This window comes from Aeromonas sp. Prich7-2, assembly GCF_017939255.1.
In the GTDB taxonomy this organism is placed as follows: domain Bacteria; phylum Pseudomonadota; class Gammaproteobacteria; order Enterobacterales; family Aeromonadaceae; genus Aeromonas; species Aeromonas caviae.
In genome coordinates, this window is sequence record NZ_JAGKRI010000053.1 from 1 (window position 1) to 48,816 (window position 48,816).

A 48,816-nucleotide genomic window follows, 5' to 3' on the forward strand; every position below is an offset into this window, starting at 1 on the left:
GCGTGGCAGGAAATAACAGAGAAGTTGGAGTGGGCAATGGTGTATTTATCCAAAAACGGCAAAAAGAGTAGGCAGAGAAAATCCAAGAAAAACAACACGTTAGACGGTATTATTAATTCGCTTGCCGCTTAAGGTTCTGTACATGTTGCTGAATTAACTGCTGCAACTAAAAGTTGCTTTGGTCACTTCATCAGACATTGATATCAAAAATTGTTTTTGATGCTCGATGCTGTGAGTGCCCACACAGATTGCTTGATTCAAATTGTTAAAGAGCGACGCAGCTTTTGGCTGCTGCGGGAGTGGCATTCTACTCAACCGCCTTCTCGAGTCAAGCCTTATTTTTACAGGCTTTTCGAGGCTACCGACCGGGTTGTTTGCGTTGCCGCTTGCCCTGTCGATGGAGGCGCATTATAGGGAGCGAATTCGTTCTGGCAACCCCTCCTCTGCAATAAAATTGCAAAAATCGGCACTTTTTTAGTTATTCATATCCAAGCACAGCTTTTATACAAACTTATCCACAGAAACCGGTGTCGTCTTGCTAGAATGGCCGAAAACAAGGAGGCCAAGATGGACTTGCGACTAAGACCTTACAAGGGAAAGTGCCCGCAACTGGGCAAACGGGTATATGTGGATCCCTGCGCCACCCTGGTGGGGGATATCCAGCTGGGTGACGATGCCAGCATCTGGCCCATGGTGGCCGCCAGAGGGGACGTCAACCATATCCTCATCGGTGCCCGCAGCAATATCCAGGACGGCACAGTGCTGCACCTGACCCGCAAGAGTGCCAGCAACCCCGGCGGCTATCCGCTGCTGATAGGTGAGGATGTCACGGTCGGTCATAAAGCCATGTTGCACGGTTGCACCATAGGCGACCGGGTGCTGGTCGGTATGGGTGCCATCCTGCTGGATGGGGTGATCGTTGAAGACGATGTGATGATCGGGGCAGGCAGCCTGGTGCCACCAGGCAAGCGGCTTGAGGCCGGCTTTCTTTATATGGGCAATCCCGTCAAGCAGGCCCGCCCTCTCAAGCCGGCCGAGATCGCCTTCCTGAAGACCTCGGCCGACAACTATGTGCTGCTCAAGGATGAATACCTGCAAGAAGCCTGATACCCCGCCACCACAAACAGGAAGCCCGGCATGATGCCGGGCTTCTCTGCTTATATAGCTAGCCAATCACTGTGGTCAGGATCAGTGGGCCTGATCCCAGTTGTCACCAGTACCCGCTTCCACGACCAGCGGCACATCCAGTTCGGCCGCACCCGACATCTTCTCCTTGATGAGGGCGATGTACTCTTCCAGCTTCTCTTCGCGGATCTCGAACACCAGTTCATCGTGTACCTGCATCAACATGCGGATCGACTCGTCTTCAATTCCGCGGATCCAGCCATCCACGTTGATCATGGCGCGCTTGATGATGTCGGCAGCGGTGCCCTGCATAGGTGCGTTGATGGCGGCCCGTTCGGCCGCCTTGCGCAGACCGGCGTTGCGGGACTTGATATCCGGCAGATAGAGGCGACGGCCAAACAGGGTTTCGACATAGCCCTGGGCGTCCGCCTGCTGGCGGGTACGCTCCATGTACTCCAGCACACCCGGGTAGCGCTCGAAGTAGAGATCCATGTACTTCTGCGCTTCGGCGCGACCGATCCCCAGCTGCTTGGCCAGACCGAAGGCACTCATGCCATAGATGAGACCAAAGTTGATCGCCTTGGCACTGCGGCGCATGTCGCTGGTCACCGCATCAAGCGCGACCCCGAACACCTCGGCGGCGGTCGCCTTGTGGATGTCCTTGCCCTCGGCGAAGGCGGTCAGCAACCCCTTGTCACCGGAGAGGTGGGCCATGATGCGCAGCTCGATCTGGGAGTAGTCCGCCGCCACCAGCTTGTAACCGGCGCACGGAATGAAGGCCTGCCGAATGCGGCGCCCCTGTTCGTTGCGTACCGGAATGTTCTGCAGGTTGGGATCGGTGGACGAGAGCCGACCGGTCGCCGCCACCGCCTGATGATAGGAGGTGTGTACCCGCCCGGTCTGCGGCTTGATCATCAGCGGCAGCTTGTCGGTGTAGGTGGACTTGAGCTTGGCCAAGCCACGGTGCTCCATCAGCAGTTGCGGCAGCTCATAGGTCTCCGCCAGCTCGGCCAGCACCTCTTCCGCAGTGGATGGCGCTCCCTTGGGGGTCTTTTTGATGATCGGCAGCCCCAGCTTGGTGAAGAGGATTTCACCCAGCTGCTTGGGCGAGGAGAGATTGAACTCCTGCCCGGCCAGCTCATGGGCCTGCTTCTCCAGCTCTGCCAGACGCACTTCGATCTCCTGGCTCTGCTGATGCAGCAGCTTGGGCTCGATGGTGGTACCGAGTCGCTCCATCCGCGCCAGAACCGGCAGCAGCGGCAATTCGATCTCGCTGAATACCTTGGCAAGGCCCGGCTCGGCAGAGAGCTTGCCCCACAGCGCCTGATGCAGACGCAGGGTGATGTCGGCATCTTCCGCCGCGTAAGGAGCAGCCTGCTCCAGTTCGATCTGGTTGAAGGTGAGCTGCTTGACCCCCTTGCCGGCAATGTCCTCGAACGAGATGGTCTCGACGTTCAGATACCTGCGGGCCAGGGAATCCATGTCGTGGCGGCTGGCGGTAGAGTTGAGCACATAGGATTCGAGCATGGTGTCGTAGGCGATACCCTGCAGCTCGATGCCGTGGTTGAGCAGCACATTGCGGTCGTACTTGAGGTTCTGCCCCACCTTGAGACGGGCCGGATCTTCCAGCAGCGGTTTGAGCTTGCCGAGTACCACGGCCTCGGTCAGCTGCACCGGCGCCCCCAGATAGTCGTGGCCGAAGGGCACATAGGCCGCCTTGCCCGGCTCGATGGCAAAGGAGACGCCAACGACCCGCGCTTCCATATAGTCGAGACTGGTGGTCTCGGTGTCGAAGGAAAACAGCGGCGCCGCCTGCAACCGTGCCAACCACTCATCGAATTCGGCCTCATCCAGAATGCAGCGATAGTCGGTTTCGATGGCGGCTACCGGGGTGGCGCCTTCCTCATCACCTGCGGCTTCGCTCTCCTCGCCACCAGACTCCAGTTCTTTGATCAGGTTGCGCAGCTCGTACTCGCGGTAGACCGCCAGCAAAGCCTCCTTGTCGATGGGACCAAGCTGCAGCTCTTCCAGACTCTGCTCCAGCGCCACGTCGGTCTTGATGGTGGCCAGCACGTAGGAGAGGCGCACCTGCTCTTCCTGCTCGCGGAACTTGTCGGCAAACGCCTTGGAGCCGCGGAAGCCGAGCGCCGCCACCTTGTCGAGGTTGGCGGCAATCTCGTCGATGCTGCCTATCCCCTGCAACAGGGCCAGTGCGGTCTTCTCGCCGACACCGGTCATGCCGGGAATGTTGTCCACCTTGTCCCCCATCAGGGCCAGGTAATCGATGATGAGCTCGGGCGGTACGCCGAACTTCTCGATCACCCCTTCCCGATCGGTCTTCACATCCTTCATGGTGTCGATCAGGGTGACATGGTCGGAGACCAGCTGCGCCATGTCCTTGTCGCCGGTGCTGATGAGCACAGGCAACTGTTTCTCGGTCGCCTGACGGGCCAGGGTGCCGATCACGTCGTCGGCCTCCACCCCTTCGACCATCAGGAAGGGGAAACCCATTGCCTTGATCATCTGGTGGATAGGGGCGACCTGGCTGCGCAGATCGTCCGGCATGCTGGCGCGTGTTGCCTTGTATTCGGGATAGATGTCGTCACGGAAGGTCTTGCCCTTGGCGTCGAACACCACGGCCACGTGGCAGTCGGGGTACTGCTTGCGAAGGCTGCGCATCATGTTGGCCATGACACGGACGGCGCCGCTAGGCAAGCCGGTCGAGGTGCGCAGATCGGCCTGCTGCGAGGCAAAGAAGGCGCGGTAAAGATATGAAGATCCGTCGACCAGAATAAGAGGATTGCTAGAGGCCATGAAAATCGTCCTGCCAAGAATAAACAGCCGCTAGGATGCCACAGGGCCCGCACCACACCAAGGGGACTCCCACCATCACCCCGGCGCACCGGTGGGGCATATTGCTGTGGATAACTCTGTGCTCAAAAATGGCACCATTGCATAACGGCCGTGACAAAGCTGTGGATTAAAACAAAAAATATCTTTTAAAACAATATTTTGAGATCATGAAAACTCAACATGACGCACGCATCATGATCTCGATCAATGTGGAAAAAAATTCAAGAGGGGTGCTGAGGCAGGATCCAAAACGAAACAATCCTAGCACAGGGAGATGACTTGACCAGCGGAGGTCGAACGATAACCATACAAAAGTACAACAATCTACCCTGGCTCACATTTTCAACAACGAGGAGTCTGTCATGAAAAAAGTGGCCGTGATCTTGAGTGGTTGTGGCGTGTTTGACGGCGCCGAAATCCACGAGGCCGTCATCAGCCTGCTGGCGCTGGCCCGTCAGGGGGCATCCGTTCAATGCTTCGCCCCCAATGTCCCTCAGCTTCATGTCATCAATCACCTGACCGGCGAGGTCAGCGAGGGAGAGAGCCGCAACGTGCTGGTCGAGGCGGCCCGCATCTGCCGCGGCCAGATCAGGGATGTGGCTGAACTGGATGCAGCCGACTTCGACGCCCTGCTGGTGCCGGGCGGCTTCGGCGCCGCCAAGAACCTGTGTGACTTCGCAGAGTGCCGCATCCAGCCGGATGTGCTGAAGGCCTGCCAGAGCTTTGCCAGAGCCGACAAACCGGCCGCCTACATCTGCATCGCACCGGCCATGATCCCGCTCATCTATGGCGCCGGCACCCTGGCCACCATTGGCAACGACGAGGGCGCCGCCAACGCCATCGAAGCCATGGGTGGCAGTCATCTCGACTGCCCGGTGAGCGAATTCGTGGTGGATCAGGAGCGCAAGGTCATCTCCACTCCTGCCTACATGCTGGCCAACAATATTGTGGAGGCGGCGGACGGCATCGAGAAGACCGTCAAACAGCTGCTGGCACTCTGATTGCCCGGCAGACCAAAACAAGCGGGCCGCTCAAGGAGCGGCCCGCTTTCATTCCGGTCAGTCTAGACGGGATCAGATGGCATCGCCCATCTGGTCCATCTTGCCCAGCAGGGCACGCAGGCGCTCTTGCCAGGCAACGTGCTCGTTGCGCAGTTGGTGGTTTTCGTCTTGCAGCTTGCTGTTCTGCTCTTTCAGCTCGTCCAGCTCCATCTTCAGCAAGGAGATGTTGTCGACGGCGGATTGTACTTTGGATTCGAGTTGCTCAAGGACTTCTAGTGACATATGCATACCTGTATGTTCAATTGCGATGCCCCACAGAGGGCGATTCAAGCGCGTGGAGCCAGCATACCCTGATGCGCTCGGCACAAACAAGCCAGCACGTTGCAAAATGCGCCCTGCGGCCCGGTATTGCTTAAATATGCGTCGGTTTTTCTCGCAGACAGCAGGAACCTCGATCCCGGGCGTCCGCCGTGGCATAACCCGCCCTCCTGCCGATGCCACCATCAGCCATGCAAGGTGATGAAGCCCCCCATCATCAGACAGGCCACGGCGTACATCAACAGGCCGTAGAGCAGGTTCCAGCGCAGCAGCAGCCCGGCGCTCAGGTTGTAGCGGGACGCCAGCGCCAGATTGGAGCCGGAAAGCGGGCTCGTCCCGGTCGCCAGCCCCCACCCCATGAGGAAGCACATGCCAAGCAGGCTGGGATCCGGTGCCAGCGGCCAGAGCAGCGGCGCCACCCCCGAGATGCTGATGAGAGGATGCACGCCCACTATGGCCACCAGGAAGATCAGCAGCAGGGTCAGGCAGGCTTCCAGCCAGCCGAAGTGGTTGAACAGCGGCAGGCCGTGGCCACTGCCAAAGTCCAGTACTGACAGCGCGCTGTTGATGCCAGCCGCCAGCAGGCCGGCCCCCAGAAACAGCACCAGCTGGCCACCGATGGCCGGGAAGCGCTCCACCACCTGGCGCTTGAGAGCAGCCCCTCGCCCCGCTTGCGGCATGAACAGCAAGGCCAGCAAGGGCGCCACCAGGGCGATCACCGCCAGAATGCTGAGTCCGGGCCAGAAACGGTGGATCACCAGCACCAGCAGTGCCAGGGTCACCGGTAGCCCCAGGGTCTGGAGCCGCAGCGGATAACCTTCAAAGGTCTCCACACCGAGTCGCTCTACCTGCCAGGCCGTCAGCCCCATGGCCAGCAAGGCCGCCAGTATGCCAAAAGGCAGTATGCTGCCCAGTTGCAGACCCGGTGCATAGGTGAGGGCCACCGCCATGGCGACGAAGAAGGGGGACCAAAACGCAGCCGCACAGAAGATCCGGCTCAGCACCATGACCTGACGCCGCTCCAGCGTCCCGTTGCGCTCCAGCCGATCGCCGATGATGAAGAGCACCGAAAGATTGATGACGGCCCCCAGCAGATTGAGGCTGGCCATGGTGCTCCACAGCCCCTTGCGACCGGACCAGGAGGCGGTGCCTGTCAAGAGGCCGGAGGTAGCCAGATTGAGGGTGCTCACTGCGGCAAACATGGTCAGCATGTTGATGTTCGGCAAGAGCCAGTCACCTGGGCTGAGGCTGGCCCCCCGCCACCAGGAAAAGAGCAGCAGCAGGAGCGCCGCGCCGTAGAGGGCCAGCGCCTGGCGCCGTGCAGCCCCCACCAGCCAGGGCCAGGTGAGCAGGGAGGCGGCCCAGGCCGCGATGGCGGCGGGCCAGGGGGAGAAGTCCAGATAAAGGTGCAGCAGGTTGAGCAGCCACATCCCCAGGATCAGAAAGCCTGACCAGCGCTTGACCATACAACGGCCTCGGTCAGGGGATCAGAGGCACTGATCCATGTCCAGGGAAGGTTTGTCGCACTCGGGGCGGCCCACAATCCTGGCGGGCACGCCAGCGACCGTGGTGTGAGGCGGCACCGGGTTGATCACCACGCTGCCGGCACCGATCTTGGCACCGACGCCCACCTCGATGTTGCCAAGCACCTTGGCCCCCGCCCCTATCATCACCCCTTCCCGGATTTTGGGGTGACGATCGCCACTCTCCTTGCCGGTCCCCCCCAGAGTCACACTCTGCAGGATGGAGACGTCGTTCTCGATGACGGCGGTTTCCCCGACCACGATACCGGTGGCATGGTCAAACATGATGCCCTTGCCGATGCGGGCGGCCGGGTGTACATCCACGCCGAACACCACGGAGATCTGGTTTTGCAGATAGAGCGCCAGGGCACGGCGTCCCTGACGCCACAGCCAGTTGGCCACCCGATACCCCTGAAGAGCATGGAATCCCTTGAGGTAGAGCAGCGGGGTGGAGAAGAGGTCGACCGCCGGGTCGCGATCCTGCACCGCGCAGATGTCGGCGGCCACTGCGGCCAGCAGCTCGGGTTCGCTGCGCAGGGCCAGCTCGATCACTTCCCGCAAGGCGATGGCAGGCATGGTGGTGCTGTCGAGCTTGTTGGCGAGCTGGAAGCTCAGCGCCGAGCGCAAATCCCGGTGATTGAGAATGGTGGAATGAAAGAAGCTGGCCAGCATGGGCTCCTGGGCCGCCATGCTCTGCGCTTCCTGCTGAATTTTTTGCCAGGTTCTGGCAACCAGATCATCCATGTTGCAGCCTACTGTTGTTCAGGGTGAGTGCTTTGTCGTTCTTTTGTCAGCACCGAGATGGGGTCCATGTGAATGATCACATCCATCCGCTCGAAGGCCTGGCGGACGGCCAGTTCAGCCTCGTCGGCTATCTGATGGGCCCTGACCAGAGGCAGTTGATCATCGAGTTCCAGATGCAACTGCACGAAACGGGTCGGCCCGGATTGGCGGGTACGCAGGTCATGTACGCCATGCACCCCCTCTACGGCGCAGCAGAGGGCCATTATTCTCGCTTGTTCCTCCTCTGGCAACTGACGATCGAGCAGGGCCTGCACCGATTCGTAGCCGATATGGACAGCCCCCCACACCAGGAACAGACCGATCAGAATGGCAAACAGGCCGTCGGCCCAGTACCATCCCTGCCCCGCCAGCACCAGTGCCACCAGCACGCCGCCATTGAGCAGCAGGTCGGAACGGTAGTGCAGCATGTCGGCCTTGATGGCCACACTGTTGGTCTTGCGGATGACAAAGCCCTGGAAGCTCACCAGCAGCAGGGTCAGCACGATGGAGCCGACACTGACCCAGATCCCCGCCTCCAGGCGCACCACGGGCACCTGATTCAGCATCGACGAGATGCCGTGCATCACCAGCAGCAGGGCGGACCCCGAGATGAAGGCCGACTGCACCAGACCCGCCAGGGACTCCGCCTTGCCGTGGCCGAAACGATGCTCTTCGTCGGCAGGGGCCAGCGCATAACGGATGGCCAGCAGATTGATGAGAGAGGCGCTGATGTCCATGAAGGAATCGGTCAGGGATGCCAGCAGGCTGGATGAATCCGTCATCAGCCAGGCGATCAGTTTGCCCAGGATGAGCAGGGTGGCGGTGGTCACAGCGGCCATGCTGGCCAGGGTGACCCAGCGGGAATAGTGTTGGTGGCTCAAAACCGGCTTTCCTCCGACGCGTAAAAACTTATTATACCCTGACCCGGACGTCAGTTTGGCGTGCAAAATCAACAGAGTGACTCCCAGATGAACAAAATACTCCTGGTCGACGACGATCTCGAACTGACCCAGCTGCTCACCGAAATCCTGACCCTGGAGGGGTTTGAGGTCACCGTCGCCGAGGATGGGGAAGAGGGATTGCTGCGACTGGCAGAACAGGCATTCGACCTGGTGCTGCTGGACGTCATGATGCCCAGACTCAACGGTTTCGCGATGCTGACCCGGCTGCGCAAGACCCACGACACCCCGGTGTTGATGCTGACCGCCCGTGGCGACAGCCAGGATCGGGTCAACGGGCTGGAGGCCGGTGCCGACGACTATCTCGCCAAGCCGTTCGACGACAGGGAGCTGCTGGCCCGGGTGCGCGCCATCCTGCGTCGAACCCAGAGCCAGGCTCCCCAGCGGGGCGGCAGCTCGGAAGAGGTGCGCTTCATGGATCTGGTGCTGCAGCCCGGCCTGCAACAGGCTCGCTGCGACGATCAGTTGCTGGAGCTCACTGCCACCGAGTTCGGCCTGCTGGAGTGCCTGCTGCGCAATCCGGGCCAGATCGTCAGCAAGGGCCTGCTCTCCGAGCAGGTGCTGGGCAAGAAGCTCGAACCCTTCGATCGGGCCATCGACATGCACCTGAGCAACCTGCGCAAGAAGCTGCCGGAGCGGGCTGACGGCCAGCCCCGCTTCAAGACGGTGCGGGGACGAGGCTACCTGTGGCTGGAGCAGGCATGAAATCGGCCCGCACCTTCAACGGCCTTTCCACCCAGATCTTCCTCTGGTTCTGGTTCATCCTGCTGCTGGTCGTGGCCGCGGTGGTAATCCTCCCCACCCTGGACCCCCGCAACATCATCCCGCTGCCGGCCCACGAGATCACCCGTCTCAACAACAACCTGGCGGCGCTGCAACGGGGCGCGGATCCCGAGCAGGATTTCGATCTGGCCAAGGCCATCGATGCCGCGGGCCTCTTGCCGGTGGACAACATCTATCTACGCGATGCCAAGGGGCAGATGCAGTCCAGCACCCGGCTGAGCAAGTTCGTGATCCGTTTCATGCTCGACTCGGACAACCCGGCCAAGCCCATGCTGGGCAGCGAGCACCAGCGCGCCATTGCCGGCCCCTTCCAGATGGTCCATCACGGCCAGACCTATCACGTCTATTTCGGTCTGAACGTCGAAAACTCCTACCTGTTCCTCTTCATCCAGATCCTGGATCACCCCATCCAGATCCTGGGCATCGCCATGCTGGTCAGCACCCCGCTCTGTCTGTTGCTCGCCTGGCGCCTGACCCGCCCCATACTGCAGTTGCAGCAGTCGGTCTCCCAACTCGCCCAGGGCAACCTGGAAATACAGATCCCCAACCTGGGTCGGCGCGACGAGATAGGCCAGCTGGCCGAACATGTCAGTCGCATGGTCGACACCCTCAAGGACATGATCCAGAAGCAGAAGCAGCTGCTCTCCGACATCTCCCACGAGCTGCGCAGCCCCCTGACCCGCATCCAGCTCGCACAGGCGCTGATCCGCCGCAAGCAGGGGGACAGCGCCGAGCTGGCGCGCATCGAAGGGGAGATAGCCCGGCTCGACAAGCTGATTGGGGATCTGCTGGATCTGTCGCGGGTGCAGCAACATGTGGAAGCGCCGGTGACGCTGCCCCTGGCGGAGCTGCTGGAGCCCATCCTGGACGATGCCATGTTCGAGGCAAACCAGAACGGCAAACAGCTCAGGCTCCCTTCCCTGCCCGCCGAATCCCTCACCATGTGGCCGGAGCTGCTGGCGCGCGCCCTGGAAAACCCGCTGCGCAACGCCCTCAAGTATGCCCGCGAGTTCATCAAGGTGGACTGGTACCGGGAGGGACGGGAGTGGGTGATGACCATACGGGATGACGGCCCGGGCGTGCCGGTGGAGCAGCAGCCCCGGTTGTTCCTGCCCTTCTTTCGGGTGGACGATGCCCGCAACGCCAAGACCGGGGGCACTGGTCTCGGCCTTGCCATCGCCGCCGAGGCGATCCAGCGTCATGGGGGGACCATCCGGGCCAGCAGCAATCAGCCGACCGGACTGGTCATCACCATCCGCCTGCCCATGCCCTGACCTCCCCCTTTTCATCGACACGGGGGCTGGGTATGCTGGCGCCCGTTTCGCACCAGCCCAGGATCCTTCCATGCTCGATATCGTGCTCTACCAACCGGAAATCCCCCCCAACACCGGCAACATCATTCGCCTCTGCGCCAATACCGGCTACCGGTTGCACCTGATAGAGCCCCTGGGGTTCGAGTGGGATGACAAACGGGTCAAGCGGGCCGGGCTCGACTATCACGAGTTTGCCGACGTCAAGCGCTGGCCTGACTATGAGGCGTTTCTGGCGGCCGTCGCCCCCCAACGGGTCTTTGCCTGCACCACCAAGGGACGCACCGCCCACTCGGCGGCCCGGTTTGCCCCCGGTGACGCCCTGCTGTTCGGGCCCGAGAGCCGAGGCCTGCCCATGGAGATCATCGAGAGCCTGCCATTCGAGCAGCGGCTGCGCATTCCCATGCTGCCCCAGAGCCGCAGCATGAATCTGGCCAACGCCGTCGCGGTGTTCGTCTACGAGAGCTGGCGACAATTCGACTATTCAGGCTCGCTCTGACCGCTGACGATATTGGCAAGGCGGCCAGGATTCAGACTGACTGCGCCGTCCCCTGCCCCGCCAGCAGCCGTCCATCACGCTCCAGTCGCCAGCAGAGCCAGCCCAGCGTCAGGCCACGACCTGCCATCAGGGCACTCATGGCGGCCCACAGGGCCGCCACACCCCATCCCTGGCAGAGCCACCAGATGGGAAAGAAGCCGGCAAACACCGCCACCAGCATGCTGTTGCGCATCTCCCGGGCCCGGGTGGCGCCGATAAAGACCCCGTCCAGCAGGAAGCACCAGACCGCCAGCAGCGGCATGGCCACCAGCCAGGGGAGCTGACGTTGCGCCTCGGCGATCACCGCCGGTATGTCGGTAATGTGGCGGATGAGCCAGTAGCCCCCCAGGGAAAACGAGAGGGTGAATGCCAGGGCGATCAGCAGCGCCCAGCCCAGATTGAGGACGATGGCCTCTCGCAGCAGCGGCCTATCACGCCGCCCGATGGCGCGCCCTACCATGGCTTCCACCGCATAGGCAAATCCATCCAGCCCGTAGGAAATCAGCATCAGGAAATTGAGCAGCACCGCATTGGCGGCCACCGCCACATCCCCCAGCCTGGCCCCCTGCAGAGTCATGAACACGAAGCAGAGTTGCAGGCAGAGGGAGCGGATGAAAATATCCCGGTTCAGGGCGAGCAGCCGCAGCAGGGCCGGCCACTGGCGCCAGCGCTGCCAGGCGTTGTGCCACACCCCGGGATCAAGTCGGCGCAGATGCCGGCTCACCAGCCAGAACCCCACCCCGAGCGTGCTGTAATCCGCCAACAGGGAGGCAATTGCCACCCCTTTCACCTGCCAGCCCAATCCCAGCACGAACCAGGCATCCAGCACCATGTTGACGAGATTGCCCAGGATCAGCAGCAGCATGGGACTGCGTGCATCCTGCATGCCCAGCAACCACCCCATGATGACCAGATTGCACAAGGCCGCCGGGGCGCTCCAGACCCGCACCGACACATATTGACCGGCATAGGTCTGTACCTCGGAAGAGCCGCCGCCGAGGGCGATGATGGCAGGCAGGAACGGCAACAACAGGAGCAACAGCACCATGCCCAGTCCGATCGCCAAGCCCAGGGCCCGCGCCAGGGTGTCGAGCTGCCCTTCGGCATGGGCTGCACCCTGAGCCTGGGCGGTCAGCCCTGTGGTGGACATGCGCAGGAAGCCAAGCAACCAGAACAGCAGATTGATGAAGGTCGCACCGACCGAGACGCCGCCGAGAAACCAGGCCTGGCCAAGATGACCGATCACCCAGGTGTCCACCAACCCCAGCAAGGGCGTGGTGACGTTGGAGAACACCATGGGCAGGGCCAGGACGAAGACGGCCCTGTGGCGGCGAGGATCCTTCAGCCAGGCGGGAATCAGCATGGTGCGCGCCGGGCTCACTCGCCAGCCAGCTGCACGATGCGCGCGAAGTCGGCCACCATGGCCTGCATGTCCACGTGGGGCACCTCACCCGGTGCCACTTTGGGTCGGAAGGTGGCCACCAGCTTCCCCTCGGGGTTGATCAGCACGATGGAGGCGGAGTGGTCGATCAGGTAGTCCTTGCGATCCCCTTCCACGATGGAATAGACCAGCCCCAGATTGCGGACCAGAGGAAAGAGGGCACTGTGAGGTGCGGTCGCCGCCTTGAACTCGGGCTCGAAGAAGGCGGTATAGCTCTTCAGGCGGGCGCTGTCATCCCGCTGGGGATCCGCCGAGATGAATACCACCTGGCTAGTGGGGGCTATCTTCTTCAACGCCGGATAGACGCTGCGCAGATCCGCCAGCGTGGTCGGACAGACATCCGGGCAGTAGGTGTAGCCGATGAACAGAAAGCTCCAGTGTCCCGTCAGGTTGGCAGGGGTAAAGGGCTGTGCATCCGCATCCGTGAGGGTAAACGGGTTGATGTCTCGCCCCGCCGGATAGTAATCGGCCTGTTCCGGCACCGCGGGCTGACTCCAGTAATAAGCCGCCGCAATGGCGCCGATGAACAGCAACAGCAGCAGGTAAAAGCGTGGTTTAACCATATAAAACAAAGCCTTGCTTATGTTAGAAGCCCTAGGGGCAAAACCGGTAGGGGTCATTGTAACCCGCCCGCCCCCGCCGCTGGCTAGTCTTGCATCCCGGCGGGAAAGCGTCTGTGCCATGGATCAGCCGCATCGGCGCCAAAACAAGAGCCCCGCTCTGGCGGGGCTCTTGTCTGTACAGGAAGAGGGATCAGGGCCGCAGCCTGTGCTGCGGCTGGGCGCGTCTAAGGGGGACGCGCAGCGGGATGACGGGGGCAGTCCAGGGCTCATCCGGCAATCCGATGTCGTGATGACGGCGAAACAGACGAACCAGGCGGACAATCTTGTCTTTGGGGCACCCAAGCCAGATGGTCCAACCATCTCCCTTGTGATAGACCCAGAGCGCATAGAACCATGTCATCCGACTGCCCTTGATGAATCGGGTGATGGAAGATGCGGGCGCTGCGGCCGGCACCGGATCCCACGGCGAGCTTGAAGCCATACCTGTCCTCCTTGCTCAACAGGTCACGCTGACGGGTCTCTTTGTCCCCAACGACGAACCAACCACGGCAGCGTACTGACTGTACGAGTCCCCAGTCTGAGGCGACTCTCCCTTCTGCGCACCGACCCGGTGATCATGCATCCCTGCCATGGCGTACTGCCCGGTGCGACTCCCCCTTCCCTGATCACCGACCATGACAGGGGCCTTATCAAAGGATATATCCGAAATGCATGTCGTGCGGCGAGACTGTGCACAGGAAGGAGAAGCGAAAAGGTGGGGAGGAAATGCCATCGGCAGATGAAAATTGAAGAGGCCTCCCGCAGGAGGCCTCTTCATCGCATCGGATGCTTACATCCAGTCGGCGTTGCGAATCACGCCGACCGCCAGGCCCTCTATGGTGAGGTGCTGACTGGCGAGATCCACCTCGATGGGGGAGAGCTCTTCGTTTTCCGGCAGCAGCCACACCTGGCTGCCCTTGCGCTGGAAGCGCTTGACGGTGACGTCCTCGTCCAGACGTGCCACCACGACCTGGCCGTTGCGTACCTCCTGGGTCTTGTGTACCGCCAGCAGGTCCCCGTCCATGATGCCGATGTTCTTCATGCTCATGCCCTGCACCCGCAGCAGAAAGTCTGCCCGCGGGTGGAACAGGGCGGGATCCACCTGGTAATGGCTCTCGATGTGTTCCTGGGCCAGGATGGGTTCCCCGGCCGCCACCTTGCCGATCAGTGGCAGGCCGTTTTCTTCAGGCTGCACGTCCTCTTCTTCGAGCAGCAGACGAATGCCGCGGGACGTACCCGGCATGATCTCGATGACCCCTTTTTTGGCCAGGGCCTTCAGATGTTCTTCGGCCGCGTTGGCCGACTTGAAGCCAAGCTTCTGGGCAATCTCGGCGCGAGTCGGCGGCATGCCGGTCTCGTTCATGTTCGCCTTGATGAGCTCGAGTACTTCAGCCTGGCGAGGGGTAAGGGGTTTCATAGCATGGGCACCTGTCTTTTTATACAGCACACTGGCAGTATATACAGTGCTGGGGCCAAGGCAAGGCGCAACTGGCATTTGTCGCGACCCGACGCACATTTGTCCCTCCCCCCGCCCTGAAGTGCCGACTCATCGTACCTCTCGGCGACAAGCAGTCGGTGATTTGCTATGCTCACGCCGCATTTTTTTGGAGAGCAGACGCACATGTCCCTTGGACAGAAGATTTCCAGAGCCATCCTGCAATGGCCGGTCAGCGGCTTGGTCAATCACAAGAGCCTGCCGGAAAACCCCATCACCGAGCTCAAGCTGGATCCGGCCAGACCCATCGTCTATGCCCTGAAGACCAGCTCGATCACCGACCTGATGACCCTGCAACAGTGCTGCGAGGATCTCGGCCTGCCCGGCCCCTTCACGCCGCTGGAACTGAACGGTCAGCTGCTGCCACGCTACGTCTGTCTGGATCGTCCGCCTCCCCTGTTCGGCACGCGCAACAAGCCGCTCCCCTTCCTGCAGGAGTTCCACCAGCTGCTGGACCTGCACAAGCAGGATCCGGCGCTGGACATCCAGGTAGTACCCGTCACCCTGTTCTGGGGCCGCGCCCCGGGCCGGGAAGGCGAGGAGGCCTCCGGCTGGAACATCATCAGCAGCCTGGCGCCAAACCGCCTGAAGAAGGCGCTGATCGTGATCCTGAAAGGGCGCGAGAACCTGGTGCGCTTCTCCCCGCCCCTCTCTCTGCGCTACATGGCGGACAAGCACGGCACCGACGAGGCCATCGCCCACAAGCTGGCGCGGGTGGCCCGCACCCACTTCAGCCGCCAGCAGCTGGCCGCCACCGGGCCCAAGCTGCCGAACCGCAACCTGCTGTTCAAGCAACTGCTGGATTCGAGCGTGATCCAGCAGGCCATCGAGGAGGAGGCCAGACGGGAAGGGATCAGCCTGGAGAAGGCACAAAAGCGCGCCCACGGCTACATGGACGAGATCGCCTCCAATTTCTCCTATCGGTTGATCCGCCTTGGCGAAAGCTTCCTCGGCTGGCTGTGGAACAAGCTCTATCGCGGCCTCTCGGTCAACGGAGCAGAGCAGGTGCGTCAGCTGGCCCAGGAAGGGCACGAGATCGTCTACGTCCCCTGCCATCGCAGCCACATGGATTACCTGCTGCTCTCCTACGTCATCTACCACCAGGGCATGGTGCCGCCCCACATCGCGGCGGGCATCAACCTCAACTTCTGGCCGGCAGGCCCCATCTTCCGCCACGGCGGCGCCTTCTTCATCCGCCGCACCTTCAAGGGCAATCCGCTCTACAGCACGGTATTCCGGGAGTACCTCAACCTGCTGTTCGCCAAGGGCTATTCGGTGGAGTTCTTCACCGAGGGCGGGCGTTCGCGTACGGGTCGCCTGCTGCCCCCCAAGACCGGCATGCTGGCCATGACCCTGCAGGCCATGATGCGCGGGCTGGACAGGCCGGTGACCCTGGTCCCCGTCTACCTCGGCTACGAGCACGTGATGGAGGTGAACACCTACCACAACGAACTCAAGGGGAGCCGCAAGGAGAAGGAGAGCTTCCTGCAGGTGCTCGGCATCCTGCGCAAGCTGCGCAACTATGGCCGTGGCTTCGTCAATTTCGGCGAGCCGCTGACCCTCAACAGCTACCTCGGCGAACATGTACCCACCTGGAAGGAGAGCATCGGCCGGGAGGAACGTCCCGAGTGGATGGCCTCCACCGTCAACCAGTTGGCCGAGCTGCTGATGACCCGCATCAACGATGCCGCCGCCGTCAACGGCCTGACCCTGAGTGCCCTGGCCCTGCTGGCCGCCGAGCGCCACGCCCTGACCCGGGACGAACTCCAGGCCCAGCTCAACACCTATCTGGACCTGCTCAAGCAGGTGCCCTACAGCCCGCACAGCACCATGCCGGACGAGGACGCCAGGACCCTGCTGGAGCAGGCGATGGAGCTCAACAAGTTCGAGGTGAGCGAGGACAAGCTGGGCCAGATCATCAGCCTGGACCGCTATCAGGCGATCCTGCTCACCTACTACCGCAACAACATACTGCACCTGTTCGCCATGCCCTCCCTGGTGGCGGCCCTGATCGAGCGGTGCGAGGGGATCTCCCGCAGCGAGATCGTCGCCCGCTGTGTCGACATCTACCCCCTGCTCAAGACCGAACTCTTCCTGCGCTATGAAGAGGACGAGCTGCCGGAGCTGATCGATGCCCTGCTGGCCGAGCTGTTACGCCAGCAACTGGTCGAGGCACGCGACGGCGGCTACTGGGTCAACCCCGGCAACCAGATGCGCCTGCTGCTCTTGGCCGAAAGCATTCAGGAGACCCTGCAACGCTACGCCATCGTGCTGACCCGCATGCTGGCCCAACCCCACATCGAGGCGGAGCAACTGGAAGCGGACGGCCTGATGATGGCGGAGCGCCTCGGCACCCTGCACGGCATCAACGCCCCCGAGTTCTTCGACCAGAAGCTGTTCAGCACCCTGATCCACACCCTGCGCAGCGAAGGCTATCTGGATCCGGGCTGCAAACCGGATCTCGGCCGCTTCCAGGCATTGGCCGACAACATAGTGCCGCTGCTCAGCAACAAAATCCGCCGCACCATCCAGGCGGGCAACCGGCTCTGAGGCGTCGACACCCAACAAAAAGGCCGCATCATGCGGCCTTTTTTCATCAAGGAAGGGGGCGGGTTAGAGGTAGTGAACCATCACCCCGAGCAGCACCAGCGTCCCCACGTAGTTGTTGTTGAGGAAGGCCTGGAAGCAGGCCTCCCGCTGCCGCTCCCGGATCAGTCGCTGCTGGTAGACGAACAGCGCCGCCGCCCCCAGCAGTCCCCAGTAATAACCGGATCCCAGCCCCATCAGCTGCCCGACCCCCAGCAGGATCAGCAGGGTCGCCAGTTGCAGCGCGCCGATGATCCGCTTGTCGTGGCGGCCGAACAGGATGGCGCTCGATTTCAGCCCCAGCTTAAGGTCATCGTCCCGGTCCACCATGGCGTACTCGGTGTCATAGGCGATGGTCCACAGCAAATTGGCAAGAAACAACAGCCAGGCTTCCGGCGGCAGGGCATTGGCCTGAGCCGCGTAGGCCATGGGAATGGACCAGGAGAAGGCCATGCCGAGCACCAGTTGAGGGATGGGGATGAAGCGCTTCATGAAGGGGTAGCAGACTGCCAGCAGCAGGCCGGCAAAGGACAGGCTGATGGTGAGCGGGTTCAACGTCAGCACCAGGGCGAACGAGAGAAGCGCCAGCACGGCGAACAGCACCAGCACTTCCCGCTCGGCGACCCGCCCCATGGGCAGCGGTCGTCCAGCGGTGCGTTTCACATGACCGTCGAAGTTGCGATCCGCATAGTCATTGATGACACAGCCGGCGGAGCGCATCAGAAAAACGCCCACCACGAACACGGTCAGGATCCAGGGGTCAGGCAGGCCACCAGCCGCCAGACAGAGCGCCCACAGAGTCGGCCACAGCAGCAGCAGGGTACCGATGGGCTTGTCGATGCGGGCCAACTGCGCATAGGCCAGTCCCCGCTCCTTGGTTAACAGCTTCACTCCAGCTCCTTATCCGATGGCAACGAATGAGACGATAGCGAGGGCAGGAAAAGTTCATGGACCAGCAGTGGCCATTGCCCCAGAAACAGGCGGGAACGACGCCCCCAGACGGTGGCGGCCGGACACCAGGGATTGCTCGCTATCTCGAAACAGGCCAGTTGCAGGTGATCCCGCCGCGCCGGTGCCTCACCGAAAATGCGCTCTCCCAGCGGCTGCTCTCCCAGATCCTGCAAACCGCCCCCCTGCAAGGCCGCTTCGGCAAACAGGGTCCAACCCAGGATGGCAGGCCCGCCATCACCGTGCAGGATCACCTCGCGGCACATGCCCACGGGGGCCGACACCGCCACCAGCGCCTGCTCGTCCACCGTCAGCGACACGGCGCGATTGCCGAGCAGTTGCACCGAGAGATGATGATTGTAACGACGCAGGCGCCGGGTCATGGAATCGGCCTCCAGCAACCAGGGACGCAGCGCCTCGGGCGGTTCGCACTCTGCAGGCGCCCGCCACGGGACGAGCTGGACGAGGGGAACAGTCAACTCGGACTTCACAGCTTCACCATCCGGAGATTTCCGTTGTCAGGTTAAAAACCGGTTTATTATCCGTAAATCAATGGCGAATTGTAAGAACATCCGTGCTTGACGGCCCCGATGGCAGCATCAAAAATGGGGCATCCGTCGCTGCCGAGCCATCCAGATGAAGATCATCAGAATTCTGCTGCTGTCCCTGGGATGTACCCTCTTGAATACACAGGCCTTCGCCAATGAGGAAGAGGCCACCGATCCCGCCTCCTCCGCCGTCCAGCCAGGATTCGCCTATCACGCTCTGGATCCGGACATCATCACCAACTACCTTGGCGACGGCAAAACCCTCGGCTATGTACGGGTGACGGTAGAGCTGATGGCCACGGACGCTACCGACCTCAAGTTGCTGGAGCAGCACGACCCCCTGATCCGCGACGCCATCATCCGGCTGATTGGCAGCAAGACGGGCGCACAGATCAAGTCCCTGGTGAACCGGGAAGAGCTGCGCAAGGAGTGTGAGGCCAAGGTCAACGAGCTGCTGGTCAAGGAGACGGGCAAGAAGGCGGTCCGCGAGCTCATCTTCACCAAATACCTGTACCAGTAACCACACCGGGAGGGGTCCTGCCCCTCTCACCCGTTGCATTCACTGTCGAGGACGTCATGGGTCACAAGACGCTGTGTGAGTGGCGCCGTCACGAGATCCCCGCCGATCTCAAGACGCTGCGCAAGATTGTGCGCAAACCCAAATTCGTGTGTGGCAAGTGTGCCCGCAGCGCCAATGACAAGGATTACCTGTGCCAGCCGCTGCGGCTGAAGCATAAAGAAGGGTAGGTCCCTCTTCTCACGAAGAGGTTCACGCAATATTTCAGAAGAGAGAGGAAGGCTGATTTATTGATCAGTCCAGCCATGGCGACCCTGTTCAAACAGGCGACGGGCCTGCACGTCGTTGGGACAGACGCCGCGATACTCCTCTCCCGACCGTCCTGCCAGATAGAGATGCTCGGGTCGGCAATACCAGGCCAGCCCCTTCTGGCGACCCAGCTCCCAAAGGGCAACGTCCACTTTTTCCCCGCACTGGGTCTGGTGAAATGCCACCCGATCGCCAGCAAAACCGAGCTTGCCGTCCGCCTCTCCCACGTCGCTCCACACCTTCTCGCAAGGGTCGTCGGAGTTGGAAACACAGCCCCCGAGCAGGGCGGCACAAAACATGATGACGAGTGAGCGCATATTCATCCTTGGCGTCGTTGGAATCGTTGTTGAGCCGCTGCCTGCCTCGTACAGCGTCATTTGAGCAGTTCATTCTAACCAGCCCGCCCCGTTCTCACCAAGGGCTGCCCCCCTCGCCACACAAAAAATCGGGCGGGCACCAGGCCCGCCCTCAGGCGTTACAGGGAATCACTGATCGTCGAGAGGGTCATAGTCCTGCCAACTCTCGTCATCCAGCTCCTCCAGCTCGTCTTCCCAGGATTCCGGCTCCCAGTCATCATCGAGATCGAAATCAGGCGTCTGCGTACCCATGCTCATTCTCCTTGGATAGTGCACCGGCCTACAAAGTCTATCCAGAATAATGGGGCTCGCCAGTGGTTCCGCTCAGAGCTTAACCAGGGTGCAGCCAGCCACCTGGAGTCATGGCTCCGGTGGCATCCACGCTCTGATCCAACCCGGTGATTGACCGGGCGAACACGTCGGCTGGCAGTTCCCGCGCAGGGCGACGGTGCACCGACCGGGTCTTCGGTCACAACGCCTTGAACATGCTTGCCTCGCCCTGTCGTGGCATCGCTCGTCAGGTGCTCTGACGCTTTTGCAATTGAAAATCCAGGGCGAGGCTCATGCCGGCCACCTCCTCGCCCGCCAGCTGACGCAGGATCAGCTCCGCCGCCTCCCTGCCCATCTGGTGATAGGGGATCCTGACCGAAGTCAGCGCAGGATGACAGGCGCGCGCCACATCCAGATCGTCGAAACCGGCGATGGCGAGCTTGCCCGGCACGCTCAGATGGCGGCGCTGGCATTCGAACAGCACCCCGGCCGCCAGCTCGTCGTTGACGCAGATCAGCGCATCCAGTTCGGGCCAGCGCAGCAGAAACTCCCCCAGCATGGCCGCCCCCGTGCTAAAACTCGGCAGCTCAGAGGTATTGATGATGGCGTCCGGGGAGAGGTAGTTGTCCAGCAGCGCCTTCTGCCAGCCCTGCATGCGCTGCTGCAGCATCCACTGCTCCTGGCGGGCACAGAGAAAGCCGATGTTGCGATGACCGCGCTCGATGAGGTGGCGGGTCAGCTGATAACCGGCATCGAAGTTGGAGACCCCGACGTTCATGTCGATGGGATGGCGCGCCATGGCTCCCACCTCCACCACCGGCAAGCGAGCCGCCTGCAGGCGCTGCCGGATGACCTCCCCGGGATCCCCCCCAAACAACACCACGGCGGCCGGATTGTGCTGCAGGAAATTGCTGAGCAGGCTGGCCTCCTGCTGCTTCAGGTGCTGGGCATCCCCCAGCATGATCTGATAGCCCTCGGCGAGCAGGGTCTGCTGCAGCCCGGCAATCATGTCACCGCAGGCGCGCTCCGCCAGGCTGGGGACGATGACCACTATGGTCTGGGAAGTGGCGGAAGCCAGCGCCCCCGCCGCCCGATTGGGGATATAGCCGAGTTCATCCACCGCCGCCTCGATGCGCTCGCGCATCTTGTCGGACACCAGCTCGGGGGTGCGCAGGGCGCGCGACACCGTCATGGCTCCCACGCCAGCCAACTGGGCCACGTCGTTGAGGGTCACCCGACCCGTGCTGCGGCGTTTTTTCGCTTCTGACATCCTTTCCCTTCCTCGGCATGCGGGCATTCACTTTAAGGCAAAAGCGGGGCACTGACTATTTGCTCAAACCGGATTTTACCTTCTTTGAGGCCGATAAGGGGCAGGATGAATCCCTCCTGTGAGAGAAATGATAGCGCTATCACAGATCAATGTTAGCGCTATCTGGTAGCGCTAACTTTCGGGATCAAGCTCACAGTTATCAAGAGGCAAGATCGCTAGATTGGCGCCATCCTATCCAGCCCGGACACTGCCATGCTGACCCAATTGCTGACCGAGGAGGTCATTTCCATCGAAGCGGGCGCCCGCGACTGGCGCCACGCCATCGAGCTGGCCACCGCCCCCCTGCTGGCCAACGGCACCATAGAGCCCTCCTATGTGGCGGCGCTCTATCGCTCCCACGAGGAGCTCGGCCCCTACTACGTGCTGGGCCCGGGCCTGGCCATGCCCCACGCCCGCCCGGAAGACGGCGTCAACCGGTTGGGACTGGCGCTGACCGTACTGAAAGAGGGGGTCAACTTCGGCTCCGAGGGCAACGACCCGGTGCGGCTGCTGGTCACCCTGGCCGCCAGCGACAGCAACTCCCACGTGGAGACCATCGCCCAGCTGGCCGAGCTGTTCATGAATGAAGAAGACGTGGCGGCCATCATGGCGGCCACCAGCAAAGACGACATCCTGCGCATCCTGGCGCGCTACTGATCTGCGCCACGGCGCACCTGACAGAGGAAGAGAGCATGAAAATTCTGGTTGTATGCGGACACGGCCTGGGCACCAGCCTGATGATGGAGATGAGCATCAAGAGCATTCTCAAGGAGCTGGCCGTGACGGCCGAGGTGGATCACCGGGATCTCGCCTCCGCCGGCAGCGAGAGCGCCGAGATCTTTGTCGCCACCCGCGACATCGCCGAACAGCTGGTCAGCATGGGTGTCAACGGTCGGCTGGTATCGCTGGACAACATGGTCGACAAGGCCGCCATGAAAGAAAAACTCGCCATCGCCCTGCACGAGCTGGGCGCACTCTAACCCCTTTGTGACTGTCTGGGCGGCTGGTGAGCCGCCGCTTCCATCTGCTTGGAGCTGACCATGGAATTTTTCAATTTTCTGATGTTTGACGTGCTGTCGGAGCCGGCCGTGCTGGTTGGCCTCATCGCCCTCATCGGCCTGATCGCCCAGAAGAAACCGGTGACCGAGTGCATCAAGGGCACGGTCAAGACCATCATGGGCTTCGTCATCCTGGGGGCTGGCGCCACCCTGGTGGTGAACTCCCTTGGCGACTTCGCCACCATCTTCCAGCACGCCTTCGGCATCAAGGGGGTCGTCCCCAACAACGAGGCGATCGTCTCCATCGCCCAGCAGTCATTCGGCAAGGAGATGGCGATGATCATGTTCTTCGCCATGCTGGTGAACATCCTGATCGCCCGGCTCACCCCGTGGAAATTCATCTTCCTGACCGGTCACCACACCCTGTTCATGTCGATGATGGTGGCAGCCATCCTCTCCGCCGGCGGTATGAGCGGCATCCCGCTCATCGCGGTGGGCAGCCTGGTGGTCGGCGTCACCATGGTGCTGTTCCCGGCCCTCGCCCACCCCTACATGAAGCAGATCACCGGCTCCGATGACGTGGCACTCGGCCACTTCTCCACCTGCTCCTACGTGCTGGCCGGCTGGATCGGCGCCAAATTCGGCAACAAGGCCCACAGCAGCGAAGAGGTGCAGGTGCCCAAGAGCCTGCTGTTCCTGCGCGATACCCCGGTGGCCATCTCCTTCACCATGGGCATCATCTTCCTCATCACCTCCGCCTTCGCCGGCCCCGAGTTCGTCGCCAGCGTCGCCAAGGGCAAGCACTGGTTCATGTTCTCCCTGATGCAGTCCATCACCTTCGCCGCCGGTGTCTACGTCATCCTGCAGGGGGTGCGGATGGTCATCGCCGAAATCGTGCCGGCCTTCAAGGGGATCTCCGACAAGCTGGTGCCCAACGCCAAGCCGGCGCTCGACTGCCCCATCGTCTTCCCCTATGCCCCCAATGCGGTGCTGATCGGCTTCCTGTCGAGCTTCGCCGCCGGTCTGGTGGGCATGGTGCTGCTCTACCTGCTGGGGCTCACCGTCATCATTCCAGGCGTCGTGCCGCACTTCTTCGTCGGTGCAGCGGCCGGGGTGTTCGGCAATGCCACCGGCGGCCGTCGCGGCGCTCTACTCGGTGCCTTCGCCAACGGCCTGCTGATCACCTTCCTGCCGGTGTTCCTGCTGCCGGTACTGGGGGATCTCGGCTTTGCCAACACCACCTTCAGCGATGCCGACTTCGGTGTGGTGGGGATCCTGCTCGGCCTCATCGTACGCTGATCACTCTTCCCCATCGGGGGCATGGCCAGCGGTGCCATGCCCCCGCTCATCTTCCCGCACTGCCAGCCGGGCCCCACCAGCCCGAACAACGTCGAAAATATGTGCAAACACAGTGCGTTGGATCGGATTTTCACCCCATAGCGGCAGCATCTGACAGGGGAGTACGATATGCTGATGCGCTGACGTTCAACCCGACCTCGCTCGAGGCCCTTTCCATGAAATACCTGGTAGTACAAACCAAACAGATAGGAGATGTGCTGATCTCCACCTCACTGTGCAACAACCTCAAGCAGCACGACCCTGCCGGGGAAGTTCACTATCTGGTCATGGATTACTGCGCGGGCATGGCAGAGGGAAACCCCAACATCGATCGGTTGATCGTCATCGAGAAGGCGCGCCGCAACGAGTGGCGCTACATGAAGGATTTGCTGCTGGGCATTCGCCGCGAGCGCTACGATGTGGTGATCAACAGCCAGGGCCAGATGATAGGCCTGCTCACCTGCCTCTTCTCCGGCGCCCGCCTGCGGATCGGCTTCGACTCTTTCCCATGGCGCCTGGGCCACAACCGCATCGTGCGCTTTCGCCATGACACCGAGCATCAGGGCAACAGCACCCTGGTGGACGACCGATTTTCACTGCTCAAGCCCCTCGGCCTCGCCAGGGAGGATCGCAACTACTATCTCTGGCTCAGCGACGGGGAGAGACAACGGGGGCGCGAGACCCTGCTGGCCGCTGGCGTCGACCCGACCCGGCCACTCATCGCCATGGGAGTGAACTCCCTCGGTCACTACAAGCGCTGGCCCATCGACTGCTTCGCCAAAGTCGCCCAGTGGCTCATCGAGGAGCACAATGCCCAGATACTGGTCTATTGCGGACCGGGGGAAGAGGAGTACAACCGGGGGCTGAAGCCGCTGCTGCCAGAAGCGCTGCAGGCCAGCGTGTTTGACCATGTTCAGACCCGCTCGGTACGGGAGCTGGTGGGGCTCTTCGCCCATTGCCAGCTTTTCGTCGGCAATGACACCGGACCGCGCCACATGGCGCAGGCGCTGGATATCCCCCTGCTCACCATCGTCTCTCCCCTCGGACACTCCGCCATTGCCAATCCCGTCTCTCATCCCCGTTATCGCTTCGTCGACACGGGTCGTCAGGATCCGCAGCAGGAAATGCGCGAGGTACAGATGCAGCTGGATCAGCTTTGGAGTCAAGTCACACCCGTCACCGGCAAGCAGGCAGATGGAGACATGGCTCCCCTGCCCACTGTCTAGCACGGTGATGCCATATCGCCGTCATTTGCGCAGGCGGAAGAACTCCTTCTGCCATTCATAGAGATACCCTGACCAGCCTTTGGCCTTGGCACGCAGGAACACAAGACCGGATGAGCGTTTCCAGCTGTGCTGGAACCAGTGGGTCATGTAGCGCTCTGCCGCCGGCTCGAAATGAATCGCCTCCCCCTGGTAGTTGTAGAAATAGTGCTCGGGGGCGATCAGGGCGGTATCCCCTGATGATGCCAGCTTCTCCGAGACCAGGTGTGTCATTATCTCCGGCCCCATGTACATGGGAGAGGACATGATCTCCTGTTCATAGAAGCGCACCAGTTCGGACAGCATGGCCGAATCTTGTCTGGCGTAGATGACCGCGGTGCCGATCAGCCGATCGGATTCGTAGCCAACGCCAAAGGCCACGGACTCGAAGAGCGGGAAGGGATCCTGGTTGATGGTAACATCGGTATCCAGATACAGACCCCCTTCCTGAGCGAGGATCTTGAGCCGCAGGTAATCGGTCACGAAGGCCAGCAGGCCTCGCCGGTAGCACTCCCGGGCAAAGGTGCACTCCTGTATCCAGCGTTTGACCTGCGGATCCGTGTCCAGCCAGAGCTTGTAGTCGTAACCCTGCTTGCGCCAGTCATCGATACACACGTGCGCCAGAGGAGGCAAGCGGCTGCCGAGCCAGATGGCGTGAATGGTTCTGTTGGTCGCACTCATGCCTTGCCCCCCGCCTGTTTCATGTTCCACAGGGCCATCCTGACGAAGCGGTAGAAGCGATAGAGTTCACGGGTCAACTTGAATCCCAGCGGAACTTTCTTCAGCACGACCTGATTCTGGATGTCGCTGCCCATGTCCCGCGGACTGTAGATGGCATAGGGAATCAGGCCGGTACAGATGAGCCCGGTGCGATAGGACTCACCGATGAAGTTGTCGACCGAACAGAGCCACCGCTGGCTGTGGGCCAGCAACCGGCGGGCCCCTTGGGGAGAGATGCTGTATCCCGTGGTCCAGCACGAGTTGTTGTGCCAGAACATGAGCTGCATGTTGTCCACTGTAGTCAGGGCCGTGGCGGTACCGATCTGGGGTTCCACCTTCACGTACTCGTACTGTTCGTGGATCTTCGGCAGGGTACCCACCACCTCTTCAAAATACTGGGTGGGCAGGAAATCGTCTTCCAGGATGAGGATGGGCTCGTCGAGCTCGACACACTTCTCCCACAGCAGATAGTGGCTGGCATAGCACCCCTTTTCCCCGGGCGTCAGCGGTCTGCTGCGAAACCGGATCCTGTGCTGATCATCCGGCAGGGCCTGCAGCCGCTCGGGCAGCCCCTCAAAGCCGTTCACTGCGCTGAAAAATTCGAAGGGGATGCCTCTGGCAGAGAGCACAGACTCGACACGACTGCGCCGCTCGACAGCCCTGTCCAGACTAATGACGTAAATTTTCATGACCTTCCTTTCCAAGCCTGTTCAGTTCCCAATGCAATGCGGTCGAGTAGATGGCGCCCATGAAGACGCTGAATACCCACTGCCCGGAACGCATGTAGAAGAATGATTCGAAGTTGTTGATGATGAGCCAATAGAGGATGAAGGAGATGGCCAGCATCTTGATGAAACGGGACGAAACCGGACAGCACAGCACCTGGCGGAGCACCGAGAAGAGCGTGCCATACAACACCAGGAAACCGGCTACCCCCCAGCACACCAGTGTTTCCATGTTGGAGTTGTGCAGGTGACGAAACTCCCGGGTAATGTAGTCAGGCAGCGTCTTGGAGAGGGTGATCACCAACGACTGGCTACCATAGCCTGTCCCGAAGAAGGGGTGAGCCAGGAACCACTGGATGGCCTCCAGCCAGGTCTTCAATCGCACCCCGATGCTGAAGTCCCGTACCTCGTTCCAGTTACCCGTCAGGATGGCATGCACATCCCCCTGATGCACGAAGCCGGCCAGCAACCGCTCCCGGATGAACGAAACCTGATAAAGCGCCAGCATGGTCATCAGCAAGATGGCGTAGGTCAACACCACCTTGCGCCTTGGCCAGTGCTCTCCTCCCCCCAGCAAGGGGAGGATGGCCAGCGAAGCCGAGATCGCCAGCCAGGACTGACGGGACTGCAGAATGACGGAGAAGACCCCGAACAACAGGATGCCGAGCAGGATCCCGGCATTGCCCAGCGACAGCTTCCTGAATTTCGAGGTAAGCAACAAGAGCACAAAAAACAGGAAGCAGGCACCCGCGATCAGGGAGCCGTGCTGTGCATTGCGGTAATTGAAATCTACCCTGGCCCCATCAAGACCTGTCTCGACGATGGAGAAGAAGGAGGAGTGATAGGCAAAGGTGAAAATGACACCGAGGCAGAAGGTCAGCAGGGTGATGACGATGCGGCGCGGGTCCCCCTTCAGCCAGTAGGCGAGACCAAGGAAGAAGAAGAGGTATGCCATCGACTTCACAGAAGGGTATTTGAGGGCATAGTCGGGCACGAACTGTCTGGATGCGACCCAGCTCAGGCTCTGTACCACCAAGGCCAGACAGAGCAGTTGAAAGATCCTGTTCCTTGTAAAGAAGGCCCTCTCCACATAGAAGGCCATCAGGGTGGCCAACACTATGATGGACTGGCAGACGTCGGCGATCAGCTGAATTGAATCCTTGAACAGGGTGTAACCCAGAATATTCAGGAAGATGAAGTTGCCGAACGCCTGGCCGTGAAAGATGCGGAGAAAATAGTCACTCGTCGATGAGTCATGATCTGTCATACGGAGCAAGGTGTATTCCCTGTCAGGTTTTTCGGAAGACATAGTTGCCACGGATCTTGCGCCACAGACCGAACATGTCTGTGCGGGGGAAGATGGCGATCCGGCGGATCTGGAACGGATCCCGGTGCATGGCTCTGGGGCCGCTGTTGGTGGCCACAGCATAGCGATAACCGGCGGCAACGGCCTGGGATTTTGCACTGTCGTTCAGATCCCCGTAAGGATAGGCAAACGAGATCAGGGGATGGCCGAGCAGCTGCTCCAGCCAGGCCTTGTTGGCCTGGATCTGGTGGGCCTGCTCCTCTGGGGGGAGCGTACTCAGGCGGGGGTGAGTCAGGGTATGGCCCCCGATCTCCACATGACCGGAGGCCACCAGCGCCTTGATCTCCTCCGGGGTCATCAGGGTCACCGGGGTATCGGGGTGGGTCGGGTGCTCCACATCCCAGCGATTGTGATCCTCACCGGTCACCACATAGACCACCGCCTTGTAGCCATACTTTTCCAGCAGCGGCAGCATGCGGGTGAGGTTGTCCCGATAGCCGTCGTCCACGGTGATCATCAGGTACTTCTTGCCGTACTGCAGCCGGTGGATGAACCCGTTCTCCGCCAGGTCGGCAAATGTCAGCGTCTCGTAGCCCAGCCACTTCATCAGCTTGAGGTGCTTCTCGAACATGGCGACCGGGAGCCAGGTGCCATGCTGATGTTGCCAGCCTGAATAGGCATGATATCGCCAAATGCTCTTTCCATTCCTAGATAGAACTTATCGTAAATCGCGATGGAGCCAGCAATACAAGCCCCCACTGCAACCCCAAAAATCAGGCTAACGAGACGAACAGGATACCGAGAGAGCAAAGGTAAGGTAATTGCCGCCATTAGGACACGACTGGGACGATCGAATTCACGTAACTTGCCATCATCCAGCCATATAGAGAGGCCTTGCACAAAAACGTAAGCGAAAAAAATCAATGCCAATATTTTTACTTCCCTTGGCATATTCACCCAATAAAATGGCCGCCAACAAACTGTGATACTTGCTAGTAGTAATATAGCAGGCCCGTAGGAATACCCACTGGGAATGGTTAATGCTAATGCGCCAAATAAAAATGCAGACACCTGAACCAGGTTGTGAAGAATATTTATACGCAACGGCAAAATAATAGGGCTCGCCAATATCATGAAAGTGTATTCCTAGAAAAGTCATCTTTGCCGATAGTGCATACACAAGGCTTTCAGATGCTGAGACATATCAAATTCTTGCTCGGCCCGCTCGCGAGCCAATTTCCCCAGGCGATCACTTAATTCAGGATCTCGCAGCAGTACCTTGATCTGCGCAGCGATAACTTGCGGTTGCAATGGCTCGGCCAATAAACCCACACCACCAAGCACCTCTGGCACGGCACCGGTAGTGGCCCCGACGATCGGTTTACCGGCGGCCATCGCCTCGATCACGGTGAGGCCAAATGCCTCGTTATGAGAAGGAATGACCACCACATCCATCGCCTGCAACATACGGGCGGTATCTCGCCGGAAGCCGGAAAAATGCACGACACCACCGAGTTGCCGCTGGGTAATGTCGCACTCCAGCTCAGTGACGAAGGGCTCATCAGCCCCCTCGGTGGCAAGCGTCCCCCCCACCAGCAGCAGTTGAAGGTCGGGGAATTCGGTACGCAGCAGGGCAAAGGCCTCAAGCAGCTCACGCTGCCCCTTGCCGGGACTGAAACGGCCGACCATCCCGATCAGCGGGCCAGTGGGAATACCCAGCTCACCGCGAATAAGGGCTGGCTCTTCCTCGCAAGAGGTCAACTCGGTGCCCAGCCACAGCCGCTGAATACGCTCTGCGGGGAGCGGCAAGGCGGCGCGATTGCGCCTCAGTGTCTCGTCGCTGATGGAGAGCACCCTATCGACCTTGCCGTAGATCCAGCGATGCAGTGGATCCTTCTTCGGCCGTTTCGAGCCCATATGCTCGGTGAAAATGAGGCGAAACGAGGAAATAGTGCCAAGTAATGCGGCCAACAGCAGATCGCTGGACTTGTGGCAGTGCACGATCTGGATGCCGCTTTGCTTCATCCAGCGCAGCAGCGCAGGCAGGCGCAAGATGGCCTGATTGCGTGATGCCGCCTCAAACACCTCAAAACCAGCGGCCTTCATATCTGAGGCAACTCGACTACCTGCCAGTGCCAACCCGAACACACGCCAACCTCGCTCTACCAGCCCCTTGCCGACCCGGATAGGGTACATCTCCAACCCCCCCCAACCCTGAGAAAGGCAGATCTGCAATACACTACCCGGCGCAACCACATTTGCCGGAGCGTTCATCGGTTCAACCAGGCCATGTAATCGGCCACGCCTTCGGCCACAGTCTTGAACTCGCCGTCATAGCCGACGCCGCGCAACTTGGTGAGATCCGCCTGGGTGAAGCTCTGGTAGCGACCCTTGAGGTGATCCGGGAAGGGAATGTATTCGATGGCGCCTTTCTGGTGATGCCTGATCACGGCTTCCGCCACGTTCTGGAACGGCTCGGCACGGCCGGTGCCGCAGTTGAAGATGCCGGAGTGCTGCGGATTCTGCCAGAACCAGAGGTTCACCTTGCAGACGTCGTCCACGTAGATGAAGTCGCGCATCTGGCCGCCATCCGGGAAGCCGTCACAGCCCTCGAACAGCTTGGGATTGTCACCCTGCTTCACCTGGGTATTGAGGTGGAAGGCCACGGACGCCATGGAGCCCTTGTGCTGCTCGCGGGGACCATAGACGTTGAAGTACTTGAGACCCACCACCTGGGAGTTGATCTCCGGCATCCAGCGACGCACGTACTGATCGAACAGCTGCTTGGAGTAGCCGTAGACGTTGAGGGGCTGCTCGAACCGGGGATCTTCGATGAAGTTGTCGTTGCGCCCGCCATAGGTCGCGGCGGAAGAGGCGTAGATGAAGGGGATTTCCCGCTCGATGCAGTAGTGGAACAGATCCTTGGAGTACTCGTAGTTGACCTCCATGATGAACTTGCCGTTCCACTCGGTGGTCGCGGAGCAGGCGCCTTCGTGGAAGATCACCTCGATGCCGTCATCCCACTCCTCGAATTCGTCACCGGAGACGATCCGCGCCTGGAACTCGTCCTTGTCCATGTAGTCGGCGATGGTGAGGTCGACCAGGTTGACGAACTTGGTGCCGTCGGTCAGGTCATCGATGACCACGATATCGGTCCGTCCTTGAGCGTTCAGCTGCTTGACCAGATTGCTGCCGATAAAGCCAGCACCGCCAGTTACTACGATCATGGAGTTTGCCTCGCGTACGTTGTGGCCCCGTGTGACTGCCTGTTAAAGCTGTGTATAGTGGGCCAATTTGAAATTGCCGAAAAGTTTATCACGGGCCGCAAGGGGATTCGACCTCGATGACTTTTCCCCTTCGGGCCCGGCAGAGGGACCAGCGATGAAGACCAGAGACAGGATCATCCACAGCGCCACCGAGCTGTTCAACGATCAGGGCGAGCGCAACATCACCACCAACCACATTGCCGCACACCTTGGCATCAGCCCGGGCAACCTTTACTACCACTTCAGAAACAAAGAAGACATCATCCACTCCATCTTCGATCAGTACGCCCGCCACCTGAGCGACAGCTTCACTCCGATCCGCAGCAGCGAGATCCGGCTGGAGGATCTGATGGGCTACCTGGATGCCATCTTTTATTTGATGTGGCAGTTCCGCTTCTTCTACGCGAACCTGCCGGACATCCTGAGTCGCGACGAGCTTCTGCAGCAGAAATACCTCAAGGCACAGGAGCAGCTCCGTGCCACCGTGGAGACGCTGCTCAGAAGCCTGCGCGAAGGCGGTATCATCGCCGTCAGCGATGAAGACCTGCCGGATCTCGGTCAGACCATCAAGATGGTCGTCACCTGCTGGATCCCGTTCCAGATCGCCCAGGCCCCGGCCACCCGCATCACCAAGCCCCTGCTCTACCAGGGGGTCTTGCGGGTGCTGTTTTTGCTGCGCCCCTACGTGCAGCCACAAGTGGCCCCCCAGATACATCAACTGGAGCAACATTATCTCCAACTGGCCCAACCAGCCGGGTGAGATCTGTTTCACAATTGTTGATTATCAGCATAAAAATTTGAATTTATACGCAGGGATTACAGTAAAATGTTGCCCATTCTAGGGTCTGTCGGCGTTTCGTCGCGACCGTGACAACGCCGAACCGTACGGGTTGCACGGCCCGGGATCCTGATAACACAGTCGATACAGCAATGAGGACCGAGGATGTCTAACGGATTCTATCGTCACCTGACCGAACAGCTCGAACAGGTCAAGGCGGAAGGGCTATACAAGCAGGAGCGCATCATCACCTCGGCCCAGCAGGCCCAGATTGCGGTGGGCGGCGAGCAGGTACTGAACTTCTGTGCCAACAACTACCTGGGGCTGGCCAACCACCCCGACCTGATTGCCGCCGCCCATCAGGGGCTCGAGAGCCACGGCTTCGGCATGGCCTCCGTGCGCTTCATCTGCGGTACCCAGGACCAGCACAAGGCGCTGGAGCAGAAGCTGTCCGCCTTCCTCGGCACCGAAGACAGCATCCTCTACTCCTCCTGCTTCGACGCCAACGGCGGTCTGTTCGAGACCCTTTTCGGTGCCGAAGACGCCATCATCTCCGACGCCCTCAACCATGCCTCCATCATCGATGGGGTGCGGTTGTGCAAGGCCAGGCGCTATCGCTACGCCAACAACGACATGGCCGAACTGGAAGCCCAGCTCAAGCAGGCCGATGCCGACGGCGCCCGCTTCAAGCTGATCGCCACCGACGGCGTCTTCTCCATGGATGGCGTCATCGCCGACCTCAAATCCATCTGCGATCTGGCCGACAAGTACGACGCGCTGGTGATGGTGGATGACTCCCACGCCGTCGGCTTCATCGGCGAGAACGGCCGCGGTACCCACGAATACTGCGAGGTGATTGAACGGGTCGACATCATCACCGGTACCCTGGGCAAGGCGCTGGGTGGCGCGTCCGGTGGCTACACATCCGGCAAGAAAGAGGTGATCGACTGGTTGCGTCAGCGCTCCCGTCCCTACCTCTTCTCCAACTCCCTGGCACCCTCCATCGTCTCGGCCACCATCAAGGTGATCGACATGCTGGCCGAGGGTCACGACCTGCGTGCCCGCCTCAAGGAGAACAGTGCCTACTTCCGCGAGCGCATGAGCGCCGCCGGCTTTACCCTGGCCGGTGCCGATCACGCCATCATTCCGGTCATGCTGGGGGATGCCAAACTGGCCGCCGAGATGGCGAGCCGCATGCTGGACGCCGGTATCTACGTGGTGGGCTTCTCCTTCCCCGTGGTACCCAAGGGTCAGGCGCGCATCCGGACCCAGATGTCCGCCGCCCATACCCGGGAGCAACTGGACAAGGCGATCGATGCCTTCATTCGCATCGGTCGCGAGCTCGGTGTGATTTGATCACTTGGCTGGCTGATTAAAACGGGGGCCAAGGTTGGGCCCCATTTTATTACCCTCTGTACCCGGCATGGCGCCGTGAGGAATCTGTCATGAAAGCACTCTCCAAACTCAAATCCGAAGTCGGCATCTGGATGACCGATGTCCCGGCTCCCGAACTCGGCCACAACGATCTGCTCATCAAGATCCGCAAGACCGCCATCTGCGGCACCGACATGCACATCTACAACTGGGACGAGTGGGCCCAGAAGACCATTCCCGTCCCCATGGTGGTGGGGCACGAGTATGTGGGAGAGGTGGTCGCCGTCGGCCAGGAAGTGCGCGGCTTCGCCATCGGCGATCGCGTCTCCGGCGAAGGCCACATCACCTGCGGCCACTGCCGCAACTGCCGTGCCGGTCGCACCCACCTGTGCCGCAACACCATTGGTGTGGGTGTGAACCGCCCGGGTTCCTTCGCCGAGTACCTGGTGATCCCGGCCTTCAACGCCTTCAAGCTGCCGGACAACATCCCCGATGAGCTGGCCGCCATCTTCGATCCGTTCGGCAACGCCGTGCACACCGCCCTCTCCTTCGACCTGGTGGGTGAAGACGTGCTCATCACCGGTGCAGGCCCCATCGGCATCATGGCCGCTGCCGTCTGCCGTCACGTTGGCGCCCGTCACGTGGTGATCACCGACGTCAACGAATACCGGCTGGAACTGGCCCGCAAGATGGGCGCCACCCGTGCCGTCAACGTGGCCAAGGAGAAGCTCTCCGATGTCATGGAAGATCTCGGCATGACCGAAGGGTTCGATGTGGGGCTGGAGATGTCCGGGGTGCCCAGCGCCTTCCAGGACATGATCGACAAGATGAACCACGGCGGCAAAATCGCCATGCTCGGCATTCCTCCCTCCACCATGGCCATCGACTGGGGCAAGGTGATTTTCAAGGGACTCTTCATCAAGGGGATCTACGGCCGCGAAATGTTCGAAACCTGGTACAAGATGGCAAGCCTCATCCAGTCTGGCCTGGATCTCAGCCCCATCATCACCCACCATTTCCATATCGATGACTTCCAGCAGGGCTTCGAAGCCATGGGCTCGGGCAAGTCCGGCAAGGTGATCCTGAACTGGGATTGACGACACGCGAGGGGCGCCTGGGCAATCAGCGTGCCCTGCTCTTGTTCAACCTCACGAAACCCGGCGCATGCCGGGTTTTTTTATGTGGGATCACACCTTCCCGCTCTGCCACTTTGTTTGCAGATTGCTTAACACTTCACACACAAGCGTTTAAATGACTGTAACTATTCGGTTATAATCCCGTCGTTTTCTGGGGATAATAAGAGCCTGCTGGGAGTACATGAGCGTGTTGAAAAAACTGAGCTATTTGCTGGCTGCCGGGATGGCGGCCGCCACTCTGTCCGGCGCCGTCCTTGCCGCCGATGACATGTCGACAGAGGCCATCGCCGAGCGTATTGCCCCGGTTGGCCAGGTTTATACCGCCAAGGATCTGGAAGGCATTGCGACAGCTGCGGCGGCGCCTGCGACAGCCTCCTCCGGCCCCCGTGACGGCGAAACCGTGTTCAAGGGTGCCTGCTTCGCCTGCCACGATACCGGTGCCGCCGGCGCCCCCAAGCGAGGTGACAAGGCCGCCTGGGAGCCACGCATCGCCCAGGGCTTCGACACCTTGCGCAAACACGCCATCGAAGGCTTCACCGGCAAGGCTGGCATGATGCCACCGCGGGGGACCTGCGCCACCTGCAGTGACGAAGAGATCGAGAACGCCATTCACTACATGATCGACAAGCTCTAAGTAATTGAAAGGGCTCCTCTTGCAGCCCTTTCAATCCCATCACTTCCGACTACGCTTGAAGGTAAGTTTTTTCGGGAGTGTTGCATGTCAGTTCAGCCCACCACACCGCCAGACTCGCACTCCTTGCTGGCGGTCGTCTCCTCCATCATGGATTTTCCCGCCCCCGGCATTGCCTCCCCCGAGGATTACGCCCGACTGGTCGGTCTGCTGGACACACTCTGCCCTCTGCAACATTTCGCCATGCTGGGGCTGGCCGACGGGGGGCTGAACTGGCGCTACACCTATCAGCTTCCCGACGTGTTCAAGCAACAATTGGGACGGGAAGAACCTCGCCTCACCGAACAGCTCACCCGGCTCGATGAAGGTCAGGGCTGGTGCGTGCAGCCTGTGGAGCATATCGACGTGCAGTGGTTGCTGGCACGCAGCACCCCGGAGCAGGCACCCACCCTGAGGTTGCTGTTGGAGTGCCTGGCCAAACGCCTGCACGAAACCCAGACCGGTACCCAGCTGGCGGGGCAGGCTTCCCCTCTCATGCAGCGGGATCCCCAGTGGCAGGAGAAAATCGAGAAGATCGGCCGAGTGATGCGCCTGGCTCACAACCTGCCTCAGCATGCCCTGTTTGCCCAGTTGGAAGCTGTGTTGCGCCAGATGCTCTCGGTCAGCGACATGTTGCTGATCCGGCTGGAAAACCAGCGACTGGAGCGACTCTATCCACCACACCTGACATACGACGATGACATCATTCGGGCCATGTGCCACAGCACCAACAGCGTAGAGCGCCATGAAGAGGGGCTTTACTGGTACAGCCTGCCCCTGCGCCAGCAGCAGCAATACTTTGCCCACCTCATCCTCAACATGACCCGGCCTCTGGAAACCGATGACAGGCTGTTCCTCGATTTCCTGCGCCATCAGCTGACCCTGTTGCTGGAGCTCAAAAGGGTGCGACAGCAACTCGATGAGCTCAACTCGGAGGAGTCCATCAACCAGCGACTCCAACAGCTGCGCCAAACCAACTTGAGGTTGCAGAAACGGCTCAAGCATCATCAGGAGCTGGAGCGGCGGCTCCAGTTCAATGCCTTGCACGACCCGCTGACCCAGTTGCCAAACCGGGCGCTGCTGATGAATCACCTGCATCATGCCATGACCCGCTACCGCCGTTACCAGACAGCCGGCTTCACCCTGATCTTCGTCGATGTGGATCACTTCAAGCAGGTCAATGACGCCCTGGGCCACAGTGCTGGCGATCAGTTGCTGCAGGAGCTGGGCAGCAGGCTGCAAGGCTGCATCCGGCAAAATGACATGGTGGCGAGGCTCGGAGGGGACGAATTCGTCATCTATCTGGACAACAGCCAGCGGGAAGAGGACATCAGCCCCGTGCTCAATCGCCTGATTGGCCGTATCGGCCATCCGTTCCGGCTCCAGGGCAACGAACTGACCATCACCGTCAGTCTGGGGGTCGCCAGCGTGACGGAGCAGACGGCCGATGTCAGTGAACTGCTGCACCAGGCAGACCTCGCCATGTACCAGGCCAAGCGCAACGGCCGCAGCCGCATCGTCATGTATTCGGAGGCCTGTACCGAACAGGCGGGGTCACCGGAAGAGCGGCTCTTCAGAGCCTTGCGGGAAGGGCGGATTGTGCCTTACTTCCAGCCGGTGATCAGGCTGTGTGACAGCCGCCTCGTCGGACTGGAGGTGATGGCGCGCTGGATAACGGAGGAAGGGGAGCTCAAGGATGCCTTCGACTTCATTCCTCTGGCGGAACAGTGCGGCCTCATTCAGGATCTGGACCGCCAGATCCTCAAGCGCACCTGCCAGCAACTGAAGCTTTGGCAACCCGCCTCCGGGGTCGGTCGTTTCAGGATAGCCATCAACCTCTCCGGCAAGCACCTGGCCAGCCACGAGCAGATCATGCAACTGCTCACCATCATGGAGGAGGAGGGTGTCATCCCCGCATGTTTCATCTTTGAGTTCAACGAGCGCGAGCTCTCCCGGCAGAGCGCAGACTCCCTCACAGCCTTACATGAACTGAGGGCGAAAGGGATCCAGGTCAGCCTGGATGACTTCGGCACCGGCTTCTCTTCCCTCAACGCCCTGTTTCACTTCCCGGTGGATTACATCAAGGTGGACGACAGCTTCACCCATCGCATGTTGAACTCACCCAAGGATCTGGCGCTGATCCGCGCCATGCGGGACATCTGCCAGGACCTCGACTTCACCCTGGTGGTCGAGGGGATCGAAAATCAGCAGCAGTTGCAAAAGCTCATCGAGCTTGGCTGCGCCCTCGGGCAGGGGCGCCACATCTCGCCCCCGCTGCCGGGAGCCGATATTCCTCCTCTACTGGGTCAGGCTTCCCGAGAGACCAAACCTTCCGACCTCAATCCTTCTTGAACAGGGCCCGCAGGTTGGCGACACCAACCTGCCCCTTCTGCTGGCGCTCCTCGGCCGTCACCTTCTTCTGGTTTTCCCACTCCAGGTCATCCTGGGGCAGCTCCAGCAGGAAGCGGCTCGGCTCCGGCCGCACCGACTCGCCAAACTGGCGGCGCTCCTTGCAGAGAGTAAAGGTCAGCTCGGTCTGGGCCCGGGTGATCCCCACGTAGGCGAGGCGCCGCTCCTCCTCCACGTTGTCCTCGTCGATGCTGGTCTGGTGGGGCAGCAGCCCCTCCTCCATACCCACCATGTAGACATAGGGAAACTCCAGTCCCTTGGAGGCGTGCAATGTCATCAGCTGCACCTGATCCGCCTCATCCTCCCCTTCGTTGCGCTCCATCATGTCCCGCAGGGTGAGGCGAGTCACCACCTGAGCCAGCGTCATCGACTCCTCCAGCTCGTCCCCCTCCAGCATCTCGCTGATCCAGCGGTAAAGGGTGGAGACGTTCTGCATCCGCATCTCTGCCGCCTTCGGGCTGGGAGAGGTCTCGTAGAGCCACTCCTCGTAGTGGATCTCCTTGATCATGTCCCGCACCGCCTCCACCGGATTGCCGCGCAGCGCCTGATCGCCGAGCCGCACCAGCCAGTTGGTGAAGGCCTGCAGGGCGGATAGACCGCGCCCGGAGAGGTGCTGCTCCAGCCCCAGCTCGAAGCTGGCTGCAAACAGACTTTTGCCGCGCTGGTTGGCGTATTGGCCCAGCTTCTCCAGCGTGGTGGGACCGATCTCGCGGCGCGGCAAGTTGACCACCCGCAGGAAGGCGGTGTCCTCATCCGGGTTCACCAGCAGCTTGAGATAGGCCATGATGTCCTTGATCTCGGTGCGGGAGAAAAACGAGGTGCCACCCGAGATACGGTAGGGAATGCGGTTGGTCATCAGCGCCTTCTCGAAGATGCGCGACTGATGGTTGCCCCGATAGAGGATCGCGTAATCCTTGAACCGGGTGCGGTTCATGAACTTGTGGCCCATCAGCTCGGCGGCGATACGCTCCGCCTCGTGCTCCTCATTCTTGGCAAACAGCACCTTGAGCTTCACCCCCTCGTCCAGCTCGGAGAAGAGCGCCTTGTCGTAGACATGGGGATTATTGGCGATCAGGATGTTGGCGCACTTGAGAATACGCCGCTTGGAGCGGTAGTTCTGCTCCAGCTTGATGAGCCGCAGATTGGGGAAATCTTCGTTCAGCAGCACCAGGTTCTGCGGCTTGGCACCGCGCCAAGAGTAGATGGACTGGTCGTCGTCCCCCACCACGGTGAAGCGGGCCCGCTCGCCGACGATCTGCTTCACCAGCTCGTACTGGCTGGTGTTAGTGTCCTGGTATTCGTCGACCAGCAGATAGCGGATCTTGTTCTGCCAGCGCTCGCGCACCTCCTGATTGCTCTTGAGCAGCAGGGTCGGCATCACGATGAGGTCGTCAAAATCCAGCGCGTTGTAGGCCACCATCTGGCGGTGGTAACGCTCGTAGAGCTGGGCCATCAGCACCTCTTCCGGGCCGCGGGCGATGCGCATGGCGCGAGCCGGCAGGATGAGGTCGTTCTTCCAGTTGGAGATCTGGCTGATGAGGGCCGAGAGCTTGTCCTTGTCGTTATCGAGCTCCGCCTCGGTCAGCTCTTTCAGCAGCGCCAGCTGGTCGGTATCGTCGAACAGGGAAAAATTGGCCTTGAGATTCAGGCTCTTGTGCTCGCGGCGGATGATCTCAAGCCCCAGAGTGTGGAAGGTGGAGACCATCAGCCCCCGCGCCTCCTTGCGACCGAGGGTCTGGCCGACCCGTTCTTTCATCTCCCGCGCGGCCTTGTTGGTGAAGGTGACGGCGGCGATGTTGCGCGCGTTGTAGCCGCACTGCTGTACCAGATAGGCAATCTTGTTGGTGATGACGCGGGTCTTGCCCGATCCGGCACCCGCCAGCACCAGGCAAGGGCCGGAGACAAACTTGACCGCTTCGTTCTGATTGGGGTTGAGCTTCATGGGCCGGATCTCTTGGCTTATGATGAGGGGCGGCATTGTAACAGAGATCCCGCAGGCAGCCGAAACCGCAGGCAATATCCCGCCACTGCGCCTTGTGTTTGACCGCTATTTTCCGGATCATGGCCGACTTTTCCAGATGATATGAGGGGAGCATGAACCAGCAACAGCACGCCCGGCTGCGCAGCCAGTTTCCGGCCTTGGCACAAGAGGTCAACGGCCACCCTCTGGTCTATCTGGACAATGCCGCCACCACCCAGAAACCCCAGGTGGTGCTGGATGCCATCGCGCACTATTATCGGGCCGACAATGCCAACGTGCACCGCGCCGCCCATGCCCTGAGCGGCCGGGCCACCCGTGCCTTCGAGGCCGCCCGCGAGACGGTTGCCCGCTTTATCAATGCCCCTCGCAGCTACGAAGTGATCTGGACCCGCGGCACCACGGAGGCTATCAATCTGGTGGCCCAGAGCTGGGGAATGAGCGAGCTGAGGGCGGGGGATGAAGTCGTGCTCAGCACCTTGGAGCACCACGCCAACATCGTCCCCTGGCAGCTGGTCGCCCAACGCACCGGTGCGGTGATCCGGGTCATCCCCCTCGATGAGCGGGGCGATCTCGATCTGGCCGCCTATCACGCCCTGCTGGGACCACGTACCCGACTGGTGAGTGTGGCCCACGTCTCCAATGCCCTTGGCACCGTCAATCCAGTCAAAGAGATGGTGGCGGCGGCCAAGGCGGTCGGCGCCCTGACCCTCATCGACGGCGCCCAGGCAGTGGCCCACTTCGAGGTGGATGTGCAGGCCATCGGCTGCGACTTCTACGCCTTCTCCGGTCACAAGCTCTATGGCCCGACCGGCATCGGCGTGCTGTGGGGCCGCACTGAGCTATTGGAGCGGATGCCCCCCTGGCAGGCCGGCGGCGAGATGATCGACAGGGTCAGCTTCAGCGGCACCACCTTCAACACCCTGCCCTTCAAATTCGAGGCAGGCACCCCGCACATCGCCGGTGCCATAGGCCTGGCTGCCGCCATCGACTTTGTCACCACGCAAGACAGGGCCGCCCTGGTGCGCCACGAGCAGGCACTCACCGACCATCTGGTGGCCGGACTGCAACAGGTGCCCGGCCTGCGCCTGGTCGGCGAGCCCGGCCAGCGTGCCGGCGCCGTCTCCTTCCTGCTGGACGAGATCCACCCGCAGGATGCGGCCACCCTGCTCGACATGCAGGGCATAGCGCTGCGGGTCGGCCACCACTGCGCCATGCCGTTGATGGAATCGCTCGGCATCGGCGGCACCTTGCGCGCCTCGCTGGCCTGTTACAACAACCGCGACGATGTCGACGCCCTGCTGGCAGCCCTGCACAAACTCAGTGACTTTTTCTAAGGCAGACCCCCAATGAACAGCCTCGCAACCTATACCCGGATCGGCCTTGAGCCCGACGCCAACAGCATCCGCCAGCAGTTTGCCGCTGCAAACGGCTGGGAGAACCAGTACCGCCTCATCATCCAGCTCGGCAAGCTGCTGCCCGCCATGCCAACAGAGTGGCAACAGGAAGAGAACCGACTGAAAGGGTGCGAGAGCCAGGCCTGGTTGAAGGGTGAAAAGAGTGAGGATGGCAACTGGCACTTTGCCTGCGACTCCGACGCCCGCATCGTGCGCGGCCTTATCGTCATCGTGCTGGCCGCACTCAACCACCAACCCGCAGCGACGATCCACTCCTTCGACATGGAGGACTATTTCACCGAACTGGGGCTGGAGAAACACTTGAGCCCGTCGCGGGGTAACGGGCTCAGGGCGATCGTGCTGGCGATCCGGGAACAAGCAGTCTAACCCGCCTTGTTCAGTGGTCGATTAGGCTTCGCCAATCGACCCTGCTTCTTCATTCCCGATCTCTTTCTCGGCGCGGGCGCCCCGCTCGGCAATCTTCTTCAATACCCGGGAAGCTGCGACCAATCCAAACGTTGCCGTCACCGGCGTCACAGCCCCGAAACCGGAGGCGCAATCCATCTTCATGTTGCCGTCACTGGCCGCCTTGGCCTGACAGGTGCCACCCTGGCCATCGGGGTAGCTCAGCTGCTCGGTTGAGAACACGCACTCCACCCCGAACTTGCGCGCCGGATTCTTGCTGAAGTTATGCAACCGGCGTAAGTCAGAGCGTACCTTGGCCGCCAGCGGATCCTGGATGGTCTTGGCCAGATCCGCCACGGTGATCCGGGTCGGGTCCATCTGCCCGCCGGCGCCACCGGCCACGATCACGGGTATCTTGTTGCGCTTGCAGAAGGCAATCAGCGCCACCTTGGCCTTAACCGAATCGATGGCATCCACCACATAGTCAAACTCCCGCTTGATATGCTCGGCCAAGTTGTCGGCGGTGATGAAGTCATCCACCTCGATCACCTCACAATCCGGGTTGATGGCACGGATCCGCTCCGCCATCACTTCGGTCTTGAGGCGGCCGACCGTGCCCTGCATGGCGTGGATCTGGCGATTGGTGTTGGTGATGCAGATGTCATCCATGTCGATCAGGGTGATCTGGTTGATGCCGGCACGGGCCAGCGCCTCCGCCGCCCAGGAGCCGACGCCGCCTATCCCCACCACGCAGACCTTGGCCTGACTGAAGGAGCCGAGCGCGCTCTGACCATATAGACGGGCAATGCCCCCGAACCGCTGTAGATATTCTGCTTTCATACCACCACCTTGCTTAAGGGCGGCCATTATAGCGGCAACCTCTCTCAGGGGCGATGTTCGGATGATGGCGGTGTTGATGTGAGGGAAAATGAGTGCTGTGTCGGAAACGAAAAAAAGCCCAGTCTTTCGACTGGGCTTCTTAAGTAGTGGCGGAGCGGACGGGACTCGAACCCGCGACCCCCGGCGTGACAGGCCGTGCCAGCTAAACTATCTGAATTAACCCCATAGTCACACATTGTCAATTAATTGATTTTAATATTATTTTTTGTATGACGCTCGGTCTAACGATGAAGGGGCATCTAGCACAATGACTTGGTCACGGTCACAAAAATTAGCATATTTCACGATCAATAGTTGATCGCTTTCAAACCGCTGGTAGGATAATTTTTCATCTGACCTGCCGTATTGAGGTACTCTGTGCCCTCCATTTCGTTCGCTAAGCCCGGTCTAAACATCAGCCTCCATCCGTCGGCCCGAGCCGCCTATGAGTGGCTAGAAAACTACCCCCGCCTGATCGACTGGAGTGCCCTCCCCTTCACTTTCACTAATGCTCTGCTGACTCAGCACATACAAGGTGTGATGCAGTACAAAAAGGGAACAGAAAAAGAAGGTAGAACGGGTAGGAGAATTCCTATCTCGTTTCAGTTCTATGCCCCACTCTGGCCCGCCCGCTATTGGCCAAATGGCCAACCGCCAACTGGCACTGTGCTAATCCATGATGATGAATCCATCAACATCTCCAGTGAGGAGATTGAGAAAGCCGCTTGGCTTTCTGTGCTGCAATTGCTGGTGTTTTCTGTGAATGCGAATGAAATAGCCACACTGCGAGACAGCCTACAAAAATGGCTACCAGAGCCCTTGTCGTATTCGCTGTTTGGCAAAATGAGAATGTCTGACAACGAACTATGTCTTTGGACAGGATTGAGCCGTGGCACGTTGGTACAGCAACGGAAGCGTCTAAGGCCCACAACCGAGCCTGAAGAGGCTGTCTCCCCTCTGGCCATTTTGGCCAGACCTTGGAACCCTGATGATGAGACCGCCCCCGCACGTTAAACCACAAGAGCGCAAAAACAGACGCAAGCGCCTCATCAAGGTAATTGCTCGGACTGACCTGCCAAATAAGCTGCCAAAATTTATATTGGTGGCGCTCTTTATGCGGTTGAGAGATCTGCTCGCCCAACTCCCGGCTAACGGTTGGGGCTCTCTAGGGATTTTAGCCTACCATGGTCGAGTCTTGAATAAATGGGCAGCACTGGTGCATACCAAGCAAAACAATCAGGCCAATAAAGGCAAAGTGAATGTTTACTCATATCTGAAAGATAAAAATTTGATGACTGATTGCGCCGTTGCTGCCGCCATCTGCGTACCTACCAACAAGTTTGCGACTACGGATGAGTATGAAAAATATTGCCGTTATCAAGTGGTCATCATCCTGAGTTGTTTAAAACTGCATATCATAGGCATTCATGACTCCGCCATTCAGAATGCGTTGCGTGAGATCCGCTTGATATCCACAGACAGTGAACATCTGCCCCTGCTGGCGTTGCTGCCAGACCTGCCTAAAGACGTCTTGCACAACCTCGGAGCACTGACTTCTGCACTCGATAAATTGCGGAATCAGAACAACCCATCATCTGCGTTGCTACAACGGGGGCTCAGTTTCCTCTATATAGCCATTAATAATGCATGTAAGTGGAGCGAGGGGATCACGCGCACACGAAAACGTAAACATGATCGTGATCGTGATCGTGATCGTGATCGTGATCGAAGCGTAACATTCACCCCCTCTCAGCCAGAAAAACTCAAGCTAACGCGGCAGGCGCCCACCGACGACACAGACCTCACCGTATCAGAATTGACAATCTCGCGTATCCACACCAATGCCGAGTTGGATGAAGTGGATGAAAATCTGGACATCCGCTCAGGAAAAGTCATCAACATCAAGGAGCCATCAAGTCCCCACAAAGCCATGGAACTTCGCGTCCGGCAGAGCAAGCGCCTGGCCGAACAACTCAGTATCCGACAACTATCACTATCCTGCAGTTTTGAGCAGGCCAGCGAATGGGATATCCAGCATCTGGTTGTCGAAGCAGTTGGCCTTCTATCTGATGGCTCCAACCAAGAATCTGCTGCGATTTTATTATTGTCACTGCTGAGTGGGCGATCTCCTGAACAGCTAACCAGCAATAACGCGACCAAACTAATGCAGGAGTTCAAACAACATCCTTGTCTGTGCTTGACCCATTCAGTACCTGCCAGCAAACAGTCCCCTGATTGTAATACGCTCCTGCCAAGTGTCCATGAGCGCCTCATCTCTCCTTTACCTGCTGCGCTCAAAGGGCAAAAAATAACATGCTCATCTCTAGACACCGATAAGCTCAACGCCATTATCAGTGGCATTAACGATCGCCATCAGACCCGCCTCACGCTGGGGCGCATATCTCGTTTTCTGGAGCATTGGTATCTGAATCAGGGATTGGATAGGGCAGAAATCGCCCTGATCCGAGGGGAACTACCTAAGAGTCGACCAGCACTCAGTTATAGCAGCCTAGATGCAGACCTGATTATTGAGCATCACCGCGACTATATCGATGCGGTGTTTAGAATGGCAGAAATTGATCCAGGACTTCCGACTTTACACCTGACCAACAATCGGCTCGGCAGCCGGCTAGTCTTGCCAAAACATGTCCTGCACAACCTGTTTGATTTTCTATCCCCGCCACCAGCAATAAAGATCTCAAACAGTCTCGATGGCATCATTACCTATCACAATCGCTATGTAGCCTATGTTTGCGCACTGCTTACCTTTGTAACGGGCCATCGCGATGTCACCGCGCCCATGGGACAACTCAGTGACTATAACCCCTATACCCAAACCTGGTGGATTAGTGACAAGGAAGTCCGGCACGGTTTGGCAGCCAGAACCGTGGTCCTGCCCATAACAGCCGCCCGCCAAGTGGAACTGTATTTGCAGCACTTGCGCGCTTTGGAACAACGAACCCGGTTTGTTGCTCCCAAAATTAGTGAGCGTTGCGAAACGGCTTTAGCCGGCTCAGCCAACTTATTGTTTGCGATTTCGACCCCATTTGAGATGGAAGCAGCCCCGGCTGATTTATGTCCCAGCTTGCTCAGAAGCCTATATGGCAAAAAATTACCCTTCCCGAGAAACTGGCCCCGGCACCACCTGCGCAGTGAGTTGAAACAGTTGGGCGTCGCCCCTGAGCAGATAGATGGCTGGATGGGACATGAGGAAATTGGGGAAGAGGCATTGGGTCGGCATAGTGGGCTTTCACGCCGGTTTCTTGATCAGATCGCCAACCAGATTGAACAAATCATGAACTATCACCAAATCAAGGCGCTACCTGGATGGCAAACCCACTGATCCTACCTAGCAGCCGTATAGCCTTGTCACAGCAAATGGGGCGTGAGCTGCGTGAGGCTAACCGTCAAAAAGACGATGAGCGGACCCTGAAAGCCGCAATGGATATCTTTCGGCAACATCTACCAGAAATGCTGGATGAACCACCAAAAACCAGCCAGTTTGAGAAAAAATGGCCAACGATAGATAGCCAGCTGCGCAGTACGCTGAAAAGCGAAAGCGCCTATCGCTTCGCCTACTCGTTCATCTGCGCCCAGATTGAAAAGGGCAACCAAGACGAATTCTGGAACCTCACACCACCGCCTTCCTATATTACATTACGACGCAACCGGCCACTGCGGACACTGACTTGGCAACAACACTCCACTCTGATTGCTGGTAGCGAACACGCCTGGTTCAATCGCCTCACGAATCCCGTCAACGATCCCGATCGCTTGTTCGCCCAATTACTGCTCAGTTGTATTTTCTATGGCGGATTAAACCGTCCGCCATTATGGCCAGCCTTGGGCATGGCACTGACGACTAGCAGGCCACTTCAGGGCGAAAGTAACTACTGCTGGCTGACGCTCCTTCCTCCCCCGAGCCCTAGCTTCGCCAGTAATCTTTATCAAGAATCGGAAGCGCAGCCCGGCCGGGTTCCCATTTCAGAGGTCCATTTTGTTCCCGATCCCATCAGCCTTGCTCTGCTGCGCCAATTTCTGCGCCATCGTCCAGCCAACTGGCAGCCGCCGGCCAGCGAGGCTCGATGTCTTGAGTTGATGAGTACCGAGCTAGGTATGGATTGCAGCCGTCGGGCCTTATGCCACGGCGGCATCACCGTCGCCGAAAGCCAGCCCGGTATCACATTGCCCCAAGTATTGGTGGAATATGCCATCGGTCGGCAGCCCAGCGCGTCCTTGCCTACCCCATACTGGCGTCGCCTACTGTCTTCAGGCCTATCACCCTGTAGCGAGACGCAATATGCTCGTTTTCAGCCCATCGCCTTTTTACAGCAGAGCAATCCCAATTCCGCCACGACCCAAGCTCGCAAAGGCAATCCCTTTCTGCTCAACCGACTGAGGGAGGTGTTCAAGACAGACCCGGCAAGGCGCAAGGGGAAAAAGGCAATCATTACCGAACTGTCGGCACTGAATGATCAGGAGCTGACACTAAACGAACAGGTACTGGTGAGATGGCTCCTATCCCACCTAAATGATCGGGACAATGCCATCTCAACTGCCAAAGTCTATTTAGACACTGTGGGGGCTGACTGGTTGGCAACCGCACAACCAGAACAGCTTGATACCTACACGGGAGAGGATTTTTTCGAACTGTACCAATCAATCCTCAATCGCCCCCGCAGCCTGAAATCTCGGGACTATCAGGCTGGTCGCCTCGAAGACATGCATCAGTTTGCCGTCCAGCAATTCTATTTTGCGCCACTCCCCGATCCCTTGAGCGAAGGGTCACTCCTGGTGCCCCACGTCAGTGCAGCCATAGTCGACGAGCCACTGTTTGCCGGTCTGTTGCATCAAGTGGAACAGTTTTCCGACATAGATGATCTGCATTGCGAAATGCTCAAAAGCATCCTCATCATGGCCTACCGCACCGGATTACGTCCTGGTGAGCTGGCAAAGTTGCGCCTTCGGGATGTTGAACCTTCACCCATTGGCTGGCTGTTTGTCCGAGAGAATAAGCACGGTCACAACAAGACGGATGCCGCGCTGCGCAAGGTGCCGCTCTATCCCTTGCTTACCGAAGATGAAGAACCACTGGTCAGACGTTATATCGGAGAGCGCCGCCTTCAGGCAAAGAGCATGTCGGAATTGCTGTTCCATACCAAGGGATATCCCCATGAGGCGATGGATATGAAACAACTATCCCTGATGGTCAAGACGGTGCTGGCCGACCTCAGCGGTGGCCTTTACTACCGGCTATACCACTTGCGACACAGCGCTCTGTCCCGCCTGCAACTGCTGCTCCATCATGATGTTGTCGACCTGCCACCACCGTCACAAGCATTACTGCCATATTCCTCCACCCAACGGGAAAACCTTCTGCATCTCATCGCAGGACGGGGGCGATTGAGAGATCGCTACTCTGCTCTGGCCACATTTGCCGGTCACAGTAGCCCTGCCATCACTCTTAGCACCTATTGTCATTTCACCGACCTGCTGCTGGGCTGCCATCTAGCCAGTAGCCGCAAGGTTTTTACAACAAATGCAGCCATAGCACTGCTGGGACTACGACCGCACCGGATAATGACTCTCGGCAAGCAGGGCAACATTACCCCAGACCGTATGCTCACATACACAAGGAAACGACTTGACCGTTATATGGCGCCTCTGCCAGTGGTCCAAAACAGCGCCCAACCCACCCCCCAACGACCCTCGAGCGCCAGTCACTACGTTAAGTCCCTTGCCGTATTGGAGCGCATCCAAGCAGGCTATGACTATTGTGAAACCGCCTATTTCTATCATCTGTCCCAGCAACAGATAAAGAGCTGGCATGATTCAGCCATCGCCCTGCGGGAACTAACAACCAGCAAAGGCACATCCCGGTTGTTTCCCAAGAGCCGCCGCCACCAGTTGCTACCTGCAGAACCGGTAGGAATCGAAGAGCAGAAGGATGTCGCCCGGGCACTGAGCGGCTGTCAGGCCATGAACAAGATGGCGGACCAAAAAAAAGAGCTTCGCTGGGCCATCCAATACTGTCTGCTGAACTGCAACAGTTCCCGGGCAGGCATCCGCTTTACCCAAAATGCTGACTTTCAGCGCTTCATGGCGGTAGTCAGCCAACTGTTCCCTTGGAAGCGCTGGCATTTGCTATTGCAATTCCCAAAAAGCAAGCGACTTGTCGGATGGAATTGCAATCCAGAGCTGTTAATAAATCGGGAGCAACTGAAAAAGGAGGCACAGTTTCCGGAAGGGATAGGCCTACTGTTTCTTCGCCATGCCCAGGAGGACAAACGCACCGAGCGTGGGATCAGCCGCTATTCCTCCCACAGCCTCAGGATTCTATTCCACCGACTGGCCATCATTCTGTTCTCAGCCCAGCAGATCCGGCAGTGGCAATTAGATTCTAACTTAGCCGTCCTGACCTCGACCGACAGGGATTAGTCAAGATCAGGGCCGCCTCATGTACAGGATCTTTAGCTACAACCAATTGAAATAGATAGAAAAAAGGCTTCGTTTGTGATCTGATTTAATCGCAAAAAAAAACCGACACACCCGAAGCCATGACTATTATCAATGCAACCCAGTACCTCAAGCAACTTCTTAG

44 protein-coding genes and 2 pseudogenes are annotated in these 48,816 nt (G+C 59.7%); 23 read left to right on the plus strand and 23 right to left on the minus strand.

What is annotated here, in order from left to right; translation table 11 throughout:
• Positions 1-132 (plus strand): annotated as a pseudogene (locus tag J9892_RS10530) (IS4 family transposase); the annotation flags it as partial.
• Between the two features lie 435 nt (positions 133-567).
• Positions 568-1,107, plus strand: coding sequence for a gamma carbonic anhydrase family protein (locus tag J9892_RS10535; protein ID WP_161470372.1), 540 nt, complete (start codon positions 568-570; stop codon positions 1,105-1,107).
• Between the two features lie 81 nt (positions 1,108-1,188).
• Here the strand turns inward: J9892_RS10535 and polA are convergent, their stop codons facing one another.
• Entirely contained in the window at positions 1,189-3,939 is a 2,751-nt protein-coding gene (polA, locus tag J9892_RS10540; RefSeq protein WP_161470371.1) for a DNA polymerase I, read from the minus strand.
• 401 nt (positions 3,940-4,340) lie between these two features.
• On the opposite strand from polA, the gene elbB reads away from it, so the two are divergent.
• Positions 4,341-4,979, plus strand: coding sequence for an isoprenoid biosynthesis glyoxalase ElbB (gene elbB, locus J9892_RS10545; RefSeq protein WP_210538297.1), 639 nt, complete (start codon positions 4,341-4,343; stop codon positions 4,977-4,979).
• Positions 4,980-5,051: 72 nt separating this feature from the next.
• Here the strand turns inward: elbB and J9892_RS10550 are convergent, their stop codons facing one another.
• From J9892_RS10550 to J9892_RS10565, 4 genes are all read right to left on the minus strand, one after another.
• On the minus strand, positions 5,052-5,261 hold the full coding sequence (locus tag J9892_RS10550) for a cell division protein ZapB (protein WP_010672454.1): 210 nt from the start codon (positions 5,259-5,261) through the stop codon (positions 5,052-5,054).
• Between the two features lie 221 nt (positions 5,262-5,482).
• Positions 5,483-6,763 carry a hypothetical protein gene (locus J9892_RS10555; RefSeq protein ID WP_210538298.1) on the minus strand — a complete coding sequence of 427 codons (1,281 nt, stop codon included), beginning with the start codon at positions 6,761-6,763 and terminating at the stop codon, positions 5,483-5,485.
• A gap of 21 nt (positions 6,764-6,784) precedes the next feature.
• Positions 6,785-7,564, minus strand: a complete 780-nt coding sequence (gene cysE / locus J9892_RS10560) for a serine O-acetyltransferase (RefSeq protein WP_010672452.1) — start codon at positions 7,562-7,564, stop codon at positions 6,785-6,787.
• An 8-nt stretch (positions 7,565-7,572) separates the two neighbouring features.
• Positions 7,573-8,484 carry a cation diffusion facilitator family transporter gene (locus J9892_RS10565; RefSeq protein ID WP_043155671.1) on the minus strand — a complete coding sequence of 304 codons (912 nt, stop codon included), beginning with the start codon at positions 8,482-8,484 and terminating at the stop codon, positions 7,573-7,575.
• Positions 8,485-8,571: 87 nt separating this feature from the next.
• On the opposite strand from J9892_RS10565, the gene J9892_RS10570 reads away from it, so the two are divergent.
• From J9892_RS10570 to trmL, 3 genes are all read left to right on the plus strand, one after another.
• Entirely contained in the window at positions 8,572-9,267 is a 696-nt protein-coding gene (locus tag J9892_RS10570) for a response regulator (protein ID WP_128313985.1), read from the plus strand.
• Positions 9,264-10,619: an ATP-binding protein gene (locus tag J9892_RS10575; RefSeq protein WP_039041147.1), complete on the plus strand. Its 1,356-nt coding sequence runs from the start codon at positions 9,264-9,266 to the stop codon at positions 10,617-10,619. Before J9892_RS10570 ends, J9892_RS10575 begins: the two co-directional genes overlap by 4 nt.
• A 70-nt stretch (positions 10,620-10,689) precedes the next feature.
• The gene (trmL, locus tag J9892_RS10580) at positions 10,690-11,154 is read left to right on the plus strand and encodes a tRNA (uridine(34)/cytosine(34)/5-carboxymethylaminomethyluridine(34)-2'-O)-methyltransferase TrmL (protein ID WP_039041146.1); all 465 of its coding nucleotides are present in this window, start codon (positions 10,690-10,692) and stop codon (positions 11,152-11,154) included.
• Between the two features lie 31 nt (positions 11,155-11,185).
• Here trmL and dinF read toward each other — a convergent pair whose 3' ends face one another.
• The 4 genes from dinF to lexA form a co-directional block, all read right to left on the minus strand.
• Positions 11,186-12,556 carry an MATE family efflux transporter DinF gene (gene dinF / locus J9892_RS10585; protein ID WP_210538299.1) on the minus strand — a complete coding sequence of 457 codons (1,371 nt, stop codon included), beginning with the start codon at positions 12,554-12,556 and terminating at the stop codon, positions 11,186-11,188.
• 14 nt (positions 12,557-12,570) lie between these two features.
• Complete coding sequence (locus J9892_RS10590) at positions 12,571-13,197, minus strand: SCO family protein (protein ID WP_210538300.1); 627 nt, start codon at positions 13,195-13,197, stop codon at positions 12,571-12,573.
• A gap of 190 nt (positions 13,198-13,387) precedes the next feature.
• The gene (locus J9892_RS10595; protein WP_010672445.1) at positions 13,388-13,678 is read right to left on the minus strand and encodes a hypothetical protein; all 291 of its coding nucleotides are present in this window, start codon (positions 13,676-13,678) and stop codon (positions 13,388-13,390) included.
• A gap of 348 nt (positions 13,679-14,026) precedes the next feature.
• Positions 14,027-14,653 carry a transcriptional repressor LexA gene (gene lexA / locus J9892_RS10600; protein ID WP_010672444.1) on the minus strand — a complete coding sequence of 209 codons (627 nt, stop codon included), beginning with the start codon at positions 14,651-14,653 and terminating at the stop codon, positions 14,027-14,029.
• A gap of 204 nt (positions 14,654-14,857) precedes the next feature.
• On the opposite strand from lexA, the gene plsB reads away from it, so the two are divergent.
• Positions 14,858-17,281, plus strand: coding sequence for a glycerol-3-phosphate 1-O-acyltransferase PlsB (gene plsB / locus J9892_RS10605; protein ID WP_010672443.1), 2,424 nt, complete (start codon positions 14,858-14,860; stop codon positions 17,279-17,281).
• Between the two features lie 63 nt (positions 17,282-17,344).
• Here the strand turns inward: plsB and ubiA are convergent, their stop codons facing one another.
• Positions 17,345-18,208: a 4-hydroxybenzoate octaprenyltransferase gene (ubiA, locus tag J9892_RS10610; protein ID WP_210538301.1), complete on the minus strand. Its 864-nt coding sequence runs from the start codon at positions 18,206-18,208 to the stop codon at positions 17,345-17,347.
• Positions 18,205-18,756: a chorismate lyase gene (locus tag J9892_RS10615; protein ID WP_042879173.1), complete on the minus strand. Its 552-nt coding sequence runs from the start codon at positions 18,754-18,756 to the stop codon at positions 18,205-18,207. The genes ubiA and J9892_RS10615 overlap by 4 nt, the downstream gene beginning before the upstream one ends.
• A 145-nt stretch (positions 18,757-18,901) precedes the next feature.
• Between J9892_RS10615 and J9892_RS10620 the strand changes: the two genes are divergently transcribed.
• Complete coding sequence (locus J9892_RS10620; protein ID WP_210538302.1) at positions 18,902-19,333, plus strand: flagellar basal body-associated FliL family protein; 432 nt, start codon at positions 18,902-18,904, stop codon at positions 19,331-19,333.
• 56 nt (positions 19,334-19,389) lie between these two features.
• On the plus strand, positions 19,390-19,560 hold the full coding sequence (locus J9892_RS10625; protein WP_010672439.1) for a hypothetical protein: 171 nt from the start codon (positions 19,390-19,392) through the stop codon (positions 19,558-19,560).
• A 57-nt stretch (positions 19,561-19,617) separates the two neighbouring features.
• Here the strand turns inward: J9892_RS10625 and J9892_RS10630 are convergent, their stop codons facing one another.
• The 3 genes from J9892_RS10630 to J9892_RS10635 all read right to left on the minus strand — a co-directional run bounded on the left by J9892_RS10630 (position 19,618) and on the right by J9892_RS10635 (position 21,535).
• The gene (locus J9892_RS10630; protein ID WP_010672438.1) at positions 19,618-19,956 is read right to left on the minus strand and encodes a DUF2799 domain-containing protein; all 339 of its coding nucleotides are present in this window, start codon (positions 19,954-19,956) and stop codon (positions 19,618-19,620) included.
• Positions 19,957-20,124: 168 nt separating this feature from the next.
• A complete protein-coding gene (locus J9892_RS25030; protein WP_010672437.1) occupies positions 20,125-20,247 on the minus strand; it encodes a hypothetical protein in 123 nt (40 codons plus the stop codon).
• A gap of 265 nt (positions 20,248-20,512) precedes the next feature.
• Positions 20,513-21,535: a LacI family DNA-binding transcriptional regulator gene (locus J9892_RS10635; protein ID WP_041212112.1), complete on the minus strand. Its 1,023-nt coding sequence runs from the start codon at positions 21,533-21,535 to the stop codon at positions 20,513-20,515.
• 252 nt (positions 21,536-21,787) lie between these two features.
• Here J9892_RS10635 and J9892_RS10640 point away from each other — a divergent pair, with 252 nt between their 5' ends.
• From J9892_RS10640 to J9892_RS10655, 4 genes are all read left to right on the plus strand, one after another.
• Positions 21,788-22,231 carry a PTS sugar transporter subunit IIA gene (locus J9892_RS10640; RefSeq protein WP_005307534.1) on the plus strand — a complete coding sequence of 148 codons (444 nt, stop codon included), beginning with the start codon at positions 21,788-21,790 and terminating at the stop codon, positions 22,229-22,231.
• A gap of 35 nt (positions 22,232-22,266) precedes the next feature.
• Complete coding sequence (locus J9892_RS10645; protein ID WP_161470367.1) at positions 22,267-22,554, plus strand: PTS sugar transporter subunit IIB; 288 nt, start codon at positions 22,267-22,269, stop codon at positions 22,552-22,554.
• A 60-nt stretch (positions 22,555-22,614) separates the two neighbouring features.
• Positions 22,615-23,871 carry a PTS ascorbate transporter subunit IIC gene (locus tag J9892_RS10650; protein ID WP_011704190.1) on the plus strand — a complete coding sequence of 419 codons (1,257 nt, stop codon included), beginning with the start codon at positions 22,615-22,617 and terminating at the stop codon, positions 23,869-23,871.
• A gap of 215 nt (positions 23,872-24,086) precedes the next feature.
• Positions 24,087-25,136 (plus strand): glycosyltransferase family 9 protein, encoded by a 1,050-nt coding sequence (locus J9892_RS10655; protein WP_210538303.1) that lies wholly within the window; start codon positions 24,087-24,089, stop codon positions 25,134-25,136.
• Between the two features lie 21 nt (positions 25,137-25,157).
• On the opposite strand, the gene J9892_RS10660 is transcribed toward J9892_RS10655, so the two are convergent.
• The 7 genes and pseudogenes from J9892_RS10660 to rfaD all read right to left on the minus strand — a co-directional run bounded on the left by J9892_RS10660 (position 25,158) and on the right by rfaD (position 31,150).
• Positions 25,158-25,853, minus strand: a complete 696-nt coding sequence (locus J9892_RS10660; protein ID WP_119197083.1) for a TcdA/TcdB catalytic glycosyltransferase domain-containing protein — start codon at positions 25,851-25,853, stop codon at positions 25,158-25,160.
• Positions 25,850-26,581 (minus strand): glycosyltransferase family 25 protein, encoded by a 732-nt coding sequence (locus tag J9892_RS10665; protein ID WP_042864640.1) that lies wholly within the window; start codon positions 26,579-26,581, stop codon positions 25,850-25,852. The genes J9892_RS10660 and J9892_RS10665 overlap by 4 nt, the downstream gene beginning before the upstream one ends.
• The gene (locus J9892_RS10670) at positions 26,562-27,884 is read right to left on the minus strand and encodes an O-antigen ligase family protein (RefSeq protein ID WP_234887992.1); all 1,323 of its coding nucleotides are present in this window, start codon (positions 27,882-27,884) and stop codon (positions 26,562-26,564) included. Before J9892_RS10670 ends, J9892_RS10665 begins: the two co-directional genes overlap by 20 nt.
• Before the next feature lie 22 nt (positions 27,885-27,906).
• Positions 27,907-28,578: pseudogene (locus J9892_RS10675) on the minus strand (polysaccharide deacetylase family protein); the annotation flags it as partial.
• Positions 28,530-29,057, minus strand: coding sequence for a hypothetical protein (locus tag J9892_RS24605; RefSeq protein WP_234887991.1), 528 nt, complete (start codon positions 29,055-29,057; stop codon positions 28,530-28,532). The pseudogene J9892_RS10675 and the gene J9892_RS24605, both read right to left, overlap by 49 nt.
• Before the next feature lie 21 nt (positions 29,058-29,078).
• Complete coding sequence (locus tag J9892_RS10685) at positions 29,079-30,197, minus strand: glycosyltransferase family 4 protein (RefSeq protein WP_161470364.1); 1,119 nt, start codon at positions 30,195-30,197, stop codon at positions 29,079-29,081.
• Positions 30,194-31,150 (minus strand): ADP-glyceromanno-heptose 6-epimerase, encoded by a 957-nt coding sequence (gene rfaD / locus J9892_RS10690; protein ID WP_010672430.1) that lies wholly within the window; start codon positions 31,148-31,150, stop codon positions 30,194-30,196. The genes J9892_RS10685 and rfaD overlap by 4 nt, the downstream gene beginning before the upstream one ends.
• A gap of 154 nt (positions 31,151-31,304) precedes the next feature.
• On the opposite strand from rfaD, the gene J9892_RS10695 reads away from it, so the two are divergent.
• The 5 genes from J9892_RS10695 (at position 31,305) to J9892_RS10715 (ending at position 37,499) form a co-directional block, all read left to right on the plus strand.
• Positions 31,305-31,949, plus strand: coding sequence for a TetR/AcrR family transcriptional regulator (locus J9892_RS10695; RefSeq protein ID WP_052815559.1), 645 nt, complete (start codon positions 31,305-31,307; stop codon positions 31,947-31,949).
• A gap of 183 nt (positions 31,950-32,132) precedes the next feature.
• A complete protein-coding gene (locus J9892_RS10700) occupies positions 32,133-33,323 on the plus strand; it encodes a glycine C-acetyltransferase (RefSeq protein WP_210538304.1) in 1,191 nt (396 codons plus the stop codon).
• An 89-nt stretch (positions 33,324-33,412) separates the two neighbouring features.
• Entirely contained in the window at positions 33,413-34,438 is a 1,026-nt protein-coding gene (gene tdh, locus J9892_RS10705) for an L-threonine 3-dehydrogenase (RefSeq protein WP_010672427.1), read from the plus strand.
• 220 nt (positions 34,439-34,658) lie between these two features.
• Positions 34,659-35,111, plus strand: a complete 453-nt coding sequence (locus J9892_RS10710) for a c-type cytochrome (RefSeq protein ID WP_045522541.1) — start codon at positions 34,659-34,661, stop codon at positions 35,109-35,111.
• Positions 35,112-35,195: 84 nt separating this feature from the next.
• Positions 35,196-37,499 carry a bifunctional diguanylate cyclase/phosphodiesterase gene (locus tag J9892_RS10715; protein ID WP_049636418.1) on the plus strand — a complete coding sequence of 768 codons (2,304 nt, stop codon included), beginning with the start codon at positions 35,196-35,198 and terminating at the stop codon, positions 37,497-37,499.
• Here the strand turns inward: J9892_RS10715 and rep are convergent.
• Positions 37,486-39,498, minus strand: a complete 2,013-nt coding sequence (rep, locus tag J9892_RS10720) for a DNA helicase Rep (protein ID WP_143238264.1) — start codon at positions 39,496-39,498, stop codon at positions 37,486-37,488. The two genes, J9892_RS10715 and rep, sit on opposite strands and share 14 nt — an antisense overlap.
• Before the next feature lie 152 nt (positions 39,499-39,650).
• Here rep and J9892_RS10725 point away from each other — a divergent pair, with 152 nt between their 5' ends.
• Both J9892_RS10725 and J9892_RS10730 read left to right on the plus strand, forming a co-directional pair.
• Complete coding sequence (locus J9892_RS10725; RefSeq protein WP_210538305.1) at positions 39,651-40,871, plus strand: cysteine desulfurase; 1,221 nt, start codon at positions 39,651-39,653, stop codon at positions 40,869-40,871.
• Positions 40,872-40,883: 12 nt separating this feature from the next.
• Entirely contained in the window at positions 40,884-41,318 is a 435-nt protein-coding gene (locus J9892_RS10730; protein WP_210538306.1) for a SufE family protein, read from the plus strand.
• 21 nt (positions 41,319-41,339) lie between these two features.
• Here J9892_RS10730 and tcdA read toward each other — a convergent pair whose 3' ends face one another.
• Positions 41,340-42,176 carry a tRNA cyclic N6-threonylcarbamoyladenosine(37) synthase TcdA gene (gene tcdA / locus J9892_RS10735; protein ID WP_210538307.1) on the minus strand — a complete coding sequence of 279 codons (837 nt, stop codon included), beginning with the start codon at positions 42,174-42,176 and terminating at the stop codon, positions 41,340-41,342.
• 417 nt (positions 42,177-42,593) lie between these two features.
• Between tcdA and J9892_RS10740 the strand changes: the two genes are divergently transcribed.
• The 3 genes from J9892_RS10740 to J9892_RS10750 are packed head-to-tail and all read left to right on the plus strand — an operon-like array spanning position 42,594 to position 48,653.
• Positions 42,594-43,229 (plus strand): hypothetical protein, encoded by a 636-nt coding sequence (locus J9892_RS10740; protein ID WP_053288873.1) that lies wholly within the window; start codon positions 42,594-42,596, stop codon positions 43,227-43,229.
• Positions 43,204-45,558, plus strand: a complete 2,355-nt coding sequence (locus J9892_RS10745; protein WP_210538308.1) for a hypothetical protein — start codon at positions 43,204-43,206, stop codon at positions 45,556-45,558. The genes J9892_RS10740 and J9892_RS10745 overlap by 26 nt, the downstream gene beginning before the upstream one ends.
• Entirely contained in the window at positions 45,543-48,653 is a 3,111-nt protein-coding gene (locus J9892_RS10750; protein WP_053288875.1) for a tyrosine-type recombinase/integrase, read from the plus strand. The genes J9892_RS10745 and J9892_RS10750 overlap by 16 nt, the downstream gene beginning before the upstream one ends.
• Positions 48,654-48,816: the final 163 nt, after the last annotated feature.

What these genes read in the sequence shown, in the direction of transcription:
- rep (WP_143238264.1), bottom strand. Translation starts at nt 39,498, where the DNA reads ATGAAGCTCAACCCCAATCAGAACGAAGCGGTCAAGTTTGTCTCCGGC.
- J9892_RS10715 (WP_049636418.1), top strand. Translation starts at nt 35,196, where the DNA reads ATGTCAGTTCAGCCCACCACACCGCCAGACTCGCACTCCTTGCTGGCG.
- J9892_RS10645 (WP_161470367.1), top strand. Translation starts at nt 22,267, where the DNA reads ATGAAAATTCTGGTTGTATGCGGACACGGCCTGGGCACCAGCCTGATG.
- J9892_RS10750 (WP_053288875.1), top strand. Translation starts at nt 45,543, where the DNA reads ATGGCAAACCCACTGATCCTACCTAGCAGCCGTATAGCCTTGTCACAG.
- J9892_RS10665 (WP_042864640.1), bottom strand. Translation starts at nt 26,581, where the DNA reads ATGAAAATTTACGTCATTAGTCTGGACAGGGCTGTCGAGCGGCGCAGT.
- J9892_RS10640 (WP_005307534.1), top strand. Translation starts at nt 21,788, where the DNA reads ATGCTGACCCAATTGCTGACCGAGGAGGTCATTTCCATCGAAGCGGGC.
- polA (WP_161470371.1), bottom strand. Translation starts at nt 3,939, where the DNA reads ATGGCCTCTAGCAATCCTCTTATTCTGGTCGACGGATCTTCATATCTT.
- J9892_RS10590 (WP_210538300.1), bottom strand. Translation starts at nt 13,197, where the DNA reads ATGGTTAAACCACGCTTTTACCTGCTGCTGTTGCTGTTCATCGGCGCC.
- J9892_RS10620 (WP_210538302.1), top strand. Translation starts at nt 18,902, where the DNA reads ATGAAGATCATCAGAATTCTGCTGCTGTCCCTGGGATGTACCCTCTTG.
- J9892_RS10650 (WP_011704190.1), top strand. Translation starts at nt 22,615, where the DNA reads ATGGAATTTTTCAATTTTCTGATGTTTGACGTGCTGTCGGAGCCGGCC.
- J9892_RS10670 (WP_234887992.1), bottom strand. Translation starts at nt 27,884, where the DNA reads ATGACAGATCATGACTCATCGACGAGTGACTATTTTCTCCGCATCTTT.
- cysE (WP_010672452.1), bottom strand. Translation starts at nt 7,564, where the DNA reads ATGGATGATCTGGTTGCCAGAACCTGGCAAAAAATTCAGCAGGAAGCG.
- J9892_RS10710 (WP_045522541.1), top strand. Translation starts at nt 34,659, where the DNA reads ATGAGCGTGTTGAAAAAACTGAGCTATTTGCTGGCTGCCGGGATGGCG.
- J9892_RS25030 (WP_010672437.1), bottom strand. Translation starts at nt 20,247, where the DNA reads ATGGGTACGCAGACGCCTGATTTCGATCTCGATGATGACTGGGAGCCG.
- tcdA (WP_210538307.1), bottom strand. Translation starts at nt 42,176, where the DNA reads ATGAAAGCAGAATATCTACAGCGGTTCGGGGGCATTGCCCGTCTATAT.
- J9892_RS10550 (WP_010672454.1), bottom strand. Translation starts at nt 5,261, where the DNA reads ATGTCACTAGAAGTCCTTGAGCAACTCGAATCCAAAGTACAATCCGCC.
- J9892_RS10595 (WP_010672445.1), bottom strand. Translation starts at nt 13,678, where the DNA reads ATGGCTTCAAGCTCGCCGTGGGATCCGGTGCCGGCCGCAGCGCCCGCA.
- J9892_RS10555 (WP_210538298.1), bottom strand. Translation starts at nt 6,763, where the DNA reads ATGGTCAAGCGCTGGTCAGGCTTTCTGATCCTGGGGATGTGGCTGCTC.
- J9892_RS10635 (WP_041212112.1), bottom strand. Translation starts at nt 21,535, where the DNA reads ATGTCAGAAGCGAAAAAACGCCGCAGCACGGGTCGGGTGACCCTCAAC.
- trmL (WP_039041146.1), top strand. Translation starts at nt 10,690, where the DNA reads ATGCTCGATATCGTGCTCTACCAACCGGAAATCCCCCCCAACACCGGC.
- plsB (WP_010672443.1), top strand. Translation starts at nt 14,858, where the DNA reads ATGTCCCTTGGACAGAAGATTTCCAGAGCCATCCTGCAATGGCCGGTC.
- J9892_RS10730 (WP_210538306.1), top strand. Translation starts at nt 40,884, where the DNA reads ATGAACAGCCTCGCAACCTATACCCGGATCGGCCTTGAGCCCGACGCC.
- lexA (WP_010672444.1), bottom strand. Translation starts at nt 14,653, where the DNA reads ATGAAACCCCTTACCCCTCGCCAGGCTGAAGTACTCGAGCTCATCAAG.
- J9892_RS10660 (WP_119197083.1), bottom strand. Translation starts at nt 25,853, where the DNA reads ATGAGTGCGACCAACAGAACCATTCACGCCATCTGGCTCGGCAGCCGC.
- J9892_RS10700 (WP_210538304.1), top strand. Translation starts at nt 32,133, where the DNA reads ATGTCTAACGGATTCTATCGTCACCTGACCGAACAGCTCGAACAGGTC.
- J9892_RS10745 (WP_210538308.1), top strand. Translation starts at nt 43,204, where the DNA reads ATGATGAGACCGCCCCCGCACGTTAAACCACAAGAGCGCAAAAACAGA.
- J9892_RS10695 (WP_052815559.1), top strand. Translation starts at nt 31,305, where the DNA reads ATGAAGACCAGAGACAGGATCATCCACAGCGCCACCGAGCTGTTCAAC.
- J9892_RS10575 (WP_039041147.1), top strand. Translation starts at nt 9,264, where the DNA reads ATGAAATCGGCCCGCACCTTCAACGGCCTTTCCACCCAGATCTTCCTC.
- J9892_RS10725 (WP_210538305.1), top strand. Translation starts at nt 39,651, where the DNA reads ATGAACCAGCAACAGCACGCCCGGCTGCGCAGCCAGTTTCCGGCCTTG.
- dinF (WP_210538299.1), bottom strand. Translation starts at nt 12,556, where the DNA reads ATGCTGATTCCCGCCTGGCTGAAGGATCCTCGCCGCCACAGGGCCGTC.
- rfaD (WP_010672430.1), bottom strand. Translation starts at nt 31,150, where the DNA reads ATGATCGTAGTAACTGGCGGTGCTGGCTTTATCGGCAGCAATCTGGTC.
- tdh (WP_010672427.1), top strand. Translation starts at nt 33,413, where the DNA reads ATGAAAGCACTCTCCAAACTCAAATCCGAAGTCGGCATCTGGATGACC.
- J9892_RS10535 (WP_161470372.1), top strand. Translation starts at nt 568, where the DNA reads ATGGACTTGCGACTAAGACCTTACAAGGGAAAGTGCCCGCAACTGGGC.
- elbB (WP_210538297.1), top strand. Translation starts at nt 4,341, where the DNA reads ATGAAAAAAGTGGCCGTGATCTTGAGTGGTTGTGGCGTGTTTGACGGC.
- J9892_RS10685 (WP_161470364.1), bottom strand. Translation starts at nt 30,197, where the DNA reads ATGAACGCTCCGGCAAATGTGGTTGCGCCGGGTAGTGTATTGCAGATC.
- J9892_RS10630 (WP_010672438.1), bottom strand. Translation starts at nt 19,956, where the DNA reads ATGCGCTCACTCGTCATCATGTTTTGTGCCGCCCTGCTCGGGGGCTGT.
- J9892_RS10625 (WP_010672439.1), top strand. Translation starts at nt 19,390, where the DNA reads ATGGGTCACAAGACGCTGTGTGAGTGGCGCCGTCACGAGATCCCCGCC.
- J9892_RS10570 (WP_128313985.1), top strand. Translation starts at nt 8,572, where the DNA reads ATGAACAAAATACTCCTGGTCGACGACGATCTCGAACTGACCCAGCTG.
- J9892_RS24605 (WP_234887991.1), bottom strand. Translation starts at nt 29,057, where the DNA reads ATGATATTGGCGAGCCCTATTATTTTGCCGTTGCGTATAAATATTCTT.
- J9892_RS10655 (WP_210538303.1), top strand. Translation starts at nt 24,087, where the DNA reads ATGAAATACCTGGTAGTACAAACCAAACAGATAGGAGATGTGCTGATC.